This window comes from Halomonas sp. MCCC 1A11062 (assembly GCF_021404355.1).
GTDB classification, from domain to species: Bacteria; Pseudomonadota; Gammaproteobacteria; order Pseudomonadales; family Halomonadaceae; genus Halomonas; species Halomonas aerodenitrificans.
The window spans coordinates 169,052-225,013 of sequence record NZ_JABFTW010000001.1 but is presented as its reverse complement, the minus strand read 5'-3'; the positions used below and the strand labels follow the sequence as shown (position 1 = coordinate 225,013).

The 55,962-nt window shown below is 63.2% G+C and carries 53 protein-coding genes and 1 other RNA gene (2 of these 54 only partly in view); 29 read left to right on the top strand and 25 right to left on the bottom strand.

The features are described 5' to 3' along the window. The 7 genes from pgaA to HOP58_RS01035 all read right to left on the bottom strand — a co-directional run. Positions 1 to 600, bottom strand: the start of a protein-coding gene (gene pgaA, locus HOP58_RS01065; protein ID WP_234259268.1) for a poly-beta-1,6 N-acetyl-D-glucosamine export porin PgaA. The gene continues 1,830 nt to the left of window position 1, outside the view; 600 of the gene's 2,430 nt are visible here — the first part of the coding sequence; its start codon is at positions 598 to 600; its stop codon lies off the left edge, out of view. Between the two features lie 101 nt (positions 601 to 701). After that, a complete protein-coding gene (locus tag HOP58_RS01060; protein WP_010625976.1) occupies positions 702 to 1,655 on the bottom strand; it encodes a hypothetical protein in 954 nt (317 codons plus the stop codon). A 183-nt stretch (positions 1,656 to 1,838) separates the two neighbouring features. Next, positions 1,839 to 2,330 carry a hypothetical protein gene (locus HOP58_RS01055; protein WP_234259266.1) on the bottom strand — a complete coding sequence of 164 codons (492 nt, stop codon included), beginning with the start codon at positions 2,328 to 2,330 and terminating at the stop codon, positions 1,839 to 1,841. A gap of 213 nt (positions 2,331 to 2,543) precedes the next feature. Further along, a complete protein-coding gene (locus HOP58_RS01050) occupies positions 2,544 to 3,356 on the bottom strand; it encodes a CsgG/HfaB family protein (RefSeq protein ID WP_234253404.1) in 813 nt (270 codons plus the stop codon). A 34-nt stretch (positions 3,357 to 3,390) separates the two neighbouring features. Continuing rightward, complete coding sequence (locus HOP58_RS01045; RefSeq protein ID WP_085941243.1) at positions 3,391 to 3,810, bottom strand: curli assembly protein CsgF; 420 nt, start codon at positions 3,808 to 3,810, stop codon at positions 3,391 to 3,393. A 34-nt stretch (positions 3,811 to 3,844) separates the two neighbouring features. Then, positions 3,845 to 4,372, bottom strand: coding sequence for a CsgE family curli-type amyloid fiber assembly protein (locus HOP58_RS01040; RefSeq protein WP_010625980.1), 528 nt, complete (start codon positions 4,370 to 4,372; stop codon positions 3,845 to 3,847). A 20-nt stretch (positions 4,373 to 4,392) separates the two neighbouring features. Continuing rightward, positions 4,393 to 5,097, bottom strand: coding sequence for a LuxR C-terminal-related transcriptional regulator (locus tag HOP58_RS01035; protein WP_010625981.1), 705 nt, complete (start codon positions 5,095 to 5,097; stop codon positions 4,393 to 4,395). A gap of 965 nt (positions 5,098 to 6,062) precedes the next feature. Here HOP58_RS01035 and HOP58_RS01030 point away from each other — a divergent pair. The 4 genes from HOP58_RS01030 to HOP58_RS01015 all read left to right on the top strand — a co-directional run bounded on the left by HOP58_RS01030 (position 6,063) and on the right by HOP58_RS01015 (position 9,062). After that, a complete protein-coding gene (locus HOP58_RS01030; RefSeq protein ID WP_234259445.1) occupies positions 6,063 to 7,235 on the top strand; it encodes a hypothetical protein in 1,173 nt (390 codons plus the stop codon). Between the two features lie 163 nt (positions 7,236 to 7,398). Further along, positions 7,399 to 7,701 carry a hypothetical protein gene (locus tag HOP58_RS01025; RefSeq protein ID WP_234259264.1) on the top strand — a complete coding sequence of 101 codons (303 nt, stop codon included), beginning with the start codon at positions 7,399 to 7,401 and terminating at the stop codon, positions 7,699 to 7,701. Between the two features lie 30 nt (positions 7,702 to 7,731). After that, positions 7,732 to 8,430 carry a C39 family peptidase gene (locus HOP58_RS01020; protein WP_010625984.1) on the top strand — a complete coding sequence of 233 codons (699 nt, stop codon included), beginning with the start codon at positions 7,732 to 7,734 and terminating at the stop codon, positions 8,428 to 8,430. Between the two features lie 212 nt (positions 8,431 to 8,642). Next, positions 8,643 to 9,062, top strand: coding sequence for a hypothetical protein (locus tag HOP58_RS01015; protein ID WP_234259262.1), 420 nt, complete (start codon positions 8,643 to 8,645; stop codon positions 9,060 to 9,062). Between the two features lie 78 nt (positions 9,063 to 9,140). Here the strand turns inward: HOP58_RS01015 and HOP58_RS01010 are convergent, their stop codons facing one another. From HOP58_RS01010 to HOP58_RS01000, 3 genes are all read right to left on the bottom strand, one after another. Continuing rightward, positions 9,141 to 10,235 carry a transporter gene (locus HOP58_RS01010; RefSeq protein WP_234259260.1) on the bottom strand — a complete coding sequence of 365 codons (1,095 nt, stop codon included), beginning with the start codon at positions 10,233 to 10,235 and terminating at the stop codon, positions 9,141 to 9,143. A gap of 43 nt (positions 10,236 to 10,278) precedes the next feature. Next, complete coding sequence (locus tag HOP58_RS01005) at positions 10,279 to 11,574, bottom strand: sigma-54 dependent transcriptional regulator (protein WP_234259258.1); 1,296 nt, start codon at positions 11,572 to 11,574, stop codon at positions 10,279 to 10,281. Between the two features lie 107 nt (positions 11,575 to 11,681). Further along, entirely contained in the window at positions 11,682 to 12,350 is a 669-nt protein-coding gene (locus tag HOP58_RS01000) for a LuxR C-terminal-related transcriptional regulator (RefSeq protein WP_234259257.1), read from the bottom strand. A gap of 510 nt (positions 12,351 to 12,860) precedes the next feature. On the opposite strand from HOP58_RS01000, the gene HOP58_RS00995 reads away from it, so the two are divergent. The 6 genes from HOP58_RS00995 (at position 12,861) to HOP58_RS00970 (ending at position 17,732) form a co-directional block, all read left to right on the top strand. Continuing rightward, entirely contained in the window at positions 12,861 to 13,232 is a 372-nt protein-coding gene (locus HOP58_RS00995; RefSeq protein WP_234259255.1) for a hypothetical protein, read from the top strand. A 5-nt stretch (positions 13,233 to 13,237) separates the two neighbouring features. Continuing rightward, complete coding sequence (locus HOP58_RS00990) at positions 13,238 to 13,915, top strand: hypothetical protein (RefSeq protein ID WP_234259253.1); 678 nt, start codon at positions 13,238 to 13,240, stop codon at positions 13,913 to 13,915. Between the two features lie 57 nt (positions 13,916 to 13,972). Continuing rightward, positions 13,973 to 14,872: a hypothetical protein gene (locus HOP58_RS00985; RefSeq protein ID WP_010625991.1), complete on the top strand. Its 900-nt coding sequence runs from the start codon at positions 13,973 to 13,975 to the stop codon at positions 14,870 to 14,872. An 88-nt stretch (positions 14,873 to 14,960) separates the two neighbouring features. Further along, positions 14,961 to 15,659, top strand: coding sequence for a C39 family peptidase (locus HOP58_RS00980; protein ID WP_234259251.1), 699 nt, complete (start codon positions 14,961 to 14,963; stop codon positions 15,657 to 15,659). Positions 15,660 to 15,698: 39 nt separating this feature from the next. Then, entirely contained in the window at positions 15,699 to 16,499 is an 801-nt protein-coding gene (locus HOP58_RS00975) for a hypothetical protein (RefSeq protein WP_234259249.1), read from the top strand. A gap of 150 nt (positions 16,500 to 16,649) precedes the next feature. After that, the gene (locus HOP58_RS00970; protein WP_141638480.1) at positions 16,650 to 17,732 is read left to right on the top strand and encodes a transporter; all 1,083 of its coding nucleotides are present in this window, start codon (positions 16,650 to 16,652) and stop codon (positions 17,730 to 17,732) included. 55 nt (positions 17,733 to 17,787) lie between these two features. Here the strand turns inward: HOP58_RS00970 and HOP58_RS00965 are convergent, their stop codons facing one another. Next, positions 17,788 to 19,161: a sigma-54 dependent transcriptional regulator gene (locus HOP58_RS00965; protein ID WP_234259248.1), complete on the bottom strand. Its 1,374-nt coding sequence runs from the start codon at positions 19,159 to 19,161 to the stop codon at positions 17,788 to 17,790. Between the two features lie 412 nt (positions 19,162 to 19,573). Between HOP58_RS00965 and rdgB the strand changes: the two genes are divergently transcribed. The 4 genes from rdgB (at position 19,574) to rlmJ (ending at position 23,027) form a co-directional block, all read left to right on the top strand. Further along, complete coding sequence (gene rdgB / locus HOP58_RS00960) at positions 19,574 to 20,185, top strand: RdgB/HAM1 family non-canonical purine NTP pyrophosphatase (RefSeq protein WP_026037809.1); 612 nt, start codon at positions 19,574 to 19,576, stop codon at positions 20,183 to 20,185. After that, a complete protein-coding gene (hemW, locus tag HOP58_RS00955) occupies positions 20,185 to 21,384 on the top strand; it encodes a radical SAM family heme chaperone HemW (protein WP_234259246.1) in 1,200 nt (399 codons plus the stop codon). The genes rdgB and hemW overlap by 1 nt, the downstream gene beginning before the upstream one ends. Before the next feature lie 28 nt (positions 21,385 to 21,412). Further along, positions 21,413 to 22,090 (top strand): OmpA family protein, encoded by a 678-nt coding sequence (locus tag HOP58_RS00950; RefSeq protein WP_086510203.1) that lies wholly within the window; start codon positions 21,413 to 21,415, stop codon positions 22,088 to 22,090. A gap of 91 nt (positions 22,091 to 22,181) precedes the next feature. Beyond that, on the top strand, positions 22,182 to 23,027 hold the full coding sequence (gene rlmJ / locus HOP58_RS00945) for a 23S rRNA (adenine(2030)-N(6))-methyltransferase RlmJ (protein ID WP_234259245.1): 846 nt from the start codon (positions 22,182 to 22,184) through the stop codon (positions 23,025 to 23,027). 25 nt (positions 23,028 to 23,052) lie between these two features. Here rlmJ and mnmE read toward each other — a convergent pair whose 3' ends face one another. From mnmE to rpmH, 4 genes are all read right to left on the bottom strand, one after another. Beyond that, the gene (gene mnmE / locus HOP58_RS00940) at positions 23,053 to 24,423 is read right to left on the bottom strand and encodes a tRNA uridine-5-carboxymethylaminomethyl(34) synthesis GTPase MnmE (RefSeq protein ID WP_234253398.1); all 1,371 of its coding nucleotides are present in this window, start codon (positions 24,421 to 24,423) and stop codon (positions 23,053 to 23,055) included. A 76-nt stretch (positions 24,424 to 24,499) separates the two neighbouring features. After that, positions 24,500 to 26,185, bottom strand: a complete 1,686-nt coding sequence (yidC, locus tag HOP58_RS00935; protein WP_026037811.1) for a membrane protein insertase YidC — start codon at positions 26,183 to 26,185, stop codon at positions 24,500 to 24,502. A 117-nt stretch (positions 26,186 to 26,302) separates the two neighbouring features. Further along, a complete protein-coding gene (gene rnpA, locus HOP58_RS00930; RefSeq protein WP_026037812.1) occupies positions 26,303 to 26,674 on the bottom strand; it encodes a ribonuclease P protein component in 372 nt (123 codons plus the stop codon). A 13-nt stretch (positions 26,675 to 26,687) separates the two neighbouring features. Continuing rightward, a complete protein-coding gene (gene rpmH / locus HOP58_RS00925) occupies positions 26,688 to 26,822 on the bottom strand; it encodes a 50S ribosomal protein L34 (RefSeq protein ID WP_010626003.1) in 135 nt (44 codons plus the stop codon). A gap of 513 nt (positions 26,823 to 27,335) precedes the next feature. Here rpmH and dnaA point away from each other — a divergent pair. From dnaA to gyrB, 4 genes are all read left to right on the top strand, one after another. Then, positions 27,336 to 28,808, top strand: a complete 1,473-nt coding sequence (gene dnaA, locus HOP58_RS00920; RefSeq protein ID WP_010626004.1) for a chromosomal replication initiator protein DnaA — start codon at positions 27,336 to 27,338, stop codon at positions 28,806 to 28,808. Positions 28,809 to 28,877: 69 nt separating this feature from the next. Continuing rightward, on the top strand, positions 28,878 to 29,981 hold the full coding sequence (gene dnaN, locus HOP58_RS00915; protein WP_010626005.1) for a DNA polymerase III subunit beta: 1,104 nt from the start codon (positions 28,878 to 28,880) through the stop codon (positions 29,979 to 29,981). 147 nt (positions 29,982 to 30,128) lie between these two features. Then, the gene (gene recF, locus HOP58_RS00910; RefSeq protein WP_010626006.1) at positions 30,129 to 31,253 is read left to right on the top strand and encodes a DNA replication/repair protein RecF; all 1,125 of its coding nucleotides are present in this window, start codon (positions 30,129 to 30,131) and stop codon (positions 31,251 to 31,253) included. A 3-nt stretch (positions 31,254 to 31,256) separates the two neighbouring features. Continuing rightward, positions 31,257 to 33,677, top strand: coding sequence for a DNA topoisomerase (ATP-hydrolyzing) subunit B (gene gyrB / locus HOP58_RS00905; protein WP_010626007.1), 2,421 nt, complete (start codon positions 31,257 to 31,259; stop codon positions 33,675 to 33,677). Positions 33,678 to 33,848: 171 nt separating this feature from the next. On the opposite strand, the gene gmhB is transcribed toward gyrB, so the two are convergent. The 3 genes from gmhB to glyQ all read right to left on the bottom strand — a co-directional run bounded on the left by gmhB (position 33,849) and on the right by glyQ (position 37,679). Beyond that, positions 33,849 to 34,403: a D-glycero-beta-D-manno-heptose 1,7-bisphosphate 7-phosphatase gene (gene gmhB, locus HOP58_RS00900; RefSeq protein ID WP_234253396.1), complete on the bottom strand. Its 555-nt coding sequence runs from the start codon at positions 34,401 to 34,403 to the stop codon at positions 33,849 to 33,851. A gap of 202 nt (positions 34,404 to 34,605) precedes the next feature. Next, entirely contained in the window at positions 34,606 to 36,672 is a 2,067-nt protein-coding gene (gene glyS, locus HOP58_RS00895; protein WP_234259242.1) for a glycine--tRNA ligase subunit beta, read from the bottom strand. Then, positions 36,672 to 37,679, bottom strand: coding sequence for a glycine--tRNA ligase subunit alpha (gene glyQ / locus HOP58_RS00890; RefSeq protein ID WP_051004582.1), 1,008 nt, complete (start codon positions 37,677 to 37,679; stop codon positions 36,672 to 36,674). Before glyQ ends, glyS begins: the two co-directional genes overlap by 1 nt. Positions 37,680 to 37,777: 98 nt before the next feature. Here glyQ and rfaD point away from each other — a divergent pair, with 98 nt between their 5' ends. Beyond that, positions 37,778 to 38,743, top strand: coding sequence for an ADP-glyceromanno-heptose 6-epimerase (gene rfaD, locus HOP58_RS00885; protein ID WP_234259240.1), 966 nt, complete (start codon positions 37,778 to 37,780; stop codon positions 38,741 to 38,743). Then, positions 38,740 to 39,789: a lipopolysaccharide heptosyltransferase II gene (gene waaF, locus HOP58_RS00880; protein WP_234259238.1), complete on the top strand. Its 1,050-nt coding sequence runs from the start codon at positions 38,740 to 38,742 to the stop codon at positions 39,787 to 39,789. Before rfaD ends, waaF begins: the two co-directional genes overlap by 4 nt. Positions 39,790 to 39,806: 17 nt before the next feature. Here waaF and HOP58_RS00875 read toward each other — a convergent pair whose 3' ends face one another. Then, entirely contained in the window at positions 39,807 to 41,486 is a 1,680-nt protein-coding gene (locus HOP58_RS00875; RefSeq protein ID WP_234259236.1) for a sulfatase-like hydrolase/transferase, read from the bottom strand. Positions 41,487 to 41,627: 141 nt separating this feature from the next. On the opposite strand from HOP58_RS00875, the gene HOP58_RS00870 reads away from it, so the two are divergent. Next, entirely contained in the window at positions 41,628 to 42,407 is a 780-nt protein-coding gene (locus HOP58_RS00870; protein ID WP_234253391.1) for a glycosyltransferase family 2 protein, read from the top strand. On the opposite strand, the gene HOP58_RS00865 is transcribed toward HOP58_RS00870, so the two are convergent. Next, entirely contained in the window at positions 42,361 to 43,470 is a 1,110-nt protein-coding gene (locus HOP58_RS00865; protein WP_234259234.1) for a glycosyltransferase family 9 protein, read from the bottom strand. The two genes, HOP58_RS00870 and HOP58_RS00865, sit on opposite strands and share 47 nt — an antisense overlap. A 41-nt stretch (positions 43,471 to 43,511) precedes the next feature. Here HOP58_RS00865 and HOP58_RS00860 point away from each other — a divergent pair, with 41 nt between their 5' ends. Together HOP58_RS00860 and HOP58_RS00855 are read left to right on the top strand one after the other, a co-directional pair. Further along, entirely contained in the window at positions 43,512 to 44,648 is a 1,137-nt protein-coding gene (locus HOP58_RS00860; RefSeq protein WP_234259233.1) for a glycosyltransferase family 4 protein, read from the top strand. Further along, entirely contained in the window at positions 44,645 to 45,688 is a 1,044-nt protein-coding gene (locus HOP58_RS00855) for a glycosyltransferase family 9 protein (RefSeq protein WP_010626018.1), read from the top strand. The genes HOP58_RS00860 and HOP58_RS00855 overlap by 4 nt, the downstream gene beginning before the upstream one ends. Here the strand turns inward: HOP58_RS00855 and HOP58_RS00850 are convergent. After that, a complete protein-coding gene (locus tag HOP58_RS00850; protein WP_234253388.1) occupies positions 45,664 to 46,377 on the bottom strand; it encodes a 3-deoxy-D-manno-octulosonic acid kinase in 714 nt (237 codons plus the stop codon). The genes HOP58_RS00855 and HOP58_RS00850 overlap by 25 nt on opposite strands. Between HOP58_RS00850 and HOP58_RS00845 the strand changes: the two genes are divergently transcribed. The 3 genes from HOP58_RS00845 to waaA are packed head-to-tail and all read left to right on the top strand — an operon-like array spanning position 46,376 to position 50,194. Continuing rightward, positions 46,376 to 47,473, top strand: a complete 1,098-nt coding sequence (locus HOP58_RS00845; RefSeq protein ID WP_234253387.1) for a glycosyltransferase family 9 protein — start codon at positions 46,376 to 46,378, stop codon at positions 47,471 to 47,473. The two genes, HOP58_RS00850 and HOP58_RS00845, sit on opposite strands and share 2 nt — an antisense overlap. Next, positions 47,463 to 48,893: a bifunctional D-glycero-beta-D-manno-heptose-7-phosphate kinase/D-glycero-beta-D-manno-heptose 1-phosphate adenylyltransferase HldE gene (gene hldE, locus HOP58_RS00840; RefSeq protein WP_010626021.1), complete on the top strand. Its 1,431-nt coding sequence runs from the start codon at positions 47,463 to 47,465 to the stop codon at positions 48,891 to 48,893. The genes HOP58_RS00845 and hldE overlap by 11 nt, the downstream gene beginning before the upstream one ends. Then, the gene (waaA, locus tag HOP58_RS00835) at positions 48,893 to 50,194 is read left to right on the top strand and encodes a lipid IV(A) 3-deoxy-D-manno-octulosonic acid transferase (protein WP_234259231.1); all 1,302 of its coding nucleotides are present in this window, start codon (positions 48,893 to 48,895) and stop codon (positions 50,192 to 50,194) included. Before hldE ends, waaA begins: the two co-directional genes overlap by 1 nt. Before the next feature lie 14 nt (positions 50,195 to 50,208). Here the strand turns inward: waaA and rpiA are convergent, their stop codons facing one another. Continuing rightward, positions 50,209 to 50,883: a ribose-5-phosphate isomerase RpiA gene (rpiA, locus tag HOP58_RS00830; RefSeq protein WP_010626023.1), complete on the bottom strand. Its 675-nt coding sequence runs from the start codon at positions 50,881 to 50,883 to the stop codon at positions 50,209 to 50,211. 169 nt (positions 50,884 to 51,052) lie between these two features. Between rpiA and ilvA the strand changes: the two genes are divergently transcribed. Beyond that, entirely contained in the window at positions 51,053 to 52,567 is a 1,515-nt protein-coding gene (gene ilvA, locus HOP58_RS00825) for a threonine ammonia-lyase, biosynthetic (RefSeq protein WP_234259229.1), read from the top strand. A gap of 386 nt (positions 52,568 to 52,953) precedes the next feature. Here ilvA and HOP58_RS00820 read toward each other — a convergent pair whose 3' ends face one another. From HOP58_RS00820 to HOP58_RS00810, 3 genes are all read right to left on the bottom strand, one after another. Continuing rightward, entirely contained in the window at positions 52,954 to 53,583 is a 630-nt protein-coding gene (locus HOP58_RS00820; RefSeq protein ID WP_234253384.1) for a 5-formyltetrahydrofolate cyclo-ligase, read from the bottom strand. Between the two features lie 9 nt (positions 53,584 to 53,592). Then, positions 53,593 to 53,777: non-coding RNA, 6S RNA (ssrS, locus tag HOP58_RS00815), on the bottom strand. A 36-nt stretch (positions 53,778 to 53,813) separates the two neighbouring features. Beyond that, complete coding sequence (locus HOP58_RS00810) at positions 53,814 to 54,134, bottom strand: cell division protein ZapA (RefSeq protein WP_234253383.1); 321 nt, start codon at positions 54,132 to 54,134, stop codon at positions 53,814 to 53,816. A 158-nt stretch (positions 54,135 to 54,292) separates the two neighbouring features. On the opposite strand from HOP58_RS00810, the gene HOP58_RS00805 reads away from it, so the two are divergent. After that, positions 54,293 to 54,868, top strand: a complete 576-nt coding sequence (locus tag HOP58_RS00805) for a YecA family protein (RefSeq protein ID WP_234259227.1) — start codon at positions 54,293 to 54,295, stop codon at positions 54,866 to 54,868. A 43-nt stretch (positions 54,869 to 54,911) separates the two neighbouring features. Next, positions 54,912 to 55,962, top strand: the 5' portion of a protein-coding gene (gene pepP, locus HOP58_RS00800; RefSeq protein WP_234259225.1) for a Xaa-Pro aminopeptidase. The gene runs 287 nt beyond the window's last position; 1,051 of the gene's 1,338 nt are visible here — the first part of the coding sequence; its start codon is at positions 54,912 to 54,914; the stop codon falls past the right edge of the window.

The window sequence follows — 55,962 nt, the reverse complement described above, 5'->3', positions numbered from 1 at the left end:
ACGTATCTCGTTGGCACGGTCCGGGCCTCTTTCGACCAGAGCCTGGCGTGCCTGGAGTTCGGCGAGGACGTTGCCGGTCTCGGCCGCCAGGTAGCCTCTTGCTTCCATGGCTTCCAGCGTGGTGCCGGAAAGCATCTCGTAGCGACTCAATGCGCTTTCGGCCAGCGCGTACTGCCCAAGATCGGTATGCGCCAGCGCCTGGCCCAGCCAGGCAGCCGGATCCTCGGGCTCTCGCAGGGCCAGGTGCGAGAAGAAGCTCAGAGCGAGCTCCGCATTCCCTTGCCGGCGTGCTGCACCGCCCAGATCGAGCAGTTCACTTTTCGTGTACACATCGGCGGAGCAGCCCGGGCAAACGGAGAGAGCCTCGTCGAGTCGATCGGCGCGTATCAGCAGTGCGATCAGGTCACTGCGTACCGCAACGTCACCAGTGCGTGCGTAAAGCACACCGAGGCGCGATATCGCCGTTTCCCATTGGCCGCTGTCGACAGCCTGCTGCACGAGGGCCTGACGCTGAGTGTCGATCGGCGTCTCGGCCAAAGCGATCGGTGAAAGGAGCGCAATCAAGCAAAGAGGCGCAACGGCAAGCAGCAAGCGTTTCATCAGGCCTCGTCTCGCGCAGGTGGTCCGGTATTGCTCAAGCCGTATCGCGGCAATGATGCAGTGAAAAGGCCCCGCCCGAGCGGGGCCTTTTCCGATCAAGCTCAGTGCTGGAATACGTGAGCCGTGTTGCCGCCGCCCACCTGAGTGGTGGTTGCTGAGTTGTTGCTACCCATCTGCACGTGAGTGGCCGTGTTGCTGGCCAGGCTCAGCAGGCCGGCACCGGACTGGGTGATGGAGGAGTAGTGGTTCTTGCCGGACTGGAAGGAGTCGGCCAGGTCGTTATAGCCGCTCTGAGTCACCTCGGAGACGTGGCTGCGACCGTTCTGGACGATGATAGCGTCGTTGTTGAAATTGCTCTGGTCTACACTGGCATAATTGTTGGTGCCAGACTGGGTGATGTCGGAGGTGTTCTTCAGATCGCGCTGGTGTACTTCAGCGATGTTGGAAGTTCCGCTCTGGACGACGGTGGAGTCATTGAAGCTGCCGCTCTGATCGACATTGGCGTAGTTGTTGTTGCCGGACTGGGTGATGTCGGAAGCGTTCTTGAGACCTTCCTGCTGGACCTGAGCGACGTTGAACTTGCCGTCTTGTACCACGTCGGAGCTGTTGGCGAAGCCCTCTTGGCTGATGTCGGCAAAATTGTTCCAGCCGTTCTGGTAGGTGGAGGCGTTGTTCTTGGCACCTTCCTGACTCACTTCCAGAACGTTTTTCGTCCCGATCTGCTGGCTGTCGGAAGTGTTGAACATGCCTTCCTGGCTGACGGAAGCGCTGTTGTTGGTGCCGTTCTGGAAGACATCGGCATCGTTGCCCAAGCCTGCCTGTTCGATGTCCGATACGTTATGCCCCCACCAGCCCTGCTGATGGACGGTCGCGCTATTGCCTACGCCATCCTGGCTCACACCCGAGGTATTGTTACCCCCACCAAACTGCGTGAGCTGGGATACGCTGACGTCGTTGTTGAAACCGGTTTGATCGACGTCGGAAACGTTTCCATTGGCGAGAGCCGCACCGGAGAAAGCGATAGCGGCTGCCATGACGGTCATCTTGAATTTCATGTTCATTCCCTCTCGTTTGAAATCCCTGGTTGAGCGTTGTTGCCGCCAGGGTGGATTCAGGATTCGATAGCATGGCTATCGCTTCCATTTGCCACTTACGGAATCAAGCAATTATCTTTATATGAACCATGCTTCTTGCACTTCTCCATGGCAGGTTCCGAGCAGTCGCTGGTAGCCACGAAGCTAGTAGCGATAGACTTGGACGGCTGCCTGTCCACGTGAGAACTGGGTGATGGTGATGGGACTTGTGCGATGAGTTCCCAACTGATGAATCTCGGCACTTCCATAAGCGCCATGCTGGTGAATGGTCGCTTCTTTGCCGTACCCGATCTGCACGATACCGGCGTCATGGCCTAGACCATTTTGCAGGATCGACGCTTCAAGGTGAGCACCGCTCTGCACTACTCGAGCTTCGTTGGCGTGTCCGGCTTGCCTTGAGCTGGCAACGTTGGCAAAGCCTTGCTGCATGATACGCGAGCCGTTATGGCTACCCTGCTGCAGGATAGTAGCTTCATTTCCCTGGCCGGCCTGGTAGATGGTCGCCACCTGTCGAGACGTGGAACTCGCCGATTCGACATCGAGTTCGGAACTTGGCATAAGATCGCCGGCCAAGGCGGCTTTGGCCACAACTAGAGCCATCCCTACAGAAAATGTAACAATTCCATTTTTCTTCATGGCACTTACTCTAGCGATTTTACGTTCAGTTACAGTGTCGGTATGCGCGTGCATTTATTCCATAATTCGGAAGTTCTATTCGTGGTATTAAATTTTTAGCACTCGCGGTTTTTGCAGGAGAATTAGTTTTTTGTCTTCAGGAATTAACCGTGCCGAAACACAAATGTAAAAAAAAGGCGCCAAAATATGGCGCCTAAAAAAATTCGGGCTGTTTCAGAGCATGGGGGAGGAGGCATCGCGGTAAGCCATGAGTACTTCGTTGTCGTATTCGGATGGGTCTGCCAGGTTCCACAACCCTCGGTCGACTCCCTGTGTGACGAGATGAATGACGGCAGATTCGATTGCCGACATCACGGCCATCTGCACCGGTTCGTTGTGGGTATAGCCCGCCTCGGCTTCCAGCAAGCGGCGGAAACTGACGAAACGATAGACACCTGCCCGCACCTCATAGGAATAAACCGTCTTGCTGGTATTCACGTTGGCGAGCACTTCTCCCGTTGCGATATCCACGGCACGAAGGTTGACGGTCACTTGGTCGACTTGATACTGGCCGGATGCGCCGATGCCGAAATATTCCGCTCCTACACCGCCTGTCTTCATGTTGGAGTCGTAAGCGATGATGCCGCCCTCCATCAGGATTCGTGCTGCGTTGAGCGAGCCGAGCTCATGTTCTCGCCCGTTCCGTTCTAGGTTCGCGCGAATGATACGGCGCTCCGTCAGCAGGTTCTGCAAACCGACGCGCTCGAGCGGCACGAACCAGCCAGAGTCGGCCAGAGCGGAACTCAGCATGGCAGCGCCGCCCTGGGTCACAGCCGTCGAGAAGGTGCTGGCGGGTTGGGGGCGATACTGCCCCGTCTGATCTCTGAAGTCATACACGGCTGTGAAGATAGGGGCTGCGGGCCGGGGAAGGTTGGTAAGGTCCACATAAGTGCCAGACCGAGGGATCAGTGTCGCAGGTGCTCCTTCAAGGCCCTCCGGAGAAGTGACCATACCGACGCACCCACCGAGGAAGATCAGACCTGACATGAGGCCGACTCTAAATACGTTCATGCTCATCCCCTTAGAATGGTGTTCCGAAGTCGATGCGCGTCACTTCGTTGGTTCTCTTGTCGGTGATGATCATCTGAAATGCGCCGCCACCTACGTTGACGAACCTGACATTGAGGGAGGAGTTGTCGATGACGCTTTCGCTTCCACCGGGGTTGTTAGGATCGAGCGCATTGTCGATTGCTCGGTTAATGAGATCGGCACGCAGGTCTTGAAGGAAAAAATCCACTTCCGAAAATCTTCCGAAATCGGGGGCGTTTGGATCTCTATTGGTATCCTGTGCCTGCGCTTTATTGAGCAGATGATTACCAAGCAGAGGGTCCCCACCGAACGATGGGTTGATGGGGCGATAAATCAGCTCTCCTGCCTGTACTCCTGCCGGAGGCAGAAGCAGACAGAAAAGTAAGGCAAATTTCAATGGGCGGATCTTCATGATGTTCTCCTTCTTGTGACGTTGGCTCTTTCCGCTAGATTTCGTCGTCAGCCAGGTCCGGGTCGCTCTCCAGCGCCTGCATGATGCTGCGCTGTACCAGGAGCTGCTCCACTTGCTCAGCGGCTGCCTCGGCATAGCGGTCGATGTCGCTCTGTCTGGGTGGCAATGTCGCCTGGAACAGAATGCGATTGTTTTCCGATACCCAGATCTGGCTTCCCCAGCGTGCGTCCGGGCGTTCGTGCACGGACAGCGTCGTGCTGGTCAGGATATGGCTGTCTTGACTTAACTGACTGAAACGCCGGTAAAACGTCTTTCCCATCATGGTGATGGTGCGGTCGACGATGACGCCTGATAGACCTGGTTCACCGAGGCGGAATTGACGGGATAATGCTTCTCCGGCTCCTTCCTCTTCCAGGCGTTCTTCTATGGCGCTTTGGGGGGGCTGCGATTCCCCGGGAAACGTCGGTAGGTCTGGGGCCGGGGCCTGCGGCTCCGCCAGGGCAAGGGATCCAAACGTGATCAGGACGATGCCGATTGCCGGCGTTTTGGGGGGGAAAGCCATGGCGATAGCCCGCTCTCTTGTCAGTGTCTGGGTGAGGTTCTTTCGTAGCGCTGAAGCGATAAGGGGGGTGGGGGCCCCAAGTTTTGCCTAGCCCAGTTCACTGCCTGTATGCGATTACTGACATTGATCTTTCTAAATATATTGTAGAGGTGGGATTTTACCGTGTGCTCGCTCACAAAAAGAATTTCGGCAATTTTCGTATTGGATGCGCCCGAGCCCAGCAGCCCGATAATTTCCAGCTCGCGCTGCGTGATGCCACAAACGGGGCGATAGCAGTTGAACTGCTGACGGCGGTAAAACTCTATCAGGCGTGTCATCAGCGCACGTGACATCCACAGGTCGCCATCAAGAAGGCTCTGAATGCCTTTACAGATCAGCTCGAGGCTGTCGCTGCGGTAGAAAACTCCCTTGAGCTGCATGAAGCTGAGCAGTTGAGCTGCATGTTCTTCATCCCTGAGATTGAACGCAGTCAGTACCCACTGAGGCTGGTTATGGTACTGCGTCTGCCAGGCCTGCAGGTCTGTTTCGTCGAGATGATCCAGGTCGAGAAGAACGACGTTGCAAGCCTCTCCATCTTCGCCCACGTGCCTGGCGGCCTCCAGGGATGAATTGGGTGAGACGATGCTCAAGTTATGCTGCAATTCCTGGTAAATGTAATTGACGAAAAGTTGGGTCTGTGGGTTGATTTCAGTAGCTAGCAGGACGATCCCTTTACCTGTTTCCATGCTTGTCTTCTCCTGATGTACCTGCCTTTCTGGGTGTGATATTTCCAAGCCCCGATGAAAAGGGTACAGGGAAGCCTCGTCCAAGGCACTCACTTTGTAAATATATGTTATCGCATGTTTAACCTAATCCCAATCGGTTGATTTTTCCCATGCTTGACCTGAAAAGTCATATAAAACAATTAGATGTTCGATGGCCCCTCTCATTCCTCATGAGGTTTCTTACAGATAAATTGACAGACAAGTGAATTATTTTCATTCGGAATGCGTTATGTTACATTACGATACTCGAATGGTTTCCGTCATACTGCAGGCCAGACCACTCTTCATGCTCTGTTTTGGCAGTCAACGGGAGTGCTGCCAACCTTCCATGTATTTTCTCGCCGGGGCGACAGGCACGCTTCAATTCTTCCTGCTGTACTATTGAGTATTTGATACTCGGGTGTTGTACTTCTGGTAGTGCTGGATTAGCGAAATTATTTCCTTGTTCATGCAGATAAATGCCTGCCTTGTTGCGCACGGCATCTTAAAATGTCGTGTTCTGCAAAAACCTGTGGGCCTTCAATTGCCTAAAATTTTTTTAGTATCTATGTGTAATGAAGCCGGTACATGGCTTGCCTTACATAGTGGCTTGAATATTAAGCTGTTTTCCAGTGAGGATCTGCTTGGCTGAATTTAATGTTAGCATTGTGATACGTTTTTTGTACTTTTGTGACTTCTGCGCTTCTGATTCTCCCTATGCTAGCCAAGAGGGCATGATCTCCCAACCCTTATTTCTTTGATCCATATGTCAATTTTTAACTCCCGGCATGAAGTATGCGATAGATTGCCCGACCGTTAGCTATGGGCTTTCGACGGAAATGGAGAGGGGATTGGGAAGGTATTCCCGAGAAGGGTCCGGCCGAAATGCGTCAGCCAACTTGGTCATTTTCTGGAAGATATCATCATGCATGATAGGGAGATGTACCATGAAAAAGTATTACGTAATCGCGGGGTCATCGTTGCTGGCGCTGGTGCTGGCCATTTCCAATGCGCATGCCAACCCCAGTTCGGGCGCCGCCGAGTCTGTCGACCAGCAAGTGAATTCGTCCGCCAAGGCGATCGGAGGCAGTGGGGGTAACAGCTATGGCGGTAACGGTGGGAGCGGAGGTTCCGGCACCAGCAATACCTACTCCAAGGCAGGCAACCTGTTCGGTGAAATCGACGACGACGACAACAACGTCCAGGCCAACAGCAATGCCTGGGGTGGCGCGGGTACCGGTGGGGCCGGCGGGTTTGGCGGTGCCGGCGGTGCTGCCGGGAACGGCGGCGATGCCTGGGCCATGAGCGAGTCCTACAACACCAGCACCAGCGTGGTGGCGATCCAGGATCTCAAGTCCACCGTGACCGGTGCACGCATCAGCATCAATGCCGGTGATGGCGCTCGCGGCAGGGCCGGTGGCGATGGCGGCGACGCCTTGGCCATCAGCGCCGGTGTGGGAGTCGGTGGCGCCGGTGGAAGCGGCTATGGCGGCGACGGCGGTCACTCCGTGGCGGTTGGTGGGGATGGCAGTGACGGCGGTGATGGCACCGGCCTGGGCCTGGGCTTGGGTCTGGGCGCCGGCCAGGGCGGTGATGCCGACGGCAGCAACAGCAGTGGCGGTGCCGGCAGCAGTTCCTATGGCGGTATCGCCGGCACTGGTACCTGGGCTGAAGACGATGCAGGCGGCGGCAACAGCTCGTCGGCAGGCGGCAGCAGCAACGGTGATGCAACGGCTTCGCCGTCAGTAGCAGGTGGCACAGGAGGTGCCGGTACGGGTACTGGTAGCGGCACCGGCAATGGAACCGGCACCGGTGGTGCAGGCGGTAACGGCGGCGATGCCCTGGCCGGCAATGGCGGCAGCTCAACCGGCAACGGCGGCGGCGGCGGTGGCGGTACCGGGACTGGCGGCGATGCCTATGCCTATGCCGGCAACGGCGGCAACGGCGGCAACGGTGGCAACGGTGGCAGTGCCTCGCTGGTCACCGGCGGCGCCTCCATGGCGGCTGGCGCCGGGACCTTCGGTGGTATCGCCAACATGAACCTCTCCACCGGTATCTACAACTCGCAGCTGGCAGGTACCAACGTGGCGGCACACAGCAACGTCCATATCGGCAACTGACGGGGTCCTGTGAGACCACAGCCGAGGGCCGGCGGGCAACCGCCGGCCCTGTTCGACCCTGTGGGTAGCCTGGATAGACAGCCGAAGAGGAAACGGGGCCATGAAACGAATCGGGCAGGGAATCGGGATTGCGTTGCTGTTAGGACTGGGGGGGGCCTGTTCCATGACACTGGCGGATGTGCGAGCGACAGGGTTCGCCGAGCTGCAGCACATCGACGCCAGTGAGCTCGAATCCATCTCGGGCAGAGAGGGTTTCCGCGATCTGGTGAACGTACAGAGCATTCAGAACCTGGAGTCGGCGGCAAAGGGAGCGTCCTTCACGGCCGATACCATCGTCTCGGGCAATATCACCATCGAGGCCAATGCCATGGACAGAATCTCGGGCATCACCTTGATGAATCTCATGACGGGGCATGCCAATGCCGTCTCGACGGGAGTCAGCATCAGTATCTACGCCCCCCAGTAGGGGCGCGAGACGACAAGGGGAGGAAGGACCATGCGCTGGCTGAGCGTGCCGTCATTGTGTCTCGTCACACTGCTGCAGGCCTTGCCGTCACAGGCGGGGGTGACGATAGCGCTGAATGGCGGCTTCGGTTCGCTGACGGTTCCTGCCAGGAGCCATCAGGAGATGCGCTGGGACGGTGTCGTCGCCCAGCAGTATGACTACAGCTGTGGCGCGGCATCGGTCGCCACGCTGCTCACCTACCACTACGACAGACCTACCACCGAGGCCGAGGTATTCGAGGCGATGATCCATGCCGGCGAGGTGGAGCACATCAAGGAGCACGGCTTCTCCATGCTCGACATGAAGCGCTACCTGGATGCCCAGGGACTGCAATCGGACGGTTTTCGCGTCGGGCTCGACGATCTGGCTCGCATCGGGATTCCCGCCATCACACTGATCAACACTGGAGGTTACCGCCATTTCGTCGTCATCAAGGGTATGGACGAAGGCGCTGTGCTGGTGGGTGACCCCGCGGTGGGCACCGTAGCAGTGCCGAAGGACCACTTCGAGTCGATCTGGAGCGGCCTGGTACTGGGTGCGCGAGCCGAAACGGAAATTGCCAGAGCCAACTTCAACCATGAGCGTGACTGGCAGATCCGCCCATCGGCTCCCGTCGGCAAGGGTATCGGTCGTGCCGACGTGGCCTCGATGCTGCTGCAGCTGCCCGCCATCAATGAACTGGGACGATAGAGATGAAAGCACGCCGACTCCCAAGGGAGACGCAAGTCCGTCAACCGTTTTGCGCTGCCGCATCTCGCGCTCTCGGCTGGATATGCATCGCCTCGCTGTGGGCAGCCAGTCCTGCGCTTCAGGCGACCGACTTCTCTTTCTCTTACCTGCAGCCTCTCGAAGAGGCGGAGCTCGAGGAGCTGAGAGGCGGCTTTCAGCTGGCAGGGCTCGACATGAGTTTCGGTGCCACGCTGCAGACCCTAGTCGACAACGTGCGCATGGATACCGTCTTCGTCATCCATCCCACCGGGGCGGAGATGGTGTCGCAGACCGTCAGTCAGCAGGGCACGATCGAAGGCCAGGTGGTCAGTCGGGTAGGCCAGGGTAGCGGCAGTACTATCATGGAACTGACACCGAACGGTATCAATCTGGTCGGCATGAAAGATCTTTCCGGGCTGGTGGTGAACGATACCAAGGGCTTTACCTCGGTATTCCACTCGGTCACTAAGAACGCCATCCTCGGCAGTGTGGTCAGCGATGCCTCGGAGCGGGACATCCAGCAGCGGCTCGATATTGGCGTGCAGATCAACAACCTGCCCGCGCTGCGGGTGGCGCAGCAGCGTCATGCCATTACCGAATCCTTGGCACGCTGAATGCTATCTGGGCGATAACGTGGATCGGTGCCCGGCACCGACCCACGTTTCCGACCCACATTTCCCACATGCTCGCGTCTACCATCTCGCCAAGGCGTTGGTGCCGAAAGGTACCCGCAGGGTCAGCACGGTATTTGGCGCGTCGTCGGTGACGCCCAGCTCAAGCCCCAGATTGACCGAGACGTCCGGGTTGATCTGGTAGGACCAGCCCAGCAGCAGCGAGCCGACGTTCAGCGTGCGTGAGCTCAAGGTAGCTCTTCCATTGTCATCGAAATATTCCGTTTTGGTTCTGTCGATAAAGTCGTTCTTGAAGCCCAGGGTGAAGGAGGCGCGCGGATTGATGGCGTAGGCCATGCCGAAGCTGAGCCGCACCGCATCGCCCGGATCCACCTTGCCGATCCATAGCTCATCGGACACTTGTTTATTGACGGTATCACTCATGTTGTAGAGATAGCCGAGATTGGCGAAGAACACTGCCGGGTCGGAGGGGAACAGCGCCGTGATGCTGGGTTCGATGGCGTGGAAACCGGAGCCGGTGGCCAGCTCCTGTTCGATGCCTTGCGAGTCCCGGGCGATATCGAAGGGGCCGTCTCCGGTGACGCTCTTGTAGCGCAGGTTGCCGACGAAGAAGGGCCAGCCACCTTGGCCGCGGTTGAGCTGGTAGCGGGCGGTGAGCTCGATATCCCCGAGTCCGTTGCCCGACAGATCTCGTTCGATCTCAGGGCTCTGGTTTTCGATCGTAGGCACAGTGGCTGTAAGCGTATCGTCGCGATAGACGTAGGGCACCCTGAGCTCCAGCTCCAGCCGGTCGGTGACGCCCAGGCGGCCGGTCAGGGCGGCCGTCCAGATGTCGCGCTCTGCCTCCTCGGCGCTGAACACCCCGATCAACAGGGTGCTGAGGATCTCGATGCCGCGAAACGTCAGTCGGTTGACCCCCGAGTGGGAGTACTGCAGGGAGGGCTCGATGACCAGGCGGCCGCGTGGTGTCAGCACGCCGCCGATATCGGCGATGGCCTGCACTTCGGGCTGCTGCGGCTGCTCCGCCACCGGCGCCTGGCCCACTGGGGAGGTGATACCAGCGGGTGCAGCCGTTTCCTGGGAGGCCACGGTTTGTGACAAGGCCAGTCCCAGGCCAGTTGCGGCGGACAACAGTATGGCTGTTCTTGTGCTCATGATTTCGTTTCCCTTGATGCCTGGTTCCAAGGAACCGTTGTGATTAGGGCCGTTCGTCAAGGCGCTGGATGTCGTACTTGTCCATCAGGCGGTACAGCGTGACGCGAGAGACCCCTAACTCCCGCGATGCGCGCGCGATGTTGTGACGACTTCTCTTGAGGGCGTTGACGATGGTGGTGCGTTCCGCCTGTTGGCGTATTTCCTCCAAGGTTGCCGGTTGGCGTGGACGGTCCGGTTTGCCGATAGGGAGGTCCGCGGCTTCGATGTATGGCGTATCTGACATGAGCATGGCGCGACACACGGTGTTCATCAGCTCACGGATGTTGCCCGGCCAGTCATGCTCGTGAAGCAGGCGCATGGCCTGGGGACTGATGCCCACCAGGCCGGGCGGTCGGTATTGCTTGAAGCGTTCGAAGAAGAGTTCGACCAGCGGCTCGAGATCCTGCTTGCGCTCACGCAGCGGTGGCATCCTGATTTCGAGCACGTTCAGGCGGTAGAAGAGGTCATGCCGGAAACGGCCCTCCTCTGCCAGCAACGGCACGTCTCGGTTGGAGGCGGCAATGATGCGCACGTCTATGGGGGTTTCCCGGTGGCTGCCCAGGCGCGAGATGCTGCCGCTCTCGATGAAGCGCAGAAAATTGGCCTGCAGGTCATAAGGAAGCTCGCTGATTTCATCCAGGAACAGGGTGCCACTCGACGCGGCCTCGATCTTTCCCATGCGGCGGCTGTGGGCGTCGGTGAAGGCTCCCTTCTCGTAGCCGAACAGTTCGGACTGGATCAGATTGGGAGGAATCGCACCGCAGTTGACGGCAATGAAGGGGGCCTTGGCACGAGCGGACAGTTCATGGACCGCTCTTGCCGCAAGCTCCTTGCCGGTCCCCGATTCACCGGTGATGAATACCGGCGCATCGACGCCGGCGACGACCTGGATCTGCTCTATGACGCGACGCATGCATGGTGCGCGGCTGATCATTTTCTTGCCGGCCACCTGAAGCGACGAATGTTTCATTGCGATGGCGGCTATGGCGTGCCGCCTGACGATATGCAGCAGCAGGCAGTGCAAGCCGGGAAGATCGTCGGGCGTGTGCACACTGTGAAACAGCTTTCCCAGAGCGTGCCTAACACTCGGATGCGTGGAGCGCTGGGGGTCGATCAATGCCACCCACTCGAAGTCGCTCGCGACAATGAGTCTTTCCACCGCTGGCAGGGCATCAGGGGTGTCGTTCTCGATATACAGGAGCCCGGCGCGGAAGACCGTTGCCGGACTGAGCTGGCCTGCTGTCTCGGGATTCTCACATAGCGTTACGCTGTAGCCATGAGCGCTCAGTGCGTCCAGCATGTCCCGGGATCTGGCAGGTATCCGATCCACCAGTATGACGTGAGGGTGCATCTCCATGGACCATGTTCCTTTCGGTGCGCTCCTGTGGGTAATCGCGCCTGGTCATATCAATGCCTGATCTCGCGCTTGTAGCTGGGGGGAACGCTGAACAGGTTACGTCGAGCCCAATTCATGGCCTGCAGCCGGTTGTGCACCTTGATTTTCCTGAAAATGTTGTAGAGATGGGATTTCACCGTATGCTCGCTGACGAACAGCTTTTCGGCGATTTCCGCATTGGTGGCGCCGGTGCCGAGCAGGCCGATGATCTCCAGCTCACGCTGTGTCAGGCCGCAGGCCGGCCGGTACGAATTCATCTGCTGGCGCCGCAGCAACTGGATCATGCGTGACATTAGCGCGCGGGACATCCACAGGCTACCGCTCTGCAGGGCCTCGATTCCCTTGCAGATCAGCTCGACGCTGTCGTTGCGGTAGAAGATCCCCTGGAGATTGAGTGATGAGAGCAGCTCTACGGCATGGTCTTCGCCGCGGACATTGAAAGCGGCCAGACTGATATTGTCTTTACCATCCACTGCTGCCTGCCATTTTTGCATGCCGGCTTCGCTCAGATGATCCAGGTCGAGAATCACCAGAATGTTGTCCTCCGACAGGGCTGGCATGGCTTCCGTTTCGGTGGCCGTCACCGCGTGCCCCAGCTGTTGCTGAAGGTGCTCGATGAACAGCTTGGACTGGGGATTGATATCGGTTACGAGCAGGATTTGAGACTGCTGGCTGGCCATTGTTCCTACCCTCCCTTGCATTCGTTTTTTTAAATGTAAAAAAATGTAATCATTAGTCCGTCTCTGGAGTCTCGGACAAAAAATGGGAATGCGTTAATACGTTTTTTGCATTGCGTTATAAAGACTTATTCCATTTGGATTTAACGTTTCATACTCCTTACAGCGTGGCGATCAGTCGATCAGCCGGCCTACCTCTACCGAAGCCACCTTTTCACCCATTGATTGGTAAGAAATATTCTTTTCTATCAGCGGCTTGCAAAGCACTTGCCCATGTCGTTCCACTGGCTTGTTAAGCCAGGTTTCCAGTTGTCGTTTTTTGTCAGTAGCACTAGAGCCATGCATGTGGTCTGGCTCATATCACCTCTTTTCCACAGAGGTTTCTCAGACCCCGTTTCTTTTTGGTTACACCCTCCTTTTGCACCGATTCAGCATAGTCCATTTAAAACAACAGGTTATGGTTTTGGCATGGTCTTTGCCCGGTACTAGATGAGCCACGCTGAGGATGAATCGATGAACACTCGCAACGCCGTCAAAGCCAGCACCGGAGAAGCGCAGCGACAGCGCCCGATGGGTAAGCACGCCATGCTGGCCGCTCTTTTCTTCGGCGTGGCCTGGTGTGTCCCTGCCGCCGCCCTGGGGGAAGGTGAGGCTTTCCTCGCCGAGGAAACGAGAACCGCTGCCTGGCAGGAGTTGGATGCGGTTCATCTCGATGACGTACGTGGACGCTATGTCCCTTCCTCGGAACTCGAGCTGGATCAGCCGTGGGGGGTGGTGCTCTGGGACGAGAGAGGTGGCGGCCCCAAGAGCGGCTCTGGCGGACGGCAGACGGAGGCCGGGAACAATCAGCAACGCCAATCCATGCGTACCGAGACGATCAGGTGAGCTTCATGCCTTACTTCGAGACGGCAGCAACACGCCATACGAAGCGTCGCGTGTTAGGCGCGAAGGCCGCTTCGCTGGTGCTGGGCGCCATGACGCTCTTACCACCCGTGCACTCATTCGCTCAGGAGGGTGAAGTACGCCATCAGGTCTTTACCACTACCTACAGTGCGGCCAGCTCGATCAGTGGCAATGCGCTGAGCGGCGTCACCGGCGCGGTCAACGTCAATATCGCCTCGGGCGATCGCAACCTGCAGAGCAATTCCGGAGCCATTGCCATCGGCTCCAACGCGCTCGCCAACAATATCGTGGTTCAGCAGATAACCGGAGACAGCGCCCTCGAGCCCGATCGGGCCAGCGTACGGATCGGGGACAACGCCCTGAGCCAGTCCGCTGGCTGGATATCCGTGAATCAGGCGGCGGGGGCACAGAATGTCCAGAGCAACACCTTGAGTGTGGCCCTGGGCGTGCGGGGAAGTTCACTGACCAGTGAGAATCTCAGTCAGGTGCTTTCCGGTGGCAGCGGGCAGGAACAAGGCTCGGACGACTCCCGCTCGTCGCGGCGCGACGTCGAGGTGGAAACCTCGGCCTTCCGTGGCACGACGGGTGTGGTTCAAGTCAACCAGTCCGCAGGAAGGGGCAATGCGTCCAGCAACAGTTTCCGCTTCAGGATGGGGCAGAACTGAGCGGCGTAGTTGCCATTACAACCTCGCAAACCATTGGTTCATTCAGGAGTACTCTCAATGACGACTTTCAAGAAAGCACCCATTGCCATCGCGGTTACTGCTCTGCTTGCCTCTGGCGCAGCGTTAGCTCAAGAGGCGGAGCCGAACTTCTGGAACCCCGGCCCAGGTGGCGGCGATGAAGCCCAGGAAGGCTATTCTGCCAGCAGCAGCATCACTTCAACCGTCAACAACAGCAAGGACGTCAGCATCGAGCACGATGCCAGCTTCTCCAGCGATATCGAAGTCGAGGGCGGTCTCTATCTCTACGACTTCGAGAGCTACGCCGGCGCAACCGTCGATAGCAAGCAGCTCAACGAAGGCAATACGGTCAACAACGCCAGCACCGAGAACCGGGCCAACCTCAGCGGCGGTGCCTTCCAGGGAGCCAGCGGCAACATCGGCGCCAACGTGGCCGGCGGCGACAACAACCAGCAGGCCAACGATGCGGCACTGGCGGCTTCCGATGCCAACCAGGTGTTCGCTCGCGCTTCCAACTTCTCCTTCCAGTCCTCTTCCGACAATGCGGCGAGCAATGCCGGCACCTCCAATTCTGCCGGCGTGAGTGGCGGCGCCTTCCAAGGTGCCAGCGGCAACATTGCCGTCAACGCCGCGGCGGGTACCGGCAACGGTCAGCAGAATGCCTTCTCTGCCGCCGTGACCGAGGGCGACTCCGCCGAGGCGACTTCCGTCGGCGTACAGCAGACCTACGCCAACGTGACCGACAACGGCCTGGCGGAAGTGACCGTCGACCATGGCTGGCCCATCGGCGAGAAGACCTACGGTGGTCCGACCACGACCAATAGCGCTTACGTCAGCGGCGGTTCCTTCCAGAACGCCAGCGGCAACATCGGCGTCAGCGTCGCCAGCGGTTCCGGCAACCAGCAGCGCAACAGCCTGGCTGTGGCCGGCACTCAGTAAACGTCGCCACAGCGGATCGACGATCCGCCCAGCCGGCCCGGCAGGCGGGCCGGCTGGACCCCAACTCAAGCCATCCGAGAGACGGAAGATGCGCAATCCATTCCTTCTGTTAGCCATGTTCGGCATGGCATCGGTCGCATACTCCCAAGTCCAGGCGGCACCGGTTCAGTTCGCCGGTGTGGTGCCTGGCACGGTCGTGACCAAGGAAGTGCAGTCGATACGGGAAAGGCGTTTCGAAAATCTGGTCGAGCAGAAGACGGATTTCTCGTGTGGGGCGGCATCCCTCGCCACCATTCTCAAGTACGCCTATGGCTGGACCGACGTTACCGAGGAGACGGTGCTGGCCGGGTTGATGGAGGTGGCCGATCCCGAGCGGGTGAGAAACCTGGGGTTCTCGCTGCTCGACCTGAACAATTACGTGCAGAGCATCGGATTGCGTGGCAGGGGCTACGAGATCGGTCCCGAATCCCTCGAAGAGGTTTCGATACCCGTCATCGTCCTGCTCAACCTCGACGGCTACGAGCACTTCGTGGTGATGAAGAAGGCGCGCGGTGACAGGGTCTATATCGGCGATCCGGCGCTTGGCAACAAGGTCATGGATCGTGACGACTTTCTCGCCTCCTGGAATGACATCATCTTCGCGGTGGTAGGCGACGGTTTCGATACCTCGACGGTGCTGCTCGATCCGGCCCAGCCGTTGACCGCCCGGCGCATGACCGACGTGTTCTCCCCGGTACCCGAACAGCAGCTGCTGGATTTCGGCTTCAAGCACTCGGAAGTGTTCTGAGCCGAGCCCAACTGAGAGGTTGGCACCATGAACATCAGCATGACCCGCAAGCAAGGAATCTCGCTCTTCAGCAACATGAGCCTGATCGTTGTCGGTATCGTCGCTGGCGATGCGGCGAGCGCATCCGGCATGTCGGTCGAGTTCGAATCGCAGGCAGAGCAGCGGCAGTTTCGTCAGCTCGATGCCAGCGAGCTGGCCGACATACGCGGCCGCTACGTGCAGGGCAACAGTGTGGTGCTGTTCGGTATGGAGATGTCGACGGTGTGGCAGTCGCCGACGGGAGAGGTCTTCGAGACGCGCGCCGATCTGCAGGTCGACCTTTCCGGCGCCGCCCCGGCGGTGACTTTCACGCCCCATGTCACGGCCACTACCGATGACGCCTACCAGGAGTATATCGATGCCTCCGGCCACCAGGCGGTGGTGATCGATAGCGGTAGCGGTAATGCCACCGGGGTCGTGCAGGTGGTGCAATCGGGCGGTGATTTCAATGTGGCGGGCAACGACTTCCAGCTCGACATCAATCATGGCGACATCGGCCAGGCAGGCATCGGCAATGGCGAGACTCAACTGACCAGCGATACCGGCGTGCAGATGTCCATTCAAGGTGGGGCAAGCGGTCTGGGCATGAGCATCGTCATGCCGGGGCAGGGCGAGGTAACGCAGGGCATACACGCCGGGCGGGGGGTGCATCAGTCGGTGTCGCTGACGGGCAGTCATCAGGAAGTTCACAACTTGGCGCGAATGCAGATCCAGATGGACCGAAATATGGGGGCAAATGCACCAACGGGAGATTTGCGTAATGCCTTGGAATCGGCACGCAATCTCGAGAGAGGTTTCTGAAGCCACTTTTTATGTAACGTTTTATTTCATTTTGAATCCTTGTAAGGTGGGCCAAGCGCTAGCCCCAGAATACTTCGGCGACGCCGCCCACCCATTGCGCGTTTGCCATGTGGCTAGCATCGGTTGGACGGATTCGACAAGGGGTAACCAATGACAACACCTGAGCGCATGAGGAGTGCCATAGCACTGCCGGGTCTGCTGGCCGCCACTCTGCTGAGTACCGCTGCCCTGGCACAGAGCGCGCCCGGCCAGGTCGACGGTGAGCCGGTGCGCGAAGCGCAGCCGAGCCAGAGCGTGCGTGACGTACTGCGGGAAGAGCACACGCTCTTTTCCGATCGTCTCACCATCGAGCCGGGTATCACCTACACCTACTCGGATCGCAGCCAGCTGGCGCTGAGCGGCTTCCTGGTGCTCGATGCGATCTTTCTCGGCAATATCAGCGTCGATACCGTCGAGAGCCACACCACCACCTTCGATCTCAACCTGCGCTACGGCCTGACCAACCGACTGGAGCTGGAGCTGAATCTGCCATACGTATATCGCTCCACCACGTATCAAAGCGTAGGGGCGGGCGGGGCGACGGATCGTTACATCGAGGAGGACGTCACCCAGGGTGGGCTCGGTGACGTTCGCGGCTCGCTCTATTACCGCCTGCTGCCCGAGACGGCCACGCGCCCGGACGTGGTCTGGAACCTGGGTGTGCGCGCTCCGACCGGCAAACATCCCTACGGGATAGAGACGCGTGAGGTCGAAGGTAGTGAAGGAAACCTGACCGTGCCCGAGGAGCTGCCGACGGGCAACGGCGTGTGGGGAGTCTCGACGGGCTTGTCGGTGCTAAAGACGTTGGATCCGGCCATCATCTTCGCCAACCTGGGTTACACGTACAATTTCGAGAGAAGCTTTTCCGATATTTCCAGCGATCCGGGCGATCATCCGGGTCGGATCGACCTGGGCGATGCCTTGCGCTTCGGTTTTGGCACGGCCTTCGCGCTCAACCCTCGCTTCAGCCTGTCGATTTCCTATAGCCATCAGCATGCCTTCGAGTCGAAGCGGACCTTCGAGGGCGAGTCGCGGGAGACCCTGACCGGAAGCGGTGCCACATCCGGCGCGGTCAATCTCGGCGCCACCTATGCCATGAGCGATACCACGTCGATCGTGACCAACGTGGGCATCGGCATGACCGACGATGCCCCGGACATCACCCTGACCTTCCGCATGCCGTTCCAGATGTGAGAAGAATGCCCCGAACAGGTGACATCCAAGGTTCGGGGCATCATGGCGGGCTCGATCAGGTGGCAGTGAGAGAGATGGCTTCCTCGCCCTTGCGCCCCAGCTGGTGCTTCTCCATCAGGCGATAGAGCGTCACCCGGGATACGCCCAGCTCGTCGGCCGCTTTCTTGACCTTGTGCTTGTTGCGGCTCAAGGCACCGATCAGTGCTTCTTTTTCGGCGCTGTTGCGTGCCTCCTCCAGCGTGATGGCATGGCGGTTCGAGGTGCGCCGCTCCAGCCCCAGGTCCGCCGGCTTGATCAGCCGCTGCTCGCACATGACCATGGCACGGCGTACCCGGTTGATCAGTTCGCGGATGTTGCCCGGCCAGTGGTACTGGCGCATCAGAGCCAGCGCCTCCAGGCTGAAACCGCGAACCTTCATCGACTTCTCCTCGATGAACTTGTTGAAGAAGAAACGAGCCAGGATCTCGATGTCCTCCTGGCGTTCCCGCAACGGTGGGATATTGACCTGCAGCACATTGAGGCGATGGTAGAGATCTTCGCGAAAGCGACCCTCCTCGACGGCTTTCTCGAGATCCACATGGGTTGCCGAGAGTACCCGGACGTCGACATGGATTTCATCCAGGGCACCGATGCGCTGGATGGTCTTCTCCTCCAGGAAGCGCAGCAGGTTGACCTGCAGTTCGAGGGGGAGATCGCCGATCTCGTCGAGAAACAGCGTGCCGCCTGAGGCCGCCTCGATCTGGCCGATCTTCTGCTGGCTGGCTCCGGTGAAGGCCCCCTTTTCGTGGCCGAACAGCTCGGACTGAATCAAGCTGCTGGGTAGGGCGCCGCAGTTGACGGCAATGAAAGGCGCCGTGGCGCGCTGCGAACGTTCGTGGACGGCCCGGGCGGCGAGCTCCTTGCCCGTTCCCGACTCGCCGCTGATGAAGACCGGTGCATCGACCGAGGCGACCCGGCGTATGGTCTCGAATACCTTGTGCATGGCCGGTACGGTGCCGACCATTTCGAATTCGGCCCCTTGGGGCGCCACGGATGAAGCCTCTTCGGAACGCAGCCGCTTCATGGCCACGGCGTGCTGCATCAGACAGTCGATTTGATCGATGTCCACCGGCTCCGGCTGGTAGGCCATGAAAAGATCGCCCAGCGTTCTGCAAAGTAGCGGGTCGTCCAGCTCCGGCTCATGCAGCAGTGCCATCCACTCCATGTCCGAGCGAACGACCAGTCGCTCGACCCGCTTCAGATCGCTGATGACGCTGTCGTGCAAGCAGAAGATCCCTGCTTCGTGCTCACCTTCGACCAGCCGAGACTCCGCCTGGGCCAGCGTGCCTGCCGTGCTGACGCTCCAACCTTTATCGGTCATGCGCTCTACCAGCCGCTGCTGGCCGCTGCCCAGCGTGCCCACCATCAAGAGTCTTGCCTTGTTATCCATTGTCGCTCGTCCCTTTCGAATCCTTCGACATTGAAGCAAGCGTTGGTTTCTTTTAATTACAATTGAAATGCAATTACGACTTTTCTTTGCTTGTCTCACTCCATAAGCCAACAGGAATATTGGTTGTCTATGTTCGTAATAAAAACGCCTCTAGAATCAAAGCGTTGTTTATTTTGTAAACGGCTTTATTGCTATGCTGATGTCTCTCGTCACCTCCTGTAGCGTCAAGGACCACAGCTTGTAAAGATAGGTTACAAGAACGCTTTCAACAAGCCTCGCCAGGTATATGTGCCGAATCGATTAGCTCGCGGGTAGCGGACTTCCTATGCGTCGAATCCAGCGGTTCTGCTTCGGCCTGACTGCCGCCTCGTGTAAAATGTGCCGGAGACAACGACCTGCCCAAGGAGCCATCGTGACATCTACGGACGAACTGGTATTGGCCAGCGGTAACCCCGGCAAGATTCGGGAGTTCGGCCAGCTTTTCGCGTCCCTCGGGCTACGCATCAGACCCCAGTCCGATTTCGGCGTGGCCGACGTCGAGGAAACCGGTCTGACCTTCGTCGAAAACGCGCTGCTCAAGGCGCGCGAAGCCAGCCGGGCCAGCGGCTTGCCTGCACTGGCGGACGACTCCGGACTCGAAGTGGATGCTCTTGCGGGGCAGCCGGGCATCTACTCGGCCCGCTTTGCCGGCGAACCCAAGAGCGATCGGCGCAACAATGCCAAGCTGATCGAATCGCTGAAGGGGGTTACGGGTAGCGGCCGCAGTGCCCGCTACTGGTGTGCGCTGGTCTACCTGCGTCATGCCGACGACCCGGTGCCTCTCATCGTGCAGCGCAGCTGGGAAGGCGAGATCCTCGAGCAGCCGCGCGGCGAGGGCGGCTTCGGCTATGACCCGCTGTTCTGGCTGCCTGCGCTGGGCAAGAGCGTGGCGGAACTCGATGCCGAGGAGAAGAATCGCGTGAGCCATCGTGGCCGTGCCCTCGACGCCATGTTGGCGGCCCTGCGCGAGACGTCCCGACCCTGATGCCTGCTTCGCCTCGAGATACGCTCGGGCCACCGTTGGCGCTCTACGTCCACGTGCCCTGGTGCGTGCGCAAGTGTCCCTACTGCGACTTCAACTCCCATGGCGTGGGCCGAGATACGGACTTGCCCGAAGCGGAGTACCTGGCTGCCCTGCTTGCCGATCTCGAGGCCGATCTGCCACTGGCTGCGGGTCGCCCTCTGGTCAGCGTCTTCATTGGCGGTGGAACGCCGAGCCTGATGTCGGCCGAGTTCTATGCGCGTTTCTTCGAGGCCCTGGCGCAGCGGTTACCGCTAGCGCAGGACATCGAGATCACACTGGAAGCCAACCCCGGCACGCTGGAGCGCGGTCGCTTCCAGGGCTATCGCCAGGCCGGCATCAATCGGCTCTCGCTCGGCGTGCAGAGCTTCCAGTCGGCCCAGCTGAGCGCGCTGGGGCGCATTCACAGCGGTGACGATGCGGTGGCCGCGGTGGCGGAGGCGCGTGCCGCCGGGTTCGACAACCTCAACCTCGACCTGATGCACGGCCTTCCCGGCCAGACCCCGGAGCTGGCCCTGGCCGATCTGGAGTGTGCTCTGGCGCTGGAGCCGGAGCACCTCTCCTGGTATCAGCTCACCCTCGAGCCCAACACCGAATTCCACTCGCATCCGCCTGCTCTGCCCCATGAGGAGGTGCTGTGGGACATCCAGGACCTGGGCCACGAACGGCTCGAGGCGGCGGGCATGGCACGCTACGAGATCTCTGCCTACGCGCGGCCCGGGCGGCGCTCGCGACACAACCTCAACTACTGGCGCTTCGGTGACTACCTGGGCATCGGTGCCGGCAGCCACGGCAAGCTCAGTGTCGCCGATGGTGAGTCAGGGCGGCTGCACATCGAGCGCCGCTGGAAGACGCGCCAGCCCGAGGCCTATCTGCGGCGGCGCGAGGATCCCCGCGGCTTCGTTGCCGGTCGCAGCGAGGTCGGCGACGACGAGCTGCCGCTGGAGTTCGCCATGAATGCGCTGCGCCTCGTCGAAGGTGTTGCCATGGCGGACTGGGCGGCGCATACCGGTCGCCCGCGAACGCTGCTCGGTGAACGGCTCGTGGCGGCACGCAAAAAAGGACTTCTCGTGGAAGATGCACAAAGGCTTCAGGCTTCGCCCCAAGGTCTATTATTCTTGAACGAGCTGCTGGCGCTCGTGAGTGAAGCTGGCACAGAATGAGCTCGTTCCCCTGATCCGGAGATTGTCCATGTTCAAAGCGTCTCGACTCGTTGCCCCTCTTGCCGCTGCCATCCTGCTCGTGGGCTGTGCAACGACCGACCCCTACTCGGGCCAGACCCAGCGCTCCAGCACCATGACCGGCGCCGGAGTTGGCGCGGCCGTGGGTGCCGCCGCTGGGGCGCTCTCGGGCAGCGGCAGCACCAGCCGTCGCGATCGGGCGCTGATCGGCGCGGCCGTGGGGGCTGCGGCAGGTGCCGGTATCGGTGCCTATATGGATCGTCAGGAACAGCAGCTGCGCGAGAGCATGCGTGGCACCGGCGTCGAGGTCGAGCGTCGCGGCGACGACATCGTGCTCAACATGCCCAGCAGCGTGACCTTCGGCTTCGACTCCAGCGAGCTGACCGTGCAGGCGCGCAACGCCCTCAACGACGTGGCCAACGTGCTGACCCAGTACACCGATACCCGGGTCAACATCGCCGGTCATACCGACAGCACCGGTAGCGTCAGCTACAACCAGCGTCTCTCAGAGCGTCGCGCCGAGTCGGTGGGCAACTACCTGGCCCAGTCCGGGGTGGCACGCAATCGCCTCTACATGACCGGCTACGGCCCCAGCCAGCCGATCGCCACCAACGCCACCGAAGAGGGCCGCGCTCAGAACCGTCGCGTCGAGATCACCCTGACTCCCATCGAGTCGCAGTTCCAGTAAGCACGACGCATCCGTGGCATCGGCAGGCCCGTCATCGCTCAGATGACGGGCCTGTGCATTTTCGTTCCGTACCAGCCGAAGGCGATTCGCCATGCTCTCCTATCAGCATGCCTACCATGCCGGCAATTTCGCCGACGTTCACAAGCATCTCACCCTCCATGCGGTCATTGATCATCTGCTGCGCAAGACCTCGCCGATCACCTTCTTCGATACCCATGCCGGTCGCGGCCTCTACCCGCTGGAGGCGAGCGAGACCCAGCGCCTGGGCGAGTATCGCCACGGCGTGCTGCCGTTGTGGCAAGCGCGTGAGGCACTGAGCGACGAGCCGCTGCTGGCCGGCTGGCTGGAGGCCATCGCCGCTTTGCAGCCCAATGCCGGCCGGCTCGAACGCTACCCGGGCTCGCCCTGGTGGCTGAGCCAGCGGCTGCGGCGGGACGACCGCCTGCAGCTGTTCGAGCTGCATCCCGGTGAGCACGAACATCTGACGCAGCAGGCGTTACCGGCCAACGTGCGGCGCATCCACGCCGACGGTCTGGCGGGCTTGAGTGCCGCGCTGCCGGTGGCCACGCCCAGGGTGTGTGCCCTGCTCGACCCCAGCTATGAGCTGAAGGCCGAGTACGCCGAGGTGGCCGAGAGCGTGCTCGGCGCCATGCGCAAGGCGCGCCATGCGGTGGTGCTGGTGTGGTACCCGCTGCTGCCCGCGGCGAGGCATCTCGAACTGCTGGAGCGGCTGCGCGACGGCGGCCTGCGCAAGATCTGGCGCAGCGAACTGACGCTGCGCGAGCCGGGCGAGGAGCGCGGCATGTACGGCAGCGGCATGCTGGTGGTGAACCCGCCCTGGGGGCTGGACGAGCGCCTTGCCGCCGCCATGGCCCGGGTCACGCCGCTGCTGGGCGAGGCCAGCCGTTACCGTGCCGATTGGTGGGTGGGGGAGTAGCCTCTCTTAGCTTGCCGATGAAGGGCTACTTGCCGATACAGAAGCTGCCGAAGATCTCTCCCAGCAGGTCGTCGGCGCTGAACTCGCCGGTGATCTCTCCCAGCGCCTGTTGGGCGTCGCGCAGATCTTCCGCCAGCAGCTCGCCGGCGCCGTAGCCCGATAGCTGCTCTTCGCCGTTGGTGAGGGCTCGCTGCGCCCGGTCCAGGGCATCCAGATGGCGGCGCCGGGCCGAGAAGCGTCCTTCGGTGGTGGCGGTGAACCCCATCACCGCCTTGAGGTGCGCCTTGAGATTCTCCAGGCCTGCACCGGTGCGCGCCGACAGGCGGATCACCGGCGTGGTGTCGGCGCCGTCGAAGCCGGCCTGCTCCTGGCTGGTATCGATCTTGTTGCGCACCAGGGTCAGGCGGGTCGGATCGGGCAGGCGGGCGACGAACTCCGGCCAGATCGCCATGGGATCGGTCGCCGCGGTGGTGGTGGCATCCACCAGCAGCAGCACGCGGTCGGCCTTCTCGATCTCGGCCCAGGCCCTGGCCACGCCGATCTGTTCCACCGCGTCCGGTGTGTCGCGCAGCCCCGCGGTATCGATCACGTGCAGCGGCATGCCGTCCAGGTGAATGTGTTCGCGCAGCACGTCGCGGGTGGTACCGGCGATATCGGTGACGATGGCGGTCTCCTGCTCGGTGAGGGCATTGAGCAGGCTCGACTTGCCGGCATTGGGCCGCCCGGCGATCACCACGTTCATGCCTTCACGCATCAGCGCCCCCTGGCCGGCGGCGGTGCGCACCTCGGCGAGCTCCGCCTGCACCCCGGCGAGCATCTCGGCCACTCGGCCGTCGGCCAGGAAGTCGATTTCCTCTTCAGGAAAGTCGATGGCCGCCTCCACGTACATGCGCAGCTCGATGAGCTTGTCCACCAGGCTCGCCACCCGGCGGGAGAACTCCCCCTGCAGCGAGCGTAGGGCGTTCTCGGCGGCGCTTCTCGAGCTGGCCTCGATCAGGTCGGCGATGGCCTCGGCCTGGGCCAGGTCGAGCTTGTCGTTGAGAAAGGCGCGCTCGGAGAACTCCCCCGGCCGGGCCAGGCGGGCGCCGAGCTGAACGCAGCGCTCCAGCAGCAGATCCATGATCACCGGGCCGCCATGGCCCTGCAGCTCCAGCACGTCCTCGCCGGTGAAGGAGTGCGGCCCGGCGAAATAGAGGGCAATGCCTTCGTCGATGATGCCGGCAGCGCCGTGGAAGGGACCGTAGTGGGCGCGGCGCGGCTCCGGGCGGTGACCCACCACGGCCTCGGCAATCGTGGCGCACAGGGGGCCCGAGACGCGAATGATACCGACCCCGCCGCGCCCTGGCGGCGTGGCCAGCGCGGCGATGGTGTCCTGATGGTAGAGCCGCTCGGCCATGCGCTATTCCCTCGCTGGTAAGGCCTAAACGCCGAACCCCTGCCGAGGCAGGGGTCCAGGTAGTGCCGGGACAGGGTTACTTGGTCTTCAACCCTTTGCCGACGCTGGGGTCGTTCTCGATCTTGCGGGTGATGGCGTACTGCTGCGCGATCGAGATGATGTTGTTGACCACCCAGTAGATCACCAGGCCGGCCGGGAACCACAGGAAGAAGAAGGTGAAGACGATAGGCAGCATCTTCATGATCTTCGCCTGCATGGGGTCCGGAGGCGTCGGGTTGAGCAGTTGCTGCACGTACATCGACACGCCCATCAGGATCGGCAGGATGAAGAAGGGATCCTTCATCGACAGGTCCTGAATCCAGAACATGAAGGGCGCGTGGCGCAGCTCCACCGACTCCAGCAGCATCCAGTACAGGGCGATGAACACCGGCATCTGCACCAGGATCGGCAGACAGCCGCCCAGAGGATTGATCTTCTCCTTCTGGTAGAACTTCATCATCTCCTGGGACATCTTCTGGCGGTCGTCGCCGTACTGCTCCTTCAGGCGCTGCATCTCCGGGCCCAGCTTGCGCATGCGGGCCATCGACTTGTAGGCCTTGGCGGAGAGCGGCCACATGGCCAGCTTGACCAGGATGGTCAGGAAGACGATGGACCAGCCCCAGTTGCCCACCAGGTTATGAATCTGGTCGAGCAGCCAGAACAGCGGGTTGGCGATGAACCACAGCCAGCCGTAATCGACGGTCAGGCGCAGATGCGGGGCGACCTGCTCGAGATAGTCCTGAACCTTGGGGCCCACGTAGAGGGTGGCACCCAGGCGTGCCTCGCCGTCTGCCGCCACCGTGGTCACCGGGCCGGCGAAAGCCGCGACGTTGCGGTTACGCGAGTCGGTGGTGGCGTACTGCAGGTTCTGCTGGTTCTGGGGCGGCGCCCAGGCCGAGACGAAATAGTGCTGGATGATCGCGACCCATCCGCCCTGAACGTCTCGGTTGTTGAAGCGTCCGCGCTGGATGTCGTCGAAATCGACCTTCTGGTAGCGCTCGTCCGGCGATGAGTAGGCCGCACCCAGATAGGAGCTCATGCCCAGTGCCACGCCCGCCGAGGGGTCGGGGCTGTTGTCCCTGGCCAGTTGACCGATGAAACGGGCAGTGACCGGCGCTTCGGTGTTGTTGGCCAGGTAGTAGCTGACCTCGACCGCATAGCTGCCGCGCTCGAAGGAGAAGCGCTTGATCACATCGACGCCGTTCACTTCTCCGTGCAGGTCCACGTCCAGACGACCCTCGCCGTCGGCCAGACGATAGCTGGTGTTCTCCGCGGTGAAGCCGATGCGTCCACCGTGACCGTCCAGTTGCAGGCCCGAGCGGGCCACGTAGCTGCGCGTCTCACTGTCCGAGAGCAGCACGTAGGGGCGGTCCGAGCCCAGCGTCATGCGATGGCGGGGCAGTGCCGCATAGACGATGTCTCCCCCCTGGGGGTCGATGCGCACGTCGAGCACGTCGGTCACCACGGCGACCAGGTCGCGGGTGCTGGTCGGCTCGGCAGGTTCCGCCGGCATGTCGCCGGTCATCTCCTGCTCCGCCCTGGGGGCGGCCGGCACGGCCAACGCGTCGTCATCGGGGGCCTGCGCGTCACCGGGTGCCGGGGCGGTGATGGTGGGAGCATCTGGCTCAGGAGCAACCTGGCCATAATCCTGGTTCCACTGTACCACCAGCAGGTAGGTGAGCACGGCCAGTGGAATCAGCAATAGGAGTCGTTTTACGTCCATGAGGGTTCTGCCCGGTGGGTAGTGAACATGCCGCTGGAACGAGATCCGCTGCCATGTGAAAGAGGGCGACAGCCTGCCGAGGCAGGCCATCGAAGCGGAGACAAATACCGCATCCGGTCAGGAGGTCATCGACTTCTGCGCGTCACGCTCCAGGCGCCGCCACATGCCGAAAAGCTGGCGATGCAGCGTGGCCTTGTCCAGTTCGCTCGCGCCGCGACGTGCCAGCAGGACGATATCCACGGCGGGTAATGAGCACTGGCGCAGACGTAAGGATTCGCGCACCACACGCTTCAGGCAGTTGCGATCCACGGCTCTGCGGACGTTCTTCTTGCTGATGACCAGGCCAAGGCGGGGGTGGTCCAGTCCATTGGGGCACGCCAGGGCCATCAGCCCCTTGCCATGTACCTTGAGTGCAGCGTGATCGAAAACGTATCGATAATCCCCGGCTGTCAGCAGTCGCAGCTGTTTGGGGAAACCATGACCGGACACGCGCAATCCGCGATCAGGCGCTCAGACGCTTGCGGCCCTTGGCGCGGCGGCGAGCCAGAACGGCACGACCATTCTTGGTAGCCATGCGAGCACGGAAGCCGTGGACACGCTTGCGCTTCAGAACGCTGGGTTGAAAGGTGCGTTTCATAACTCTTGATTCCCACGTGGTTTGTTGACGGATCGTCTTACAGGAATGCCCTGATTCCAGACAGGAACCAGGGGCAGATTCGGTTCAAGACCGGAAATTGTAGAGACTTCGGCTGCCCGACGCAATTGTTCCTCACGTTCCCGCATCACCTCAGGGCATCCGCAGCGAACGCCACTGGGGTAATCATCATAAGAGGTTTTCTTGAACCTACTGTGACTAATAATGGGGATCGATTCTGTTGATAAAGTAGTATTTGCTTTTCTCATCAGCTGGTTGGCTGATGTCTGGGTCTGTGGAAAAGCGTTGGGAAAGGAGTGCTCATGCTGTGACTGTTCAGTTGATGATTGTCCGACTCATCCACATGCCGATGTGGTTCGCCATGGATGAACACGATGATCGCTGGTGCCTCCCGGGCTTTTCCACAGCCATTTTCTGGCGTTTTCCGCTGTGGATAACCCGGCGGTCGAAGGATACAATGGCCGGTCACGCATCAACGGGTCATGGTGAGGTCGAGTGTCTCTTGCTCTCTGGCAACAGTGTCTGGATTACCTGCAGGACGAGCTGAACGCCCAGCAGTTCAATACATGGATTCGCCCGCTTCAGGCCGAGGAGGGCGAAGCCAACGAGCTGCGACTGCTGGCGCCCAACCGCTTCGTGCGTGACTGGGTCGGCGACAAGTATGCCAAGCGCATCAATGAGCTGCTCAGGGAGCTGGCGCCTGCCAAACCACCGCGGGTGGTACTGGCCGTGGGCAGTCGCAAGGTGGCTGCGGTCAAACCCCAGACGCGCGAGCTCGGGGCTCCGGTCTCGGCCAATCCTCACTCCCCCTTGGCGCCTGCCGTTCAGGTACCGCCGCGCGGCGACATCGGCGATGAGCGCGAGATCGACCAACTGCGCGAAGAGGGCGGCTCGGCGCGGCGTTCCGGCAGCGAGCGCGAAGTGCAGGTCGAGGGTAGTCTCAAGCACAGCAGCGGTCTCAACCCCAGCTTCACCTTCGAAACCTTCGTCGAGGGCAAGTCCAACCAACTGGCTCGGGCCGCCTCGCGGCAGGTCTCGGAGAACCCCGGCGGTGCCTACAACCCACTGTTTCTCTACGGTGGGGTCGGTCTGGGCAAGACCCACCTGATGCATGCCGTGGGCAATGCCCTGGCAACACGGCGCGAGAACGCACGGGTCGTCTATCTGCACTCCGAGCGCTTCGTGGCGGACATGGTCAAGGCGCTGCAGCTCAATGCCATCAATGATTTCAAGCGCTTCTATAGAAGCGTCGATGCGCTGCTGATCGACGATATCCAGTTCTTCGCCGGCAAGGAGCGCTCTCAGGAAGAATTCTTCCATACTTTCAATGCCTTGCTTGAGGGCGGTCAGCAGATGATCCTGACCTCGGACCGCTATCCCAAGGAGATCAGCGGCGTCGAGGAGCGTCTCAAGTCACGTTTCGGCTGGGGCCTTACCGTGGCCATCGAGCCACCGGAGCTGGAAACCCGGGTCGCCATCCTGATGAAGAAAGCGGATCAGGCCAAGGTGGACTTGCCTCACGACGCCGCTTTCTTCATTGCCCAGAAGATTCGTTCCAACGTGCGGGAGCTGGAGGGGGCGCTGAAAAAAGTCATTGCCGACTCCCATTTCATGGGCAAGCCTATCACCCAGGATTTCATTCGCGAGTCGCTGAAGGATCTGCTGGCGCTGCAGGACAAGCAGGTCGGCGTCGACAACATTCAGCGCACCGTGGCCGAGTACTACAAGATCAAGCTCGCCGACCTGCTCTCCAAGCGCCGTTCGAGATCCGTGGCCAGGCCGCGTCAGGTCGCCATGGCACTGGCCAAGGAGTTGACCAATCACAGCCTGCCGGAAATCGGCGACGCCTTCGGCGGACGCGATCACACGACGGTATTGCATGCCTGCCGCAAGGTGCAGGCACTGCAGGAGGAGAGCGCGGATATCCGCGAGGACTACAAGAACCTGCTGCGGCTCTTGACCAGCTGAGCGCAGGTTCGCCAGGACGTCTGACATCAATGCCCGACACCCATCTACAGGACTAGACGTGGAGCCGACATGAGATTTTCCATTACCCGTGAAGCGCTGCTGCGGCCGCTGGCGTTGGTGGCTGGCGTGGTGGAGCGCCGCCAGACCCTGCCGGTGCTGTCCAACGTGCTGATCCAGGTCGACCAGGAGCAGGTGGCGCTCACCGGTACCGACCTCGAGGTCGAACTCATCGGTCGCACGGCCGCCTCTCAGGTCGAAGTGCCCGGAGCCATCACCGTACCTGCCCGCAAGCTGATGGACATCTGCAAGTCGCTGCCCGATCAGGCCGAGCTGCAGTTCAGCCTGGAGGACGGCCGCGCCGTGCTGCGCAGCGGCCGTTCCCGCTTCACCTTGTCGACGCTACCGGTGGCGGAATTCCCCAACATCGAGGACAGCGCCGGCGACGTCGAGCTGAGCCTGCCGCGCGGCACGCTCAAGCACCTGATCGATGCCACCTCCTTTGCCATGGCCCAGCAGGACGTGCGCTACTACCTCAACGGCATGCTGCTGGAGCTGCGTGCAGGCCTGGTGCGTACCGTGGCAACCGACGGCCACCGGCTGGCGGTCTGCTCGCGTTCAGCTGAGATCCAGGTCGAGCCGGCGCGCAAGCTGATCGTGCCGCGCAAAGGCGTGCTGGAACTGGTCCGGCTGCTCGACGACAGCGACGAGCCGGTGACGCTGACTCTCAGCGCGAGCCACGTACGTGCTCATACCGGCGACTTCACTTTCACCTCGAAGCTGGTCGACGGCAAGTTCCCCGACTACGAGCGTGTGGTGCCGCGCGGCGGCGACAAGGTCTTCATTGCCGAGCGCGCCGAGCTGCGCCAGGTACTCTCGCGTACCTCCATTCTCTCCAATGAAAAGTATCGCGGCGTGCGTCTGCATCTGCAGGAGGGCAATCTGCAGGTCATGGCCAACAACCCCGAGCAGGAAGAAGCCGAGGAAAACGTGGCGGTCGAGTATGGCGGCGACTCGCTCGAAATCGGCTTTAATGTTGGGTATCTCATTGATGTGCTTAATGTTATTGGAGAAGATCGCGTGCAGATGACGCTCGCCGATTCCAATAGCAGCGCCTTGATGGAAGAGCCCGGTGGCGGCGATGCCATGTATGTCGTCATGCCCATGCGCCTGTAGGAGCGATGACCTCGTGTTCGCCCCGATTCTCGCACCGCTACGCGTGCAGGGCATCTCCGGGCTCGCGAACGCCGCTCTTTCCTCTCTGGGTACCCAGCCGCAGCGAATGCCGGCTGGGTACCGTCGCCACGTACTGCGCTACGCCGCATGCTGATTGAACGCCTGGCCTTCACCGGCTTGCGAAATCTGGCCCCGCTCGATGTCACGCCGAGCCCCGGTATCAATCTGATCGTAGGGCGGAACGGTAGCGGCAAGACCAGCGTGCTCGAGGGGCTGCACATCCTGGGTATGGGCCGCTCTTTCCGCACACGGCAGCTGAAGCATGCGATTGCCCATGACGCAGCGGAAATGACGCTGTTTGCCCGGCTGGCAGGTACGCCTCCCGTGCCCATCGGCGTGCGGCGTGAGCGTGAAGGCGGCGAGCTCGAAATGCGCATGGCGGGGGAGCGGGTGCCACGGCTGGCGCAGCTGATCGAGGCCCTTCCTCTTCAGCTGGTCAACCCCGATGCCTTCCGCCTGCTCGAGGGCGCCCCGGCCGGACGAAGAGAGTTTCTCGACTGGGGTGTGTTTCACGTGAAACACGACTTCTATGACGCCTGGCGCCGCGCCAAGCGTGCGCTGAAGCATCGGAATGCGCTCCTCAGGCGTGATAGAATGGACGTCAGCAGTCTGGCTGCCTGGGAACAGGAGCTGGCCCACTGGGGAGAGCGCGTCGATGCGCTGCGCCGTGAATGGATGGCAAGCTTCGTGCCGGTATTCGAGGAAACCCTCGGCCGCCTGATCGAGCTGCCCGATTTGCGCCTGCGCTACTCCCGCGGCTGGGACAAGCAGCGCGACCTGCATGAAGTGCTCGAGCAGGGCCGCGAGCAGGATTTTCATATGGGCTTCACTCAGCATGGACCCCAGCGTGCCGATCTCAGAATCCGGCTGGGGCGACGGCCTGCAGTGGAGGTGCTGTCCCGCGGACAGCAGAAACTGGTAGTGAGTGCGCTCAAGCTGGCGCAAGGAAGGCTGCTTGAGCTGTCGACAGGACGAAACTGTCTTTACCTGATCGACGACTTGCCTGCAGAACTCGATGCCGAGCATAGGCGCGTCTTTTGTCGCCTGCTCGAATCGATGCGCTGCCAGGCATTCATCACGAGTGTCGAACACGACGCCCTGGCGGGGCCATGGGAGCCCCAGACGCCCATCGCGATGTTTCACGTGAAACAAGCGGATTCCGGAGCAGGGCAGCTAGGGTCTGAGGCACAGATAGACTTCATCATGGAGTAGTCAATGAGCGAGCAAGCTTACGACTCATCGAGCATCAAGGTTCTCAAGGGCCTGGATGCCGTGCGAAAGCGTCCCGGCATGTACATCGGCGATACCGATGACGGGACAGGTCTGCACCATATGGTGTTCGAGCTGGTGGACAACTCCATCGATGAAGCCCTGGCCGGATACTGCAGCGAAGTACGCGTGATCATCCACCCTGACGAATCCATCACCGTCAGTGACAACGGCCGCGGCGTACCTACCGACATTCATGAGGAAGAGGGCGTGTCGGCAGCGGAAGTGATCATGACGGTGCTGCACGCCGGCGGCAAGTTCGACGACAACTCCTACAAGGTGTCGGGAGGACTTCACGGCGTAGGTGTGTCGGTGGTGAATGCGCTGTCCGAGGAGCTCAAGCTGACGATCTGGCGGGCCGGACAGGTGCATGAGCAGATCTACCACCACGGGGTGCCCCAGGCGCCGCTCAGCGTGGTCGGCAAGACGGAAAAGACCGGTACCCGGGTGCACTTCAAACCCTCCCCCGGCACCTTCGCCAATATCGAGTTTCACTACGATATTCTGGCCAAGCGGCTGCGCGAACTCTCCTTCCTCAACTCCGGGGTGGCGATTCGTCTGACCGATGAGCGTAGCGGCAAGGAGGAGCTGTTCCACTACGAGGGCGGGCTGAAAGCGTTCGTCAATCACCTCAACAGCAATAAAACCGTGCTCAACCCCGTGTTTCACTTCGAAGCCGAGCGCGAGGACGGCGTGGTGGTCGAGGTGGCGATGCAGTGGAACGACTCGTTCGCCGAGAATATTTTCTGTTATACCAATAACATACCGCAACGCGACGGTGGCACTCACCTGGCAGGCTTTCGAGCGGCACTGACCCGTACCTTGAATGGCTACATCGAGTCCGAAGGGCTGCTCAAGAAGTCCAAGGTGGCCACGTCCGGGGACGATGCCCGCGAAGGGCTGACGGCGATCATTTCGGTCAAGGTGCCGGATCCCAAGTTCTCCTCCCAGACCAAGGACAAGCTGGTCTCTTCCGAGGTCAAGACCGCGGTGGAGCAGGAGATGGGGCGCCTGTTCTCGGACTATCTGATCGAGAGTCCCAACGACGCGAAGTCGATCGTCAACAAGATGCTCGACGCGGCCCGTGCACGTGAAGCGGCGCGCAAGGCGCGCGACATGACCCGCCGCAAGGGCGCGTTGGACATCGCCGGCCTGCCGGGCAAGCTGGCCGACTGCCAGGAAAAGGACCCAAGCCTCTCCGAGCTGTTCCTAGTCGAGGGTGACTCGGCCGGCGGCAGTGCCAAACAGGGCCGCGACCGCCGCACCCAGGCGATTCTGCCGCTCAAGGGCAAGATCCTGAACGTCGAGAAGGCGCGCTTCGATAAGATGCTCTCTTCCGCCGAGGTGGGTACCTTGATCACTGCCCTGGGCTGCGGCATCGGGCGCGAGGAGTTCAACCCGGACAAGCTGCGCTACCACTCGATCATCATCATGACCGACGCAGATGTCGACGGCTCGCACATTCGTACGCTGCTGTTGACCTTCTTCTTCCGTCAGATGTCGCTGCTGATCGAGCGTGGGCATGTCTTCATCGCTCAGCCGCCGCTGTACAAGATCAAGCGTGGCAAGCAGGAGACCTACCTCAAGGATGAGCAGGCGCTGATCGATTATCTCACCACCACGGCGATGGACGGCGCCCGGCTCTACGTCAATCCGGAAGCGCCGCCCGTTACCGGTGCGCAGCTGGAATCGCTGGTGGGCCAGTACCGCGACGTGATGAAGCGAATCGATCGCCTCTCGCGTGTCTATCCAAACGAGGTGCTGCGCAAGGTGGTCCACGCCGCGCGCCTGGAAGGTGAAACGAGCCTCAAGGATCGCGTCACCATGCAGAACTGGATCGAGTACCTGCAGCAGGAGATGGACGCGCTGGTCGCTTACGAAGGCGGGCCGCGCTATACCTTCCGTCTCGAAGAGGACTCCGAGCGCGAACTGTTCCTGCCGGCGGTCACGCTGACGGCGCACGGTGTCAGCTCCGACTACGTGTGGGGCATCGACTTCTTCACCAGCGCCGACTACCGTGCCATGGCAGCGCTTGGCGAGACGCTGGACGGTCTCCTAGAAGAGGGCGCCTACATCGCGCGGGGTGAGCGCAAGAAGACGGTCACTACCTTCTACCAGGCCTTGGAATGGCTGATGGCCGAGGCCCAGCGCGGCCTTGCGGTGCAGCGCTACAAGGGACTGGGCGAGATGAACCCGGATCAGCTGTGGGAGACCACCATGGATCCCGATACGCGGCGCCTGCTGCGTGTTTCCATCGAGGATGCAGTGGCCGCCGACATGATGTTCAACACGCTGATGGGCGACGAAGTCGAGCCGCGGCGTGCCTTCATCGAGAGCAACGCGCTGGTGGCCAACCTGGACGTGTGATGCGCACACGGCGATGTTTCACGTGAAACATCGCCCCCGCTGCCTGCAGTGAGTGACAGACAGTGCGTGACAAGAGCAGAAAAAGCCGACCCTTCGAAGGTCGGCTTTTTCATGCGAGCTACGTTAGGGTACTTGTTGAGTGCTCCGTTTTAGGACTTGTACGAAAATCGTCTAGGCTTGGCTCAGCAGCCAGTCAGTAAACGCGGCCAGATCATTGAAAATCTGCGCGTTTTCCAACCCCATGCCTTTCGCCTCGGTGCGGCTGCCCTTGCCGGTGCGTACGAGCACGGAACGACAGCCCATTGCATCTCCTGCCTGCAGGTCGCGCAGGCTGTCGCCCACTATCCAACTGCCCTCTAGACTATCCAGCCCCAGCGCGGTGCGTATCTCCTCGAGCAGGCCGGGCAGGGGCTTGCGACAGGTACAGCCGTCGTCCGGGCCGTGGGGGCAGTAGGCGATATGAGCGATCTCGCCTCCGGCGACGGCCACCAACCGTTCGAGCTCGGCGTGCATCGTGGCCAGGGTGGCCTCGTCATAGTAGCCGCGTGCGATGCCGGACTGGTTGGTGGCGATGGCCACCAACCAACCGGCTCGGCTCAGCCGGGCTATTGCCTCGATGGAAGTGGGGTAGGGAATCCACTCTTCGAGAGATTTGATGTAGGCGTCGGAATCGCGGTTGATGACGCCGTCGCGGTCGAGGATCACGAGTCGGGGTGCGCTGGGCATCTTGCACCATAAGCAGAAGAAGAGAAGGGGCAGTGTTTCACGTGAAACACCACATGCCAAGCCTGTGCTTGTGGCTGGGATGTTTCACGTGAAACACAGGCGTAGCGACAGTCCGTATCAAACAGCAGGGCAGGCAATGAAAGAGCAGGCATGAAAAAGCCGGCCGGGCTACTTGCTCCCGGCCGGCTTTCGGCATGACCGCTTACTGTTGCAGCAGAGCGATGTCGGCCACTTCGAGGAACAGCGCCTGCAGACCGGCCAGCAGCGCCAGGCGGTTGCGTCGCACGGCGTCGTCATCGGCCATGACCATTACGTCATCGAAGAAGGCGTCCACCGGTGTGCGCAGGCCGGCAAGAACGTCCAGCGCCTCGCGATAGCGGCCTTCGCCGAACAGCGGCAGGACGCGCTCGCGGCTGGCCGAGACCGCCTCGTGCAGCGTGCGCTCGGCCGTTTCCTGCAGCAGTGCCACGTCGACCTGTCCGCCCAGTTCGCCGGCCTGCTTGGTCAGGATGTTGGAAACCCGCTTGTTAGCGGCGGCCAGGGCAGCGGCTTCCTCACGCTGGGTGAAGACGTGAACCGCACGCATGCGGCGGGCAAAATCCAGCGGCTTGGTCACCGGGCGCGCACGAACGGCCAGGTAGACCTCGGCGGGAATGCCCTCGTCCTGGCCCCAGGCGCGGAAGCGGTCGAGCATGTAGCCCAGTACCTCGTCGACCAGCGTCTCTGCGTAGGGCAGTTCCTGGTGCTGCGCGGCGGCCAGCTCCAGCAGCTCGCGCAGGTCGAGATCCAGTTCGCCCTTGATCATGATGTTGAGTACGCCGATGGCGGCGCGACGCAGGGCGAAGGGGTCCTTGGTGCCGCTAGGCCGCTGGCCGATGCCGAAGATGCCGGTCAGGGTGTCGAGGCGGTCGGCCAGCGCCAGGGCCTGGCCGGTACGGCAGGCAGGGATCTCGTCGCCGGCGAAGCGCGGCAGGTACTGCTCTTCGAGGGCCTGGGCCACTTCGGCCGGTTCGCCGTCGTGGGTCGCGTAGTAGCGCCCCATGATGCCCTGAAGCTCGGGAAACTCGAGCACCATCTCGGTGACCAGATCGCACTTGGCCAGCTCGGCGGCACGGCGTGCCTGGGCCACGTCGCCGTTGATGCGGCCGGCGATGAAGGCGGCCACGGCGGCGCTGCGGTGCGCCTTGTCGGCCAGGGTGCCGAGCTGCTGCTGGAACACCACGTTGGCCAGGCCGGGGATGCGTGCCGCCAGCGGCTGCTTGCGGTCGGTGTCGTAGAAGAAAGCGGCATCTGCCAGGCGCGGACGAATGACCTTCTCGTTGCCTTCGATCACCTGCTGCGGATCCTGGCTGTCGATGTTCGAGATGGTGATGAACTGCGGCTTGAGCCGGCCCTGGTCGTCGAGCAGGTGGAAATATTTCTGGTTGGCCTTCATCGACGAGATCAGGCACTCCGCGGGAACCTCGAGGAAGCGCTCGTCGAAGCTGCCGGCCAGTGCCACCGGCCATTCCACCAGGCCGCTCACTTCGATGAGCAGTGCCTCGTCGATCACCGCCTGGGCGTCCTGGACCTCGGCCTCGGCCAGCACCTGCTCACGGATACGCTCGCGACGACGGTCGCGATCGGCCAGTACCCAGGCCTGCTCGAGGGTGGCCAGGTAGTCGTTCGCATGGGCCAGCTCGATGGTCTCGGGGGCATGGAAGCGGTGGCCGTGGGTAGTGCGGCCCGAGGTCAGGCCCAGCGCCTGGGCTGCCACCACCTCGCTGCCGTAGAGCATCACCAGCCAGTGCACAGGGCGAGAAAACTCAATCCGCGAGGCGCCCCAGCGCATGTTCTTGGGCACCGGCAGGGCGGCAATGGCCTTGTCGACGATGGCCGGCAGCAGCCGTGTGGTGGCTTCGCCCTGCTGCTGTTCGCGGTAGCCGAGCCAGGTGCCCTTGTCGGTTTCCAGGTGGATCAGGTCGGCCACCTCGACGCCGCAGGAGCGGGCGAAGCCATCGGCGGCCTTGGTCGGCTGGCCGTCCTTGTAGGCCGCGGCCAAGGCCGGACCGCGGCGCTCGACTTCGCGGTCGGGCTGCTTGTCGGCCAGCTCCATCACCTGCACCGCCAGGCGGCGCGGCGTAGCATAGGCGCGAATGTCGCCGAAGGCGATCTCGGCCTCGCTCAGGCCGCGGCGAATGCCGTCGGCCAGGGCGTCGGAGAGCGTGTCGATGGCGCTCGGCGGCAATTCCTCGACGCCCAGCTCGATCAGAAAGGTATTGGCAGCCATCACGCGTCTCCCTGTTCGGCGTTCATGTCCTGAGCCAGCAGCTCCTGGCGCAGGGCTTCGGGGGCCAGCGGGAAGCCGGCGGCCTTGCGCGAGGCGTAATAGGCATGCGCCACGTCGCGGGCCATGGTGCGTACACGTAGGATGAAGCGCTGCCGTTCGGTCACCGAGATGGCGTGGCGGGCATCCAGCAGGTTGAAGGTATGGGAGGCCTTGAGCACCTGCTCATAGGCCGGCAGCGGCAGTCCCGCCTCGAGCAGCTTGGTGCATTCGCGCTCGTGGTGGTCGAAGGCGTTGAACAGGACCGGCACGTCGGCATGTTCGAAGTTGTAGGCCGACTGCTCGCGCTCGTTCTGCAGATAGACGTCGCCGTAGGTGACCTTGGTGCCGTCCGGGGCGATGGTCCACACCAGGTCGTAGACGCTGTCGACGTTCTGCAGGTACATGGCGATGCGCTCGAGACCGTAGGTGAGCTCACCGGTGACGGGGTAGCACTCTAGCCCGCCGGCCTGCTGGAAGTAGGTGAACTGGGTCACCTCCATGCCGTTGAGCCAGACCTCCCAACCCAGGCCCCAGGCGCCCAGGGTCGGCGACTCCCAGTTGTCCTCGACGAAGCGAATGTCATGCACCAGCGGGTCGATGCCGATACGCTCGAGCGAGCCCAGGAAGCGCTCCTGCAGATCGGCGGGGGAGGGCTTCATCACCACCTGGAACTGGTAGTAGTGCTGCAGGCGGTTGGGGTTCTCGCCGTAGCGACCGTCGGTTGGGCGACGGGAAGGCTGCACGTAGGCGGCATTCCAGGTCTCCGGGCCGATGGAGCGCAGGAAGGTGGCGGGGTGGAAGGTGCCGGCCCCGACCTCCATGTCCAGCGGCTGGAGCACTACGCAGCCGTGTTCGGCCCAGTACTGCTGCAAGGCGAGTATCAGGCCCTGAAAAGTGGTCGCGTCTGGCGTCGACCCTGAGGCCGAGGTCGACGAGAGCGTCTGCGACGGGTTTGACGAGAGTGTCATTGCGGAAGCACCGTTGGCCATGAATTCACAGGGCGTCAAGTATACAATCACAGGCACATGGGTTATAGGCGCAGCGCTTGCGCCCCAGCGAGGTTTACATGATCGTAGTGACAGGTGGCGCCGGCTTCGTCGGCTCGAATCTGGTCAAGGCTCTCAACGAGCGTGGGCGCAACGACGTGCTGGTGGTCGACGATCTCTCCGACGGCACCAAGTTCGTCAACCTGGCGGACTGCACCCTGGGCGACTATCTCGACAAGGACGACTTCCGTGCCCGCGTCGAGGCGGCGCTGCGCGGCGAACCCTCGCGCCTGCCGCCGATCGAGGCGATCTTCCATGAGGGGGCCTGTTCGGACACCACCGAGTGGGACGGCCGCTTCATGCTCGACAACAACTTCGAGTACTCCAAGGTGCTGCTGCACTACTGCCAGCAGCAGGGCATTCCTTTCCTCTATGCCTCGTCGGCGGCCACCTACGGCGGCAGTCAGGTGTTCCGCGAGGAGCCCGAGCACGAGAAGCCGCTCAACGTCTACGGTTACTCCAAGCTGCTGTTCGATCAGTACGTGCGCCAGCACTGGGATGAGTTCACCAGCCAGGTGGTGGGGTTCCGCTACTTCAACGTCTACGGCCCGCGTGAGCAGCACAAGGGCAAGATGGCGAGCGTGGCCTATCATAACCACACCCAGATTTCGGCGGGCCAGGGCCTCAGGCTGTTCGGCGGCTGGGACGGCTACGAGGCGGGCATGCAGAGCCGCGACTTCGTGTATGTCGGCGACGTGGTGAACGTCAACCTGTGGTTCCTCGACAACCCCGACAAGTCCGGCATCTTCAACCTCGGCTCCGGTCGGGCCGAGCCGTTCAAGGCCATCGCCGAGGCGGTCATCGACTTCCATGGCCGCGGGCGCATCGAGTACATCGACTTTCCCGACGAGCTCAAGGGGCGCTACCAGAGCTATACCCGCGCCGACATCACGCGCCTGCGCGAGGCCGGCTACGAGGACGAGTTCCGCACCGTGGCCGAGGGCGTGAAGGCGTATCTCGAGTGGCTGGCCGGGGCCAGGGGATGAGCCAGGCGGCTGCCACCACAGCCCCGCGTATCCTGGTGGTCGGCCCCTCCTGGGTCGGCGACATGGTCATGGCCCAGAGCCTGTTCATGACCCTCAAGCAAAACCAGCCGGGATGCCGCATCGGTGTGGTGGCGCCGGGCTGGTCGCAGCCGATTCTGGAGCGCATGGCCGAGGTCGATGAAGTGGCGAGCCTGGACGTCGGCCACGGTGAGTTCGGCTGGTCCACCCGGCGCGCCCTGGCCGGGCGGCTGCGCGGGCGTTTCGACCGGGCCATCGTGCTGCCGCGCTCCTGGAAATCGGCGCTGGTGCCGTTTCTGGCTCGGATTCCGCGTCGTATCGGCTTCACCGGTGAGCAGCGCTATGGCCTGCTCAACGATCGCCGCGAACTCGACAAGACCCTGCTGGACCAGACCGTGAAGCGCTTCGTGGCGCTGGGACTGACAGCCGAGGAAGCCCGGCGCGGCGATTTCGCCATTCCCCGGCCGCGCTTGCGGATCGACACGGATAACCTCGATGAGCTGCGCACGCGCCTGGGCCTGAGCTCACGGCCGGCCGTCGGCATGATGCCCGGGGCCGAGTACGGGCCGGCCAAGCAGTGGCCGCTGGGCCATTTCCGCGAGCTTGCCGAGCGCCTGGTGGACGAGGGCTTCGAGATTCGCGTGATGGGTGGCCCCAAGGACGTCGCCGCCGGGGAGGCAATCGCCGCAGGCCTGCCGTACGTTCACAACCTGTGCGGACAGACCCGGCTGGCCGATGCGGTCGATCTGCTCGCCGACTGCCAGCAGGTCGTGACCAACGACTCAGGGCTGATGCACGTGGCCGCGGCGGTGGGTACCCGCGTGCATGCGCTGTATGGCTCGTCGTCGCCTGCCTATACGCCGCCGCTCACCGACAGGGCCGAGATCCACTATCTGGGGCTGGGTTGTTCGCCCTGCTTCGAGCGCACCTGCCCGCTGGGGCACACCAACTGCCTGGTGCAGCTGTCGCCTCAGCGGGTGCTGGCCGCCGTGCTTACAGAGTCCGCCATCCCGGTGACTCGCGACTGAAAGCCAGAGCGACCGTTTCACTGTACCGCGGCAGGCTCTTCGCCGGTGGAATCCACCGGAGTCTCCACCACCTGCTCCTGTTTCTCCTGCTCGGGAGCAGGCTGCGGCTCGGGGGCCAGGCCATTCCACAGGCGCTCCTGAAGCGCCCGCTCTTCACGCATTCGGGCATTGATCTCGGTCTTGCTGTACTCCTCGAGGAGTGTCGGCTCGTCGGAGAGCAGCGAAACCCCCAGGCCGGCGCGGTGCCAGTCGATGGTGAAACCCATGGCTTCGAGAATGGTGGGAAAGACATCCACCATGGAAGCCTCGCGGCTCTCGCGTCCCACGGGAATCCCCGGCCCCAGCAGCATGAAGGTGTTGTCACGCTCGCCCTGGATCAGCTGCTCCCAGGCCGAGACACGCATGGTCAGGTGATCGCTGGCGATGATCACGACAGTATTGTCGAGCAGTCCCTCGGCATCGGCTCGCTCGAGGAAGTCGCGGGCCAGCCAGGCCGAGCACTCTACCGAGTAGAGGATGTCGACGCCGTCGAACTCACCCTGGCGGTCGATGCAGGCTTGGGCGGGATAGCCACGGGGGGCATGGCCGGCAAGGGTCAGGTTGACCACTCCCCAGGGCCCTGGCTCCTGGTCGAGTCGCCGCATCTCCTCGAGCGTGAAATCATAGAGCGAGTCGTCGTAGAGTCCCCAGTTGTTGACGTAATCGGGATCGTCCAGCAGGGGCTGCAGGTCTTCACGCCCGAGCACGGTTTCGAAACCGTGCCCCTTGTAGAAGATCCCCTTGCCGGCAAAAGCCGTGCTGGCCCCACCCAGGTAGCTGAGCCGATAGCCCTGTTCGGCCAGCAGGTCTCCCAGGCAGTCGACGCCGGGTACCACCTTATCCAGCGGCGTGAACTGGCGGTCGTGCAGCAGTCCGGCCGGCATCAGGGGGCTGCCGCACTGGCTGGCGATCATGCCGGCCATGGTCCAGCCGGTGTTGTCGATCTGATAGACCCCCTCATAGGCCAGGCCATGCTCGCCGATGGCATCCAGGTCGGCATAGGCATCACCGAAACGCTCCCGGTCGGCGTAGGTGCGCTCGATGCTTTCCAGATACATGAGCAGGAGGTTGGGCCGCTCTTCGGGCGCCTCCAGAATGACCGGCTGTACGTATTGGCGGTCGAGCCAGGCGCCGTCGTCGGTGACGATGGCCGCGCCGCGCTGGGTGACGCCATAGAGCAGCGGATTGGTGGCGAGTAACGCCATGGCCAGAAAGGGTTCGGTCAGGCTCCAGCGGCGGTCATGGCGAATCAACCAGGTGATCGCCGCCAGCAGCGCCACCATGGTCAGGGTATAGCCGATGGCCGCACCGATACGGCTGACGCCGCCGTGGTCGGTCATGCCGGCCTGCAGGTGGAAGAACACTGCGCCGAGATCGACGATGCCGAAGCTCTCGGAGAGGTAGATGTAAAGCCCCCACAGTGCGATCGGCACCAGGCTCCATGGCCAACGCCGCGATGAAGAAGCGCTCGGAGCGCTTTGCGGCGCGCCCCAGTTCAGCCATGTACCCATGGCCATCCACAGCGCGGCCACCAGCGGCAGGCTCCAGTGGGGCAGACGGGTCAACGCGGTCAGTGCGTAACCCAGACAGAGTCCGATCACAAGCAGCGATAGCCAGCGTGGGTGGGCCAGCTTGAGAAGTTTGGAAGAAATCGTCATGGGGTGAGGGCTTCCATTGAGTTCGTCTGTCAGCTTAACAAGGCTTCGCCGCCCTGCACCATGCAAGGTGTTTTCGGATTTGGCGCCATCCGCTCGGCGGCAGTAAACTGGCCAGCCCGCCGGACCGACGAGGAGAGGTCGATGAGCCTGGCTGCGGTACTGATCGTGAAGAACGAGGCCGCCCATCTGCGCGCTTGCCTGGAGACGCTGCGCTGGGTGGATGAGATTGTGATCCTCGATTCCGGCAGCGACGACGACACTTGCGCCATCGCCCGGGAATTCACCGACAAGGTGGCGGTGAACGCCGACTGGCAGGGCTTCGGCGTTCAGCGTCAGCGTGCCGAAGCCATGGTCGAGAGCGACTGGATCCTGATGGTCGATGCCGACGAGCGGGTGACGCCGGAGCTGCGCCGGAGCATCCAGACCGCTGTCGCCAGCGGCGAGCCGGCGATCCACACCCTGCCGCGCCTATCCTGGTGTTTCGGCGACTTCATTCGCCATTCGGGCTGGTATCCCGACCGGGTGGCACGGCTCTATCCTCGCGGCAAGGCCGGCTACGATGCGGCCCTGGTCCACGAAAAGCTGCACAATCCAGATGGCTTGCCGGTCAAGGCGCTGGTGGGCGACCTGCTGCACTACACCTACCGCGACCTGCGTCACTATCTCGAGAAGTCGGCCCACTACGCCCAGGCCTGGGCCGAGCAGCGTGCCGCCCGTGGCAAACAGGGCAGTCTCTCGGCCGGGCTCGTGCATGGAGTGGGCTGCTTCCTGCGCATGTACCTGCTGCGCGCGGGCTTTCTCGATGGTCGCCAGGGCTTGTTGCTGGCATTGCTGTCGGCACACTCCACCTTCGCCAAGTACGCCGACCTGTGGGTCAGGACGCGGACTTCGCCGCCACCCGACGAGACACCAGAGCGCTGATCTCGGTAGCCGCGACCTCGAGGTCGATGGCCGACATCTCGCTTTCGCCGGCGCCCTCGGGGGGGCTGAAGGCGAGGCGGCGGCTCGCGTCGTTGCAGGTTTGCCAGCGTAGCGCAGTGGCCGAACGGCGCGCGGGGTAGAAGCCGGCCGTGGGCCGGTTCAGGCAAGCGGCGATGTGCAGCGGCCCGGTGGAGCCGGCGACGAACAGGTCCGCGGCGCTCAGCGCCAGGGCGAAGTCGGCGAGACCCGTACGCGGCGGCAGAACCTTGGCCTGCAACCGCCTGTCGTGCAGCATCTCACACAATTCGTGTGCCGCCGGCTCTTCGCCGGGGCCGGCGGTCAGCACCCAATGCGCGCGAATGTCGTCTGCGGCAAGCCTGGAGTCGATGGCGGCGGCCAGTTCGGCGTACTGAGACGAAGAGAGATTGACCGCCGAGCCGCCGCTGCCGGCATGCAGGAACAGCCACGGTCGTGACGGCTCCAGCGCCAGGGCCCCGGCTATTGACTCGCGCTGGGCTGCCGCGGTGCCGGGCGACAGCGGCCAGTACGGCGGCGCGGGGCGCGCCTGGGGCTGCCAGCCCTGGGCTGCCAGCAATGCCTCGGCCAGCTCGACGTTGTACAGGTATTCCGGTTTGTCGGAGCGCGACCTGCGCTGAACGACGCGATGATTGTAGAATAGCTGCGCCCACTTGGTGGCCGGTGCCACGCGGCAGGGGATGCCGGCTCGCCAGCCGAGCCAGCCGATGCGCGGCGTGGAGTAGAGCGTGAGCATGGCGCAGAAGCGTTCGCTGCGCAGCTGGGCCAGCAGTTCGCGCTGCGCTTGCTTGCCGGCGGCGTCGCCGGGATCGACGATGACCGCGTCGATCCACGGGCACAGCCGAGCCAGCGGTGCCGTATAGGCCGGCACCAGCACGCTGACCCGCGCTTGCGGAGCGGCGGCCTTGAGACAGGCCAGCGCCGGCCAGGCGAGCATGAAATCGCCGAGCTTGTCGTTGCGCACCACCAGGATGTGCGGCGGCTGATTCGCTGCGTGGCGAGCGGCCACGCGGGAAGAAGACGTCATCTGGGCTCCCGAGCCCCGGTTGACCGACGAAGGAGACAGCCTTGTCGTACAAGGTCATGCATATCTGCCTCTCGGATGGCTGGGGCGGACTCGAAATGTATCCTGCGCGGATTATACCCGAGCTGCAACGTCAGGGGTGGCAGGCCCATGGCCTGGCGCTAGCCGGTTCGCGGGTCGCCGAGAGTATGACATCGACCGGTATCGCACCGCTGACGGTGCCTTCGCGTGGCCGGGCGCTGCTGCAGGTGGGGCGCATACTGGGCTACCTGAAGCGCCATGGTATCGAGGTGCTGCACTGTCACAAGTCCAGCGACCTGCGCCTGGGCGCGCTGCTGGCGACCCTGCGACCGACGCTCCAGCTGTTCTTCACCGATCACATGGGCGTGACCCGGCCGAAGAAGGATTTTTACCATCGCTGGGCCTACGGGCGCGTCAGCCGGCTCTTTGCCATCAGCGAGGCCACCCGCCAGCGCAACCTGAAGGCCTTTCCGTTGCCGCCGGAGCGCATTCGCCGGCTCTACCTGGGCATCGACCTGACGCCCTATGCTTCGCAGCTGGGCGAGCCGGCACGTGAGGCGTTGCGCCGCGAGCTGGGTGTCATGCCGGGCGAGGTGGCGATCGGCCTGCCTGGGCGTCTGACCGACGGCAAGGGCCATGAAGTGTGGCTGGATGGGCTGGCCCGACTGGCCGAGCGCGCTCCCGAGCTGGCCTGGCACGGTGTGCTGATTGGCGGGCTCAGCGCCCGCGAAGGCAGCGACGAACGTTACGTCTCGCACTTGCGCTCGCGGATCGAGGAGCTGAAGCTGGAGCAGCGCGTGACCTTTGCCGGGTTTCGTCCTGACCTGCCGCGCCTGTTCGAGGCACTGGACATCGTCTGCGTGCCATCGCGTAATGAGGCCTTCGGCCTTACCGTGGTAGAGGCCATGGCCGCCGGCAAGGCCATCGTCGGTGCCGACAGCGGGGCGATCCCCGAGCTGCTCGAGGCCGACTGCGGGCGCCTTGCCGCAGCCGAGGAGCCGCGGGCCTGGGCCGAGGCCATGGCGGAGCTCGGCCAGGACGCGGCCCTGCGCGAGCGCCTCGGCCAGGCGGCAAGGGCAAGAGCCGAGCGCCATTTCGGCGTGGCGGCGCATGTCGAAGCCCTGATTCGAGAATACGCCGGGAAGGAGCCAACATCATGAAAGCCTGGATCGAAAAGGGCGGCTATCTCAACAATCGCGGTCGCAAATGGCTGTCGCGGCTGCACGTGGAGCAGGTGCGCCGCATTCTGGTGATCCGCCAGTGCGCCTTCGGCGACATGATGGCGACACGGCCGTTCCTGGTCGAACTCCGGCGCCTGTTTCCCCAGGCGCACATCACCCTGAGTACGGTGAGCAAGTACCAGTACGCGGTGCCCGACGACCTGGTCGACGAGGTGCACGTGCTGGACTCCCGCGGTTCGCTGCGTGAGCAGTTGCACTCCCTGCGCCAGTACCGCGAGGTCGACGTGCTCTTCGATCTGGCCGATACGGCCCGCTCGCGCCTGCAGACGCTGCTGACGTCGGCGCGGGTCAAGCTCGGCTTTCCCTACCGCAGCGGGCTCAACAAGCTGCTGTTCGATGTCGGCATCCTGCGCTCGGACTTTCACTACGAAGCCGAGGTACTGCTCGACTTTCTCAAAATCATGGGGCACAAGCCGCAGTACCCGCTGGAATTCGCCATGCCGCGCCATCAGCGCGCTCTGGCGAAGCCGCGCATCGTCTACTTCCCCTACGCCGCCGTGGCGGAAAAGTCGCTGTCCCAGGAGTCATGGCGCCAACTGATCGAGCAGGCAGCCGTCGAATTTCCCGGCTATCGCCATGTGCTGCTCGAAGGCCACAAATCCGAGGAGTCCGGCGACTTCCTCGCCGAGGTGGCGGCCCGCCACGACAACGTGGAGATCGAGGGACGCATGGACCTGGAGCGGCTGGCGCCGTGGATGGCGGCGTCCAGCGTGCTGGTGTCGGGGGATACCGGCGTGCGCAACCTGGCGCTGGCGACCCATACCCCGACGCTGGGGATCTTCTTCATGACCGTGCCGTTTCGCTACTGGCCGCGCTACGAGGACTGCCACGAGGCGGTGTTCCACCGTGACGGCCAGGTGCCGGGCAGGATGGATATCCTGCAGGGCCTCGAGGAGCTGCTCCAGCGGCTCTACCCCGAGCGCGGCAAGGCGCGTCAGCCGGCGTCATCGGAGGCGTAGCCGCGGCGTATCGTCTCCATGGCTGCGGCGGGCGCGCCGAACTTGCTCAGCGAGCGGGCCAGTCGCGCCAGGTTCGCCTCTTGCCAGGCGCCGGGTGGGCGCAGCCGGCAGCGGTCGAGATCGATCAGCCAGACGCTACCGTCGGCATCGATCAGCAGGTTGCGGGCGTTGAGGTCGACATGATCGAGGCCCGCCGCGTGAAAGCGGCGGATGGTGGCGCCGACCCGTTCGAGCAGCGCCGGCTCGGCCTCGGCAAGGCGTTCGGCCAGGGCCCCGGCTTCGGGGATGCGCACGGTGATCAGGGCGGCCGTGTAGGTCGGCCCGCAGCGAGTAACCGAGGCGGCCACCGGTCGCGGCACCGGCAGCCCCTCGCGGTGCAGGTGGGCGGTGAGGCGCAGCTCGCGAAAGGCGCGGGTGCGTTCGAGCCCCGTCCATAGATAGCGGCTCTCGCTCAACCTGGCGATCAGGCCGCCGCGACGGTAGGGACGCAGCACCCACTGCTCGCGTCCGGCGTCGAGAAACAGGCTGCTGCCGCGCCCGGGGGCTTCGCCGAGCACCTTTCCACAGCGGTGCCAATGCGCGGGGTCGAACAGCGGCGGGCCGATTTGTGGCGCCGGCTCGGCGTCACATACACTGTCCGCATCATATAGAATGAAGGTCTTTCCCGTTCGACACGTTGCCAACTGCATGAAGCATCCTCTGCCCGCCCAACCGCGTCACATCGCCGTGCTGCGACTCTCCGCCCTCGGCGACGTCTGCAACCTGGTGCCCACCATACGCGCCCTGCAGCGCCAGTGGCCCAGCGTGCGCATCACCTGGATCATCGGCAAGGCGGAACACAGTTTACTGGCTGGCCTGTCGGGGGTCGAATTCGTGGTCTACGACAAGGCCTCGGGGCTTGCCGGTATGCGCCGGCTGTGGCGTGAGCTGGGCGATACCCGCTTTGACGTGCTGCTGCACATGCAGCAGGCGCTGCGGGCCAGCGTGCTTTCGCTGGGGCTCAGGGCCAAGGTGCGGGTGGGCTACGACAAGGCGCGCGCCAAGGATGCCCAGCACTGGTTCACCCATCGTCAGCTGGCACCCCATCCCCGTGCCCACGTGCTGGAGTCGTTCCTCGACTTCGCCCGCCTGCTGGGGGTGGAGGACACCTCGCTGGCCTGGGACATGCCGGTGCCGGCGACGGCCTTCGAAGAGGCCACGGCGCTGACCGGCGAAGCCGCCTACCTGCTGATGAGCCCCTGCGCCAACCCGCGGCTGCGCAATTTTCGCAACTGGTCGGCGGAGGGCTATGCCGCCGTCATTGAACACGCCTGGGCTCAGTACGGTCTGAAGACGGTGCTCACCGGCGGCGGCAGCACCCAGGAACGCGAAATGGGCGAGCGTATCGCCGCCCTCAGCCGGCCGGAAGCGGTGATCGATGCCATCGGCGCTACCTCGCTCAAGGGGCTGTTGGCGCTGATCGCCGGCGCCCGGGCGGTGATCGCTCCCGACTCCGGCCCCGTGCACATGGCCAATGCCATGGGCACGCCGGTAGTGGGGCTGTTCGCTACCACCAATCCGGACCGCGCCGCGCCCTACCTGTGGCGCGACTACGTGGTCAACCGCTACCCGGATGCGGTGCGTGCCTACATGCACCGCGAACCCGACGACATCACCTGGGGCCAGCGTGTACGCCATCCCGATGCCATGACGCTGATTCGCGTCGACGATGTCGTCGAACGGCTCGATGCGCTGCTGGTGCGCCCCAACGACCGCAAGGAAGAGGAACGTCCCGATGAAGCTTGACCTGACCGCGCTGGAACAGGCGCACGTGCTGGTGGTGGGTGACGTGATGCTCGACCGCTACTGGCATGGTGGCACCTCACGCATCTCGCCGGAGGCCCCGGTGCCGGTGGTCCGGGTGGAAGAGTGCGAGGACCGGCCCGGCGGGGCGGCCAACGTGGCGCTCAACATCGCCTCGCTGGGGGCGCATGCCGCCCTCAGCGGCATGGTCGGCGACGACGACAATGCCCGCCGACTGGTCGAGCGGCTGGACGCCGCCGGGGTCGACACCTACTTCCAGAGCAGCCCCGGTATTCCCACCATCACCAAGCTGCGCGTGATGAGCCGCAACCAGCAGCTGATCCGGCTCGACTTCGAGGATGGCCTGGACGAGCTCGACACCCGCGGACTGCTGGCGCGGGTCGAACAGGGGCTTCCCGACTGCGACCTGGTGATCCTCTCCGACTACGGCAAGGGTACGCTCAGCCGGGTCGAGGAGCTGATCGCACTGGTGCGCAGCGCGGGCAAGCGCGTATTGATCGATCCCAAGGGCAGCGACTTCACCAAATACCGCGGCGCCAGCGTGATCACCCCCAACTTGGCCGAGTTCGAGGCGGTGGTCGGCCACTGCCGCGACGACGAGGAGCTGGCCGCCAAGGGCGCGGCGCTGTGCGCCCGGCTCGAGCTCGAGGCGCTGCTGATCACCCGTAGCGAGAAAGGCATGACCCTGATTCGCGGCGATCACGAACCGCTGCACCTGCCCACCCGGGCGCGGGAAGTGTTCGACGTCACCGGCGCCGGCGACACCGTGATCGGCGTACTGGGGCTGGCGCTGGCGGCCGGCCACGGCTTCCCCGAGGCGATGACCCTGGCCAACCTGGCCGCCGGCCTGGTGGTGGCCAAGCCCGGTACCGCCACGCTCTCCATCGCCGAGCTCTATACCGCCGTGCATGGCGACAAGCTGGCCGAGTTCGGCGTCATCGAGGAGACGGCGCTGGTCGAGGCGGTGCGTGCCGCCCAGATGCGCGGCGAGCGGGTGGTGATGACCAATGGCTGCTTCGACATCCTCCACGCCGGCCACGTGGCCTACCTGGAGCACGCCCGGCAGCTCGGCGACCGGCTGGTGGTGGCGGTCAACGACGACGCCTCCATCGGTCGGCTCAAGGGGCCTAAGCGGCCGATCAATCCCCTCGCCCGGCGCATGCAGGTGCTGGCCGGCCTCGGTGCGGTGGACTGGGTGGTGCCGTTCAGCGAGGACACCCCGCAGCGCCTGATCGAGGCGGTGCTGCCCGACGTGCTGGTCAAGGGCGGCGACTATCGCGTCGACGAGATTGCCGGTGGCAATGCCGTACGTGCCGCCGGCGGTGAGGTGAAGGTGCTGGGCTTCGAGGACGGGGTTTCCACCACCGCCATGATCGCCACCATTCTCGACCGCGAGAGCTGATGTCGGCGCCGCGCCGCTGGCCGCGCTGGCTCTACTCGGCGGCACTCTATCTGCTCTCGCCTCTCGTCTGGCGCAGGGTATGGCGTGAGCATGCGCTCACTAACTCCCGCTGGGAGCGGCTCGGGCTGCTGTCTCGCTCACCCGCCAGCGGCCCCTGGCTATGGCTGCACTGCGCCTCGGTGGGCGAGGTGCAGGCGGCCCGCCCGCTGATCGAGGCGCTGCTGGCACACTACCCCCGCCATCGGCTGCTGGTGACCACCATGACCGCCACCGGCGCCGAGCGGGTGCATGCCCTGATCGAGGCGCGACGCCGGACAGGCGAGCCCGAGCGTCTTGCCCATCGCTTCCTGCCGCTGGACTACCCCGGGGCCGCGAAGCGCTTCGTCGCACGCCTGTGCCCGGAGCTCGCCATCTTCTTCGAGACCGAGCTTTGGCCCAACCTGCTGACGGCGTGTCGCCGTCGCGGCGTGCCCACGGCGGTGGTCAACGGACGTCTCTCGCCGCGCGCCTTTCGCGGCTATCGCCGCCTGCGGCCCTTGATGGCCTCGGCGCTGGCCCAGCTCGACTGGCTGGCTGCCAAGTCCCGCGGCGATGCCGAGCGCTTCCGTGCCCTGGGCATGCCGGCCACCCGCACCGACGTGGTGGGCTCGCTCAAGTACGACCTGACCCCGGACGATGCCGCGAGCGAGCAGAGCAAGCGGCTGTGCACGCGGCTGGGCTCGCGTCCCGTGTGGGTGGCCGGCTCCACCCACCCCGGCGAGGACGAGCGGCTGCTCGAGGCGCATGCCCGCCTGCGTCAGTCCTACCCCAACGCGCTGCTGATCCTGGTGCCGCGCCATCCGCAGCGCTTCGAGGCGGTGGCCGAGCTCTGCCGCGAGCGCGGCATGGCGCTGGCGCGGCGCTCCCGCGATGAGTGGCCGGATGGACGAACTGGCGTCTATCTGGGCGACACCATGGGCGAGCTGCTGATGCTCTACGGCGCCGCCGACCTGGCCTTCGTCGGCGGCAGTCTGGTGCCGGTGGGCGGACACAACCTGCTCGAGCCTGCCGCCATGGGCGTACCGGTGCTGACCGGCCCGGAGCTGGCCAACTTCGCCGACGTGGCCGAGACGCTGCGTCAGGGTGGCGCGCTGGTGGAAGTGAGGGACAGCGCCATGCTGGCCGATACGCTGGTCACCCTGTTCCTCGATGAGGCCGAGCGCCACCGCCTGGCCGAGGCCGGCCTGGCGGTGGTGGCAGCCAACCGCGGCGCCCTGGCACGCACCATGGCCGGCCTTGAGCAGCTACTGCCAGGTGAGTGAGCACCTGCTAACTGTCAGGCCGGGGTCATCCGCTCCACCCCCTGCTCAGTGCCCAGCAATAGCACGTCGGCGCCGCGGGCGGCGAACAGACCGTTGGTCACCACGCCGACGATGGCGTTGATGCGGGCCTCCATGGCCACCGGGTCGTCGATCATGAACTCGAAGCAATCGAGGATCTGATTGCCGTTGTCGGTGACCACCCCCTCGCGGTAGACCGGGTCGGCGCCCAGCTTGACCAGTTCGCGTGCGACATAGGAGCGGGCCATGGGAATCACCTCCACCGGCAGCGGGAAGGCGCCCAAGCGCTCGACCCGCTTCGAGCCGTCGGCGATGCAGATAAAGCGTTCGGCGCAGGCCGCCACGATCTTCTCGCGGGTGAGCGCCGCACCGCCGCCTTTGATCATATGAAGGTGAGCGTTCACTTCGTCTGCACCGTCGATGTAGAAAGGCACCGTGCCGACGCTGTTGAGCTCGAACACCTCGATGCCGTGGTCGCGCAGACGCTTGGCGCTGGCCTCCGAGCTGGCTACGGCGCCCTTGAAGTCGTCGCGCAGCCGCGCCAGGCGGTCGATGAACAGGTTGGCGGTGGAGCCAGTGCCGATGCCGAGAATGGTGTCGCGCTCGAGCCACGGTTCGATTTCGGCGATGGCGGCGGCGGCCACGGCGTCCTTCAGTTCGTCCTGGGTCATGTCTTGCTCGTATCAGAGTGGATGGCGGGTGCCGCGCCATTATAGGCCACGTTATGCTTCCTGCCGACGCGTTCGCTGGACGGCGAGGCGCCGAGAATGCTACCTATAGGGGTTCTCTGCAGTGCAGCACAGGCTGCCGCCCCTCTGCGCCACCCTTGGAAACGTCAGGATGCTCGAAGCTACCGTCAAGAAGATCCTCCAGGCCCACGTCTACGAAGCGGCCCGCGAAACGCCCATTTCCCCGGCCCCCTTCCTGTCACGGCGCTTCAACAACCAGATCCTGATCAAGCGCGAGGACCTGCAGCCGGTCTACTCGTTCAAGATTCGCGGCGCCTACAACAAGATGGCGCAGCTCTCCGAGGGGCAGAAGGCCAAGGGCGTGATTGCCGCCTCGGCCGGCAACCATGCCCAGGGGCTGGCCATGGCGGCCAAGCTGATGGGCGTCAAGGCAGTGATCGTCATGCCGCGCATCACCCCGGAGATCAAGGTCCAGGCGGTGCGTGCCCGGGGCGCCAAGGTGGTGCTCAAGGGCGACGCCTTCGCCGCTGCCGCCGAGCATGCCCAGGAGCTGATGGCCGAGCACGGCTACACCTACATCCCGCCCTTCGACGACATCGACGTCATCGCCGGCCAGGGCACCGTGGCGGTGGAGATCCTGCGTCAGCACACCGGGCCGCTGGATGCCATCTTCGTGCCAGTGGGCGGCGGCGGGCTGATCGCCGGGGTGGCGGCCTACGTCAAGTACCTGCGCCCGGACATCAAGGTGATCGGGGTGGAGGCCGAGGACAGCGCCTGTCTCAAGGCGGCGATGGCCGCCGGCAAGCGCGTGACGCTGGAGCAGGTCGGGGTATTCGCCGAGGGCGTGGCGGTGGCGCAGATCGGCAAGATACCGTTCAAGATCGTGCGCAACCTGATCGACGACGTCATCACCGTCAACGCCGACGAGATGTGCGCGGCGGTGAAGGACATCTTCGACGACACCCGGGCGGTATCCGAGACCTCCGGGGCGCTGTCGCTAGCCGGGCTGAAGAAGTACATCCAACAGACCGGCGTCGAGGGCCAGACCCTGCTGTGCATCAATTCGGGCGCCAACACCAACTTCGACCGCCTGCAGCACATCGCCGAGCGTACCGAGCTCGGCGAGCAGCGCGAGGCGATCCTGGCCGTGACCATTCCCGAGCGCCCCGGCAGCTTCAAGAAGTTCTGCCGCACCATCGGCAAGCGCATGGTGACCGAGTTCAACTATCGCTACGCCGACCCCGAGGAGGCGCACATCTTCGTCGGCGTGCAGGTCAAGCCGGACGGCGAGGATCGTCAGGCGGTGATCGAAAAGCTGCGTGAAGCCGGCTACCCGGTGGTCGATCTCACCGACAACGAGCTGGCCAAGCTGCACATTCGCCACCTTGGCGGCGGCCGGCCCAAGGAGCACTTCGACGAGGAGGTCTACCGCTTCGAGTTCCCCGAGCGCCCCGGGGCGCTGATGAACTTCCTCACCCACCTGCCCCAGGACTGGAACATCTCGCTGTTCCACTACCGCAACCACGGCGCTGCCTTCGGTCGCGTACTGGTCGGCATGCAGATTCCCAACGGCGATCGCTCCCACGTCGAGGAGCACTTCGACGAGATCGGCTATCGCTACTGGAAGGAGTCGGACAACGACGCCTATCGCCTGTTCATGGCCTGAGCCCGAAAAACCGTGGGGTGAGCGCTGACTTACGGCAAAGGCGAGAAGTGGCATGGGTTTCTTTTTGTAATCGTCGCTTCAAGCGGTTGTCATCAACGCCTGTCAAGCCCTATAGTCGGCGCTGTCGCGGCTACCGCCGTCACGGTTCAATCACGGGAACGTCAGGAGTTGGTAATAATGAAGCGTAAGCCCGATCTGGTCATGGCACTGGTGCTGGCCTTTGGCATTGGCGTCGTCGTCACCGGGTACGCCCAGGCACTCACAGGCGGCTGAGTCGGCAGGCAGTGCCATGATCAGATAAGCGCAGGATCCGAAAGCAATAAAACCGGTCGAAGCCAGGCTTCGGCCGGTTTTTTTACGCCCGCATTTTATAGCCTTCGCGAGGCTCAGGGGCGCACGACACGGGTATCGCTGACAATGGCGTCCAGCGGTACGTCCCAGGGCGCTGCCGGCAGGCGGTCCACCCGCTGGCAGTCGTGGGCCAGGCCGATCAGGGTCGGCCGGGGGCCAGGCCGCTGGGTGAAGGCCAGGCTGCGGTCGTAGAAGCCGCCGCCCATGCCCATGCGCTGGCCCAGGTCGTCGAAACCCACCAGCGGTAGCAGAATCAGATCCAGCGCCCAGGCCTGCATGCGGCGAGCGCGATGCGCGCCATGGCGGGTATGGGGCTCGGGAATGCCGAAGCGATTGCGCCGCATGGGCGTGCCCGGATGGTAGTGGACGAACCACAGGCTGTTGTCCGAGAGCGGCTTCAACACCGGCAGGTAAATGCGAACTCCGCGCCGATCGAGCCAGGCAATGAGCGGTCGCGGATCGATCTCGCCGTCGTTGGGCAGGTAGAGTGCGACACGCCTGGCCCGGTGCACCTCGGGCAGTCGCTTCAGGCGCTGACACAGGGCGCGATCGGCCTGCTTGCGCTGGCTTGCGCTCAGAGCCCGGCGTCGGCGTCTCAGCTCCTGGCGTAGCTCGCGACGAGAAGAGAAAGCATCGGCGCTGAGAGCGTCAATAGGAAGATTCATGGCAAGGTAAGGTTCCCCAGAATGCCGCTGTCGTTCTGGCCCTTGAACCCTTGGTTCAAGGTGGGTGGCCGCAGCCGAACCGTCAGGCTTTCCGACGCACGGACATGCACACGGGTCCGGCTAGCTAATGGCCGCCCTGGGTATTGCTCATAGGCTCGAGGGACTTCAACGACTGGCCAACACCCCAGGGAACACCTTCATCCTAACAGAGCTGCCGGGTGCGTCCAATGTCATTCGGAAGGAGTTCTGTTACCCAGGGCCGCGCCTGCCATGGCCCGCTCCAGGCGCTCGCTGAGCTGCCCCAGCTGCTGCTCCTCGTCACGCCGGGCATCCTGGATCTCGAGCAGCTCGTGGGCGATGTTCAGTGCGGCCATCAGTGCCACGTTCTCACTGGCGAGCAGATTGTTCTGCGAATGTATGCCCTGCATGGCGCGATCCAGATAGCGTGCGGCCCGCTCCAGCTTGCGCTCTTCGCCGGGGTTGCAGGCGAACACATAGTGCCTACCCAGCAGGGTCACCTGGGCGGTGGGGCGAGTGGCGTCATCGCTCATGGAGGGCTCCGGTGTCGGCTTGTCGGCCCGATGCGTTAACATCGGCGAATCAAGACACATCAATTCGATCATCCACTATAAGAGAGCCCTTCGCAGGCGGTCAACGCAGCGCCGCCGGCATCAGGCCTCTCACCGCGATTCTCAAGAGGTATCGTTGCATGTCTTCGCCCGATGAACGCCTGGATTTTTCCACCCTGGCCGATCTCTTCCTGCTTCACGGCAGCATGCAGTCGCCGGCCTTTCTCGATGGCAGGCTGTGTGCCGAGCTGGCGCTGCACGACGTCTCCGCCGAAGCCTGGCTCGAAGAGGTATGCCTGGGGCTCGGCGTCGAGCAGCCCCGCGACCGCGAGAGCGGCGAGACGCTGCTGGCCTGGCGTCGCCAGAGCCTCGACGCGCTGGTCGACAGTGGTCTCAACTACGAACCGCTACTGCCCGACGAGCTCTTCTCCCTGGCCGAACGGGCTCGGGGCCTGCAGGAGTGGACGCTCGGCTTCCTCGAGGTCATCGACGACGCCGGCGAGGCCAAGCGCGAAGGTTGGTCCCAGGCGCTGCGCGAAGCCATCGAGGACCTGACCGGGCTCGCGGTCATCGAGACCGACATCGACGACAGCGCCGAGAACGAGAACGACCTGTTCGCCTTGACCGAGCATGCGCGCATGGCCGCCATGCTGCTCTATACCGAACAGCATCCCGGTCAGCCGCAGGTGGAGCGCGGCGAGTCCACCCGGCACTGAACCCGAACCACCCCCATTCATCCGGAGCACGCAAGGAGCCACGATGCTGCCCGCCCCCCTGCCCCGCCCTGAGCCGATCGGCAACGACGAATATCGCGCCCGCCGCCAGGCGCTGATGGCGCAGCTGCCTACCGACGGCGCCGTGCTGCTGCCCGGCGCCGGCCTGGTCACCCGTTCGCGGGACAGCGATTACCCCTTCCGCCAGAACAGCGACCTTCACTACCTCTCCGGCTTTGCCGAGCCCGACGCCCTGCTGCTGCTCCTGCCGGGCCGCAGCGAAGGCGAAAGCGTGCTGTTCTGCCAGGACCGCGACCCGAGCCTCGAAGCCTGGAACGGCATTCGCCTGGGCGCCGAGGGCGCGGTGCGCGAGCTCGGGGTCGATCAAGCCTTCGAGAACGCCGAGCGCGATGAACGGCTGGAGACCCTGCTCGATGGGCGTACCAGTCTCTACCTGATGCTCGGCGACGCCGAGAGCATGGCGCTGGCCGATGAGATACGCGAGCGCCTGACCGCACGGGTGCGGCGCGGCGCCTGCCCGCCGCAGCGCTATGTCGATCTTGCTCCGCTGCTGCATGAGATGCGCCTGATCAAGAGCGAGGGCGAGCTCGCCCTGATGCGTCACGCGGCCAGGATCTCGGCGTGCGCCCATCGACGAGCGATGCTGGCCGCTCGCCCCGGCCTGGCTGAATACCATCTGCAGGCCGAGCTGGAGCACGAATTCCGCTGGCATGGCGGCAGCGGCCCGGCCTACGCCAGCATCGTGGGTGGCGGCGCCAACGCCTGTGTGCTGCACTACATCGAGAATAGCGAGCCGCTGCGTGACGGCGAACTGGTGCTGATCGACGCTGGCGTCGAGTTCGATCTCTATGCCGGCGACATCACCCGCACCTTTCCCGTCGGTGGCCGTTTCAGCGAGGCCCAGCGCGAGCTCTACGAGTTGGTGCTGGCCGCCCAGGAGCGCGCCGTGGCCGCCGTTCGCCCTGGTGCGACCCTGGTCGAGATTCATGACGGCGTGGTGCGCGACCTCACGGCCGGGCTGATCCGGCTGGGCCTGCTCCAGGGCGAAGTGGAAGCACGCATCGAGGACGAAAGCT

Bases quoted from the DNA above. Each gene is read 5' to 3' on its own strand.
- HOP58_RS01060 (WP_010625976.1), bottom strand. From the start codon at position 1,655: ATGAAATTCAAGATGACCGTCATGGCAGCCGCTATCGCTTTCTCCGGT.
- HOP58_RS01055 (WP_234259266.1), bottom strand. From the start codon at position 2,330: ATGAAGAAAAATGGAATTGTTACATTTTCTGTAGGGATGGCTCTAGTT.
- HOP58_RS01050 (WP_234253404.1), bottom strand. From the start codon at position 3,356: ATGTCAGGTCTGATCTTCCTCGGTGGGTGCGTCGGTATGGTCACTTCT.
- HOP58_RS01045 (WP_085941243.1), bottom strand. From the start codon at position 3,810: ATGAAGATCCGCCCATTGAAATTTGCCTTACTTTTCTGTCTGCTTCTG.
- HOP58_RS01040 (WP_010625980.1), bottom strand. From the start codon at position 4,372: ATGGCTTTCCCCCCCAAAACGCCGGCAATCGGCATCGTCCTGATCACG.
- HOP58_RS01035 (WP_010625981.1), bottom strand. From the start codon at position 5,097: ATGGAAACAGGTAAAGGGATCGTCCTGCTAGCTACTGAAATCAACCCA.
- HOP58_RS01030 (WP_234259445.1), top strand. From the start codon at position 6,063: ATGAAAAAGTATTACGTAATCGCGGGGTCATCGTTGCTGGCGCTGGTG.
- HOP58_RS01025 (WP_234259264.1), top strand. From the start codon at position 7,399: ATGACACTGGCGGATGTGCGAGCGACAGGGTTCGCCGAGCTGCAGCAC.
- HOP58_RS01020 (WP_010625984.1), top strand. From the start codon at position 7,732: ATGCGCTGGCTGAGCGTGCCGTCATTGTGTCTCGTCACACTGCTGCAG.
- HOP58_RS01015 (WP_234259262.1), top strand. From the start codon at position 8,643: ATGAGTTTCGGTGCCACGCTGCAGACCCTAGTCGACAACGTGCGCATG.
- HOP58_RS01010 (WP_234259260.1), bottom strand. From the start codon at position 10,235: ATGAGCACAAGAACAGCCATACTGTTGTCCGCCGCAACTGGCCTGGGA.
- HOP58_RS01005 (WP_234259258.1), bottom strand. From the start codon at position 11,574: ATGCTGGACGCACTGAGCGCTCATGGCTACAGCGTAACGCTATGTGAG.
- HOP58_RS01000 (WP_234259257.1), bottom strand. From the start codon at position 12,350: ATGGCCAGCCAGCAGTCTCAAATCCTGCTCGTAACCGATATCAATCCC.
- HOP58_RS00995 (WP_234259255.1), top strand. From the start codon at position 12,861: ATGAACACTCGCAACGCCGTCAAAGCCAGCACCGGAGAAGCGCAGCGA.
- HOP58_RS00990 (WP_234259253.1), top strand. From the start codon at position 13,238: ATGCCTTACTTCGAGACGGCAGCAACACGCCATACGAAGCGTCGCGTG.
- HOP58_RS00985 (WP_010625991.1), top strand. From the start codon at position 13,973: ATGACGACTTTCAAGAAAGCACCCATTGCCATCGCGGTTACTGCTCTG.
- HOP58_RS00980 (WP_234259251.1), top strand. From the start codon at position 14,961: ATGCGCAATCCATTCCTTCTGTTAGCCATGTTCGGCATGGCATCGGTC.
- HOP58_RS00975 (WP_234259249.1), top strand. From the start codon at position 15,699: ATGACCCGCAAGCAAGGAATCTCGCTCTTCAGCAACATGAGCCTGATC.
- HOP58_RS00970 (WP_141638480.1), top strand. From the start codon at position 16,650: ATGACAACACCTGAGCGCATGAGGAGTGCCATAGCACTGCCGGGTCTG.
- HOP58_RS00965 (WP_234259248.1), bottom strand. From the start codon at position 19,161: ATGGATAACAAGGCAAGACTCTTGATGGTGGGCACGCTGGGCAGCGGC.
- hemW (WP_234259246.1), top strand. From the start codon at position 20,185: ATGCCTGCTTCGCCTCGAGATACGCTCGGGCCACCGTTGGCGCTCTAC.
- HOP58_RS00950 (WP_086510203.1), top strand. From the start codon at position 21,413: ATGTTCAAAGCGTCTCGACTCGTTGCCCCTCTTGCCGCTGCCATCCTG.
- rlmJ (WP_234259245.1), top strand. From the start codon at position 22,182: ATGCTCTCCTATCAGCATGCCTACCATGCCGGCAATTTCGCCGACGTT.
- mnmE (WP_234253398.1), bottom strand. From the start codon at position 24,423: ATGGCCGAGCGGCTCTACCATCAGGACACCATCGCCGCGCTGGCCACG.
- yidC (WP_026037811.1), bottom strand. From the start codon at position 26,185: ATGGACGTAAAACGACTCCTATTGCTGATTCCACTGGCCGTGCTCACC.
- rpmH (WP_010626003.1), bottom strand. From the start codon at position 26,822: ATGAAACGCACCTTTCAACCCAGCGTTCTGAAGCGCAAGCGTGTCCAC.
- dnaN (WP_010626005.1), top strand. From the start codon at position 28,878: ATGAGATTTTCCATTACCCGTGAAGCGCTGCTGCGGCCGCTGGCGTTG.
- recF (WP_010626006.1), top strand. From the start codon at position 30,129: ATGCTGATTGAACGCCTGGCCTTCACCGGCTTGCGAAATCTGGCCCCG.
- gyrB (WP_010626007.1), top strand. From the start codon at position 31,257: ATGAGCGAGCAAGCTTACGACTCATCGAGCATCAAGGTTCTCAAGGGC.
- gmhB (WP_234253396.1), bottom strand. From the start codon at position 34,403: ATGCCCAGCGCACCCCGACTCGTGATCCTCGACCGCGACGGCGTCATC.
- glyS (WP_234259242.1), bottom strand. From the start codon at position 36,672: ATGGCTGCCAATACCTTTCTGATCGAGCTGGGCGTCGAGGAATTGCCG.
- glyQ (WP_051004582.1), bottom strand. From the start codon at position 37,679: ATGACACTCTCGTCAAACCCGTCGCAGACGCTCTCGTCGACCTCGGCC.
- rfaD (WP_234259240.1), top strand. From the start codon at position 37,778: ATGATCGTAGTGACAGGTGGCGCCGGCTTCGTCGGCTCGAATCTGGTC.
- waaF (WP_234259238.1), top strand. From the start codon at position 38,740: ATGAGCCAGGCGGCTGCCACCACAGCCCCGCGTATCCTGGTGGTCGGC.
- HOP58_RS00875 (WP_234259236.1), bottom strand. From the start codon at position 41,486: ATGACGATTTCTTCCAAACTTCTCAAGCTGGCCCACCCACGCTGGCTA.
- HOP58_RS00870 (WP_234253391.1), top strand. From the start codon at position 41,628: ATGAGCCTGGCTGCGGTACTGATCGTGAAGAACGAGGCCGCCCATCTG.
- HOP58_RS00865 (WP_234259234.1), bottom strand. From the start codon at position 43,470: ATGACGTCTTCTTCCCGCGTGGCCGCTCGCCACGCAGCGAATCAGCCG.
- HOP58_RS00855 (WP_010626018.1), top strand. From the start codon at position 44,645: ATGAAAGCCTGGATCGAAAAGGGCGGCTATCTCAACAATCGCGGTCGC.
- HOP58_RS00845 (WP_234253387.1), top strand. From the start codon at position 46,376: ATGAAGCATCCTCTGCCCGCCCAACCGCGTCACATCGCCGTGCTGCGA.
- HOP58_RS00850 (WP_234253388.1), bottom strand. From the start codon at position 46,377: ATGCAGTTGGCAACGTGTCGAACGGGAAAGACCTTCATTCTATATGAT.
- hldE (WP_010626021.1), top strand. From the start codon at position 47,463: ATGAAGCTTGACCTGACCGCGCTGGAACAGGCGCACGTGCTGGTGGTG.
- waaA (WP_234259231.1), top strand. From the start codon at position 48,893: ATGTCGGCGCCGCGCCGCTGGCCGCGCTGGCTCTACTCGGCGGCACTC.
- rpiA (WP_010626023.1), bottom strand. From the start codon at position 50,883: ATGACCCAGGACGAACTGAAGGACGCCGTGGCCGCCGCCGCCATCGCC.
- ilvA (WP_234259229.1), top strand. From the start codon at position 51,053: ATGCTCGAAGCTACCGTCAAGAAGATCCTCCAGGCCCACGTCTACGAA.
- HOP58_RS00820 (WP_234253384.1), bottom strand. From the start codon at position 53,583: ATGAATCTTCCTATTGACGCTCTCAGCGCCGATGCTTTCTCTTCTCGT.
- HOP58_RS00810 (WP_234253383.1), bottom strand. From the start codon at position 54,134: ATGAGCGATGACGCCACTCGCCCCACCGCCCAGGTGACCCTGCTGGGT.
- HOP58_RS00805 (WP_234259227.1), top strand. From the start codon at position 54,293: ATGTCTTCGCCCGATGAACGCCTGGATTTTTCCACCCTGGCCGATCTC.